At 53.0% G+C, this 57,098-nt stretch carries 55 protein-coding genes and 1 pseudogene (1 of these 56 running past the window's edge); 24 read left to right on the top strand and 32 right to left on the bottom strand.

The window, feature by feature from the left end; translation table 11 throughout:
* Both ACI2I2_RS00280 and ACI2I2_RS00275 read right to left on the bottom strand, forming a co-directional pair.
* A protein-coding gene (locus ACI2I2_RS00280) for a TIGR01620 family protein (protein ID WP_404656057.1) crosses the window boundary here: on the bottom strand, nt 1-844 show its 5' portion. Its footprint begins 206 nt before the window's first position; only the first 844 of its 1,050 coding nucleotides appear in the window; the start codon lies at nt 842-844; its stop codon lies off the left edge, out of view.
* A complete protein-coding gene (locus ACI2I2_RS00275; protein WP_404656056.1) occupies nt 841-2,238 on the bottom strand; it encodes a YcjX family protein in 1,398 nt (465 codons plus the stop codon). Before ACI2I2_RS00275 ends, ACI2I2_RS00280 begins: the two co-directional genes overlap by 4 nt.
* Before the next feature lie 152 nt (nt 2,239-2,390).
* On the opposite strand from ACI2I2_RS00275, the gene ACI2I2_RS00270 reads away from it, so the two are divergent.
* Nucleotides 2,391-3,401: a LacI family DNA-binding transcriptional regulator gene (locus ACI2I2_RS00270; protein WP_404656055.1), complete on the top strand. Its 1,011-nt coding sequence runs from the start codon at nt 2,391-2,393 to the stop codon at nt 3,399-3,401.
* A 46-nt stretch (nt 3,402-3,447) separates the two neighbouring features.
* On the opposite strand, the gene ACI2I2_RS00265 is transcribed toward ACI2I2_RS00270, so the two are convergent.
* The 15 genes from ACI2I2_RS00265 to pspA all read right to left on the bottom strand — a co-directional run bounded on the left by ACI2I2_RS00265 (nt 3,448) and on the right by pspA (nt 17,863).
* Nucleotides 3,448-4,359: an OmpG family monomeric porin gene (locus ACI2I2_RS00265; RefSeq protein WP_404656054.1), complete on the bottom strand. Its 912-nt coding sequence runs from the start codon at nt 4,357-4,359 to the stop codon at nt 3,448-3,450.
* A 76-nt stretch (nt 4,360-4,435) separates the two neighbouring features.
* Nucleotides 4,436-5,509 carry an ABC transporter ATP-binding protein gene (locus ACI2I2_RS00260; protein WP_404656053.1) on the bottom strand — a complete coding sequence of 358 codons (1,074 nt, stop codon included), beginning with the start codon at nt 5,507-5,509 and terminating at the stop codon, nt 4,436-4,438.
* A gap of 13 nt (nt 5,510-5,522) precedes the next feature.
* Nucleotides 5,523-6,200, bottom strand: coding sequence for a beta-phosphoglucomutase (gene pgmB, locus ACI2I2_RS00255; RefSeq protein WP_404656052.1), 678 nt, complete (start codon nt 6,198-6,200; stop codon nt 5,523-5,525).
* Nucleotides 6,197-8,470: a glycoside hydrolase family 65 protein gene (locus tag ACI2I2_RS00250; protein WP_404656051.1), complete on the bottom strand. Its 2,274-nt coding sequence runs from the start codon at nt 8,468-8,470 to the stop codon at nt 6,197-6,199. Before ACI2I2_RS00250 ends, pgmB begins: the two co-directional genes overlap by 4 nt.
* Nucleotides 8,464-9,522, bottom strand: a complete 1,059-nt coding sequence (locus tag ACI2I2_RS00245; protein ID WP_404656050.1) for a Gfo/Idh/MocA family protein — start codon at nt 9,520-9,522, stop codon at nt 8,464-8,466. The genes ACI2I2_RS00250 and ACI2I2_RS00245 overlap by 7 nt, the downstream gene beginning before the upstream one ends.
* An 11-nt stretch (nt 9,523-9,533) precedes the next feature.
* Nucleotides 9,534-10,322 carry a sugar phosphate isomerase/epimerase family protein gene (locus tag ACI2I2_RS00240; RefSeq protein ID WP_404656049.1) on the bottom strand — a complete coding sequence of 263 codons (789 nt, stop codon included), beginning with the start codon at nt 10,320-10,322 and terminating at the stop codon, nt 9,534-9,536.
* A 20-nt stretch (nt 10,323-10,342) separates the two neighbouring features.
* Nucleotides 10,343-11,392, bottom strand: a complete 1,050-nt coding sequence (locus tag ACI2I2_RS00235; RefSeq protein WP_404656048.1) for a zinc-binding alcohol dehydrogenase — start codon at nt 11,390-11,392, stop codon at nt 10,343-10,345.
* Between the two features lie 29 nt (nt 11,393-11,421).
* Complete coding sequence (locus tag ACI2I2_RS00230) at nt 11,422-12,264, bottom strand: carbohydrate ABC transporter permease (RefSeq protein ID WP_404656047.1); 843 nt, start codon at nt 12,262-12,264, stop codon at nt 11,422-11,424.
* A complete protein-coding gene (locus tag ACI2I2_RS00225) occupies nt 12,251-13,132 on the bottom strand; it encodes a carbohydrate ABC transporter permease (protein ID WP_404656465.1) in 882 nt (293 codons plus the stop codon). The genes ACI2I2_RS00230 and ACI2I2_RS00225 overlap by 14 nt, the downstream gene beginning before the upstream one ends.
* An 18-nt stretch (nt 13,133-13,150) precedes the next feature.
* Complete coding sequence (locus ACI2I2_RS00220) at nt 13,151-14,440, bottom strand: ABC transporter substrate-binding protein (RefSeq protein WP_404656046.1); 1,290 nt, start codon at nt 14,438-14,440, stop codon at nt 13,151-13,153.
* 12 nt (nt 14,441-14,452) lie between these two features.
* Nucleotides 14,453-16,120: a sugar phosphorylase gene (locus ACI2I2_RS00215; protein WP_404656464.1), complete on the bottom strand. Its 1,668-nt coding sequence runs from the start codon at nt 16,118-16,120 to the stop codon at nt 14,453-14,455.
* Nucleotides 16,121-16,324: 204 nt separating this feature from the next.
* Complete coding sequence (gene pspD / locus ACI2I2_RS00210; RefSeq protein ID WP_404656045.1) at nt 16,325-16,546, bottom strand: phage shock protein PspD; 222 nt, start codon at nt 16,544-16,546, stop codon at nt 16,325-16,327.
* Nucleotides 16,547-16,560: 14 nt separating this feature from the next.
* Nucleotides 16,561-16,920, bottom strand: a complete 360-nt coding sequence (pspC, locus tag ACI2I2_RS00205) for an envelope stress response membrane protein PspC (RefSeq protein WP_404656044.1) — start codon at nt 16,918-16,920, stop codon at nt 16,561-16,563.
* Nucleotides 16,920-17,141 carry an envelope stress response membrane protein PspB gene (gene pspB / locus ACI2I2_RS00200; protein ID WP_404656043.1) on the bottom strand — a complete coding sequence of 74 codons (222 nt, stop codon included), beginning with the start codon at nt 17,139-17,141 and terminating at the stop codon, nt 16,920-16,922. Before pspB ends, pspC begins: the two co-directional genes overlap by 1 nt.
* Nucleotides 17,142-17,194: 53 nt before the next feature.
* Entirely contained in the window at nt 17,195-17,863 is a 669-nt protein-coding gene (gene pspA / locus ACI2I2_RS00195; RefSeq protein WP_404656042.1) for a phage shock protein PspA, read from the bottom strand.
* A 156-nt stretch (nt 17,864-18,019) separates the two neighbouring features.
* On the opposite strand from pspA, the gene pspF reads away from it, so the two are divergent.
* The 3 genes from pspF (at nt 18,020) to ACI2I2_RS00180 (ending at nt 21,839) form a co-directional block, all read left to right on the top strand.
* On the top strand, nt 18,020-19,003 hold the full coding sequence (pspF, locus tag ACI2I2_RS00190) for a phage shock protein operon transcriptional activator (protein WP_404656041.1): 984 nt from the start codon (nt 18,020-18,022) through the stop codon (nt 19,001-19,003).
* Between the two features lie 323 nt (nt 19,004-19,326).
* Entirely contained in the window at nt 19,327-20,949 is a 1,623-nt protein-coding gene (locus ACI2I2_RS00185; protein ID WP_404656040.1) for an AAA family ATPase, read from the top strand.
* A 452-nt stretch (nt 20,950-21,401) separates the two neighbouring features.
* Entirely contained in the window at nt 21,402-21,839 is a 438-nt protein-coding gene (locus ACI2I2_RS00180; protein WP_404656039.1) for a hypothetical protein, read from the top strand.
* A gap of 92 nt (nt 21,840-21,931) precedes the next feature.
* Here the strand turns inward: ACI2I2_RS00180 and ACI2I2_RS00175 are convergent, their stop codons facing one another.
* On the bottom strand, nt 21,932-23,326 hold the full coding sequence (locus ACI2I2_RS00175; RefSeq protein WP_404656038.1) for an MFS transporter: 1,395 nt from the start codon (nt 23,324-23,326) through the stop codon (nt 21,932-21,934).
* A gap of 26 nt (nt 23,327-23,352) precedes the next feature.
* Nucleotides 23,353-24,522 carry a M20 aminoacylase family protein gene (locus tag ACI2I2_RS00170; protein WP_404656037.1) on the bottom strand — a complete coding sequence of 390 codons (1,170 nt, stop codon included), beginning with the start codon at nt 24,520-24,522 and terminating at the stop codon, nt 23,353-23,355.
* 173 nt (nt 24,523-24,695) lie between these two features.
* Between ACI2I2_RS00170 and ACI2I2_RS00165 the strand changes: the two genes are divergently transcribed.
* From ACI2I2_RS00165 to sapF, 8 genes are all read left to right on the top strand, one after another.
* Nucleotides 24,696-27,014 (top strand): helix-turn-helix transcriptional regulator, encoded by a 2,319-nt coding sequence (locus tag ACI2I2_RS00165; protein ID WP_404656036.1) that lies wholly within the window; start codon nt 24,696-24,698, stop codon nt 27,012-27,014.
* 81 nt (nt 27,015-27,095) lie between these two features.
* Nucleotides 27,096-27,329: a type II toxin-antitoxin system Phd/YefM family antitoxin gene (locus tag ACI2I2_RS00160; protein WP_404656035.1), complete on the top strand. Its 234-nt coding sequence runs from the start codon at nt 27,096-27,098 to the stop codon at nt 27,327-27,329.
* Nucleotides 27,330-27,353: 24 nt separating this feature from the next.
* The gene (locus ACI2I2_RS00155; protein ID WP_404656034.1) at nt 27,354-27,689 is read left to right on the top strand and encodes a type II toxin-antitoxin system RelE/ParE family toxin; all 336 of its coding nucleotides are present in this window, start codon (nt 27,354-27,356) and stop codon (nt 27,687-27,689) included.
* 165 nt (nt 27,690-27,854) lie between these two features.
* Nucleotides 27,855-29,504, top strand: a complete 1,650-nt coding sequence (gene sapA, locus ACI2I2_RS00150) for an ABC transporter substrate-binding protein SapA (RefSeq protein ID WP_404656033.1) — start codon at nt 27,855-27,857, stop codon at nt 29,502-29,504.
* Nucleotides 29,501-30,466 (top strand): putrescine export ABC transporter permease SapB, encoded by a 966-nt coding sequence (gene sapB, locus ACI2I2_RS00145; RefSeq protein ID WP_404656032.1) that lies wholly within the window; start codon nt 29,501-29,503, stop codon nt 30,464-30,466. The genes sapA and sapB overlap by 4 nt, the downstream gene beginning before the upstream one ends.
* A complete protein-coding gene (gene sapC, locus ACI2I2_RS00140; protein ID WP_404656031.1) occupies nt 30,453-31,343 on the top strand; it encodes a putrescine export ABC transporter permease SapC in 891 nt (296 codons plus the stop codon). The genes sapB and sapC overlap by 14 nt, the downstream gene beginning before the upstream one ends.
* Nucleotides 31,343-32,335 carry a putrescine export ABC transporter ATP-binding protein SapD gene (sapD, locus tag ACI2I2_RS00135; RefSeq protein WP_404656030.1) on the top strand — a complete coding sequence of 331 codons (993 nt, stop codon included), beginning with the start codon at nt 31,343-31,345 and terminating at the stop codon, nt 32,333-32,335. The genes sapC and sapD overlap by 1 nt, the downstream gene beginning before the upstream one ends.
* 1 nt (nt 32,336) lies before the next feature.
* Complete coding sequence (gene sapF / locus ACI2I2_RS00130; RefSeq protein ID WP_404656029.1) at nt 32,337-33,143, top strand: putrescine export ABC transporter ATP-binding protein SapF; 807 nt, start codon at nt 32,337-32,339, stop codon at nt 33,141-33,143.
* Nucleotides 33,144-33,196: 53 nt separating this feature from the next.
* On the opposite strand, the gene ACI2I2_RS00125 is transcribed toward sapF, so the two are convergent.
* The 6 genes from ACI2I2_RS00125 to ACI2I2_RS00100 are packed head-to-tail and all read right to left on the bottom strand — an operon-like array spanning nt 33,197 to nt 39,271.
* Entirely contained in the window at nt 33,197-33,832 is a 636-nt protein-coding gene (locus ACI2I2_RS00125) for a LuxR C-terminal-related transcriptional regulator (protein WP_404656028.1), read from the bottom strand.
* A 58-nt stretch (nt 33,833-33,890) separates the two neighbouring features.
* Nucleotides 33,891-34,415, bottom strand: coding sequence for a fimbrial protein (locus ACI2I2_RS00120; RefSeq protein WP_404656027.1), 525 nt, complete (start codon nt 34,413-34,415; stop codon nt 33,891-33,893).
* A gap of 17 nt (nt 34,416-34,432) precedes the next feature.
* Complete coding sequence (locus tag ACI2I2_RS00115; protein ID WP_404656026.1) at nt 34,433-35,383, bottom strand: fimbrial protein; 951 nt, start codon at nt 35,381-35,383, stop codon at nt 34,433-34,435.
* A 55-nt stretch (nt 35,384-35,438) separates the two neighbouring features.
* Complete coding sequence (locus ACI2I2_RS00110) at nt 35,439-37,967, bottom strand: fimbria/pilus outer membrane usher protein (protein ID WP_404656025.1); 2,529 nt, start codon at nt 37,965-37,967, stop codon at nt 35,439-35,441.
* A gap of 39 nt (nt 37,968-38,006) precedes the next feature.
* Nucleotides 38,007-38,684 (bottom strand): molecular chaperone, encoded by a 678-nt coding sequence (locus ACI2I2_RS00105; RefSeq protein ID WP_404656024.1) that lies wholly within the window; start codon nt 38,682-38,684, stop codon nt 38,007-38,009.
* Between the two features lie 56 nt (nt 38,685-38,740).
* The gene (locus ACI2I2_RS00100) at nt 38,741-39,271 is read right to left on the bottom strand and encodes a fimbrial protein (RefSeq protein ID WP_404656023.1); all 531 of its coding nucleotides are present in this window, start codon (nt 39,269-39,271) and stop codon (nt 38,741-38,743) included.
* A 359-nt stretch (nt 39,272-39,630) separates the two neighbouring features.
* On the opposite strand from ACI2I2_RS00100, the gene ACI2I2_RS00095 reads away from it, so the two are divergent.
* From ACI2I2_RS00095 to pdeR, 6 genes are all read left to right on the top strand, one after another.
* Nucleotides 39,631-40,299, top strand: coding sequence for a helix-turn-helix domain-containing protein (locus ACI2I2_RS00095; protein ID WP_404656022.1), 669 nt, complete (start codon nt 39,631-39,633; stop codon nt 40,297-40,299).
* Nucleotides 40,300-40,388: 89 nt separating this feature from the next.
* Nucleotides 40,389-41,015 (top strand): helix-turn-helix domain-containing protein, encoded by a 627-nt coding sequence (locus tag ACI2I2_RS00090; protein ID WP_404656021.1) that lies wholly within the window; start codon nt 40,389-40,391, stop codon nt 41,013-41,015.
* A 233-nt stretch (nt 41,016-41,248) separates the two neighbouring features.
* Nucleotides 41,249-42,037, top strand: a complete 789-nt coding sequence (gene fabI / locus ACI2I2_RS00085; protein ID WP_404656020.1) for an enoyl-ACP reductase FabI — start codon at nt 41,249-41,251, stop codon at nt 42,035-42,037.
* A gap of 147 nt (nt 42,038-42,184) precedes the next feature.
* The gene (locus tag ACI2I2_RS00080) at nt 42,185-43,294 is read left to right on the top strand and encodes a CMD domain-containing protein (protein WP_404656019.1); all 1,110 of its coding nucleotides are present in this window, start codon (nt 42,185-42,187) and stop codon (nt 43,292-43,294) included.
* An 81-nt stretch (nt 43,295-43,375) separates the two neighbouring features.
* Nucleotides 43,376-45,313, top strand: a complete 1,938-nt coding sequence (locus ACI2I2_RS00075; protein ID WP_404656018.1) for an exoribonuclease II — start codon at nt 43,376-43,378, stop codon at nt 45,311-45,313.
* 293 nt (nt 45,314-45,606) lie between these two features.
* Nucleotides 45,607-47,598, top strand: a complete 1,992-nt coding sequence (gene pdeR / locus ACI2I2_RS00070) for a cyclic di-GMP phosphodiesterase (RefSeq protein ID WP_404656017.1) — start codon at nt 45,607-45,609, stop codon at nt 47,596-47,598.
* A gap of 49 nt (nt 47,599-47,647) precedes the next feature.
* Here pdeR and ACI2I2_RS00065 read toward each other — a convergent pair whose 3' ends face one another.
* Entirely contained in the window at nt 47,648-48,517 is an 870-nt protein-coding gene (locus ACI2I2_RS00065; RefSeq protein WP_404656463.1) for a crotonase/enoyl-CoA hydratase family protein, read from the bottom strand.
* 190 nt (nt 48,518-48,707) lie between these two features.
* On the opposite strand from ACI2I2_RS00065, the gene ACI2I2_RS00060 reads away from it, so the two are divergent.
* The 3 genes from ACI2I2_RS00060 to osmB all read left to right on the top strand — a co-directional run bounded on the left by ACI2I2_RS00060 (nt 48,708) and on the right by osmB (nt 50,172).
* On the top strand, nt 48,708-48,890 hold the full coding sequence (locus ACI2I2_RS00060) for a hypothetical protein (RefSeq protein ID WP_330981882.1): 183 nt from the start codon (nt 48,708-48,710) through the stop codon (nt 48,888-48,890).
* Nucleotides 48,891-48,909: 19 nt separating this feature from the next.
* The gene (locus ACI2I2_RS00055; protein ID WP_404656016.1) at nt 48,910-49,659 is read left to right on the top strand and encodes a DNA-binding transcriptional regulator YciT; all 750 of its coding nucleotides are present in this window, start codon (nt 48,910-48,912) and stop codon (nt 49,657-49,659) included.
* A gap of 294 nt (nt 49,660-49,953) precedes the next feature.
* On the top strand, nt 49,954-50,172 hold the full coding sequence (gene osmB, locus ACI2I2_RS00050; RefSeq protein ID WP_330981884.1) for an osmotically-inducible lipoprotein OsmB: 219 nt from the start codon (nt 49,954-49,956) through the stop codon (nt 50,170-50,172).
* Between the two features lie 108 nt (nt 50,173-50,280).
* Here the strand turns inward: osmB and yciH are convergent, their stop codons facing one another.
* From yciH to pgpB, 5 genes are all read right to left on the bottom strand, one after another.
* Nucleotides 50,281-50,607 (bottom strand): stress response translation initiation inhibitor YciH, encoded by a 327-nt coding sequence (gene yciH / locus ACI2I2_RS00045; RefSeq protein WP_404656015.1) that lies wholly within the window; start codon nt 50,605-50,607, stop codon nt 50,281-50,283.
* Nucleotides 50,607-51,332 (bottom strand): orotidine-5'-phosphate decarboxylase, encoded by a 726-nt coding sequence (gene pyrF, locus ACI2I2_RS00040; RefSeq protein ID WP_404656462.1) that lies wholly within the window; start codon nt 51,330-51,332, stop codon nt 50,607-50,609. The genes yciH and pyrF overlap by 1 nt, the downstream gene beginning before the upstream one ends.
* Nucleotides 51,333-51,655: 323 nt before the next feature.
* A complete protein-coding gene (gene lapB / locus ACI2I2_RS00035) occupies nt 51,656-52,825 on the bottom strand; it encodes a lipopolysaccharide assembly protein LapB (protein WP_404656014.1) in 1,170 nt (389 codons plus the stop codon).
* 6 nt (nt 52,826-52,831) lie between these two features.
* Nucleotides 52,832-53,140, bottom strand: coding sequence for a LapA family protein (locus ACI2I2_RS00030; RefSeq protein ID WP_404656013.1), 309 nt, complete (start codon nt 53,138-53,140; stop codon nt 52,832-52,834).
* A gap of 151 nt (nt 53,141-53,291) precedes the next feature.
* On the bottom strand, nt 53,292-54,056 hold the full coding sequence (pgpB, locus tag ACI2I2_RS00025; protein WP_404656012.1) for a phosphatidylglycerophosphatase B: 765 nt from the start codon (nt 54,054-54,056) through the stop codon (nt 53,292-53,294).
* 179 nt (nt 54,057-54,235) lie between these two features.
* Here pgpB and ribA point away from each other — a divergent pair, with 179 nt between their 5' ends.
* The 3 genes from ribA to trpS all read left to right on the top strand — a co-directional run bounded on the left by ribA (nt 54,236) and on the right by trpS (nt 56,815).
* Entirely contained in the window at nt 54,236-54,826 is a 591-nt protein-coding gene (ribA, locus tag ACI2I2_RS00020; RefSeq protein ID WP_330981890.1) for a GTP cyclohydrolase II, read from the top strand.
* A gap of 338 nt (nt 54,827-55,164) precedes the next feature.
* The gene (locus tag ACI2I2_RS00015) at nt 55,165-55,581 is read left to right on the top strand and encodes an NlpC/P60 family protein (RefSeq protein WP_404656461.1); all 417 of its coding nucleotides are present in this window, start codon (nt 55,165-55,167) and stop codon (nt 55,579-55,581) included.
* Between the two features lie 214 nt (nt 55,582-55,795).
* Nucleotides 55,796-56,815, top strand: coding sequence for a tryptophan--tRNA ligase (gene trpS, locus ACI2I2_RS00010; protein ID WP_404656011.1), 1,020 nt, complete (start codon nt 55,796-55,798; stop codon nt 56,813-56,815).
* Between the two features lie 109 nt (nt 56,816-56,924).
* On the opposite strand, the pseudogene ACI2I2_RS00005 reads toward trpS, so the two are convergent.
* Nucleotides 56,925-57,098: pseudogene (locus tag ACI2I2_RS00005) on the bottom strand (IS110 family transposase); the annotation flags it as partial.

The raw sequence follows: 57,098 nt of genomic DNA, 5'->3' as shown, positions 1-57,098 counted from the left end.
AGTCCATGCCCACTTCACGCACCAGTTCACTGGCTCCGGCAAAGGCGATATTCAGCAGCACCAGGCGGAACAGGCGCAGGCGACTGTAATAGCCCAGCTCGATGCCATACAGCGTGGCGATGCGGTTAATCAGGCGTAAGTTGCGCCAGGCGATGAAAGCCATATCCACCAGCGCCAGCGGGCTAACGGCAATCATCAGCGTGGATTCGGCAGCTGATCGGCTGATCTCGCGACGAGCCTGCGCATCCAGCACCGGCTGCACCAGATGCGAATACAGTGTCACCACTTCGCGGTCGTTTTGCGTTTCATGAATCGCCGCATACCAGCGTTGAAGTGCCGGATGTGATTTATCGATTCCCGCCTGCTCAGCCAGTTTTTCGCAGAATGCGCGCCCTTTGCCATTTCCGTGGCTATGCAGCAGATCCCGCGCTTCGTCACGTTCCTGCGCACGCTGACGCAAACGCCATAAGCGTCGCCATTCAGTGGCAACAGAGCCAACGCCAGCCCCGACAATCAATGCCCCTGCTGCGCAGCCGCCTAACGCGACCCAATCCTGTGTCTGCCAGGCATTCATCGTCCATTGCACGCCTTGCGCGACCACGCTTACGCCAAACAGCGTCAGACCCGCAGTGACCATTTTGCGCCACAGACTGCGTTTTGGACGCAGTGCCGCTTCAACCACGGCCTCCGCCTGCCCTTCGTCTTCCAGCGGCGAGTCAATCAGCGCGGGGGCGAAGGTGTCAGCCTGGCTTTGTTCAAACGTTTGAGCGCCCCGCAGTTGCTCACTTTTTTCCGCTTCCAGCGGTCCGGCGAAATCGATACGCGGTTTTAACGGTTCGCTCATCGCAATTTATCTCCAATCAAAAACTCCAGCGCCGCATCCAGACGGATGTGCGGCAGCGGTTTGTCCACGTCCATCACCTGCGGGCGAAAGGCTTCAAACTGGAAGCCCTGCTTTTCCCAGAATGCCTGACCCGGCAGCCTGGCTGGCACTTCGCCCGGATAGACCGTCAACGGCTGGCCATCGTTCAGGCGGTTTCCTCGTAACGCCGGGATCTTCTCGCCGTCGACATCAATCAGCCCACTTTGCGTGGCCTGTACGGAAGCCAGCCCCATGCAATCCATACTGATGCCCTCAAACGCGGCGTTCTGCCACGCATCCTGAATCAGTTGCTGAAGTAGCGACACCATGTTGGCGTGCTGATCGACGGTGACATGATCGGCTTTGGTGGCCGCAAACAGCAGCTTGTCGATGACCGGCGAGAACAAACGGCGGAACAGCGTGCGCTGCCCATAATGGAAACTTTGCATCAATTGCGTCAGCGCCAGACGCATATCATTGAACGCCTGAGGGCCGCTGTTGAGCGGTTGCAGGCAATCTACCAGCACAATTTGCCGGTCGAAGCGCAGGAAGTGATTTTTATAGAACCCTTTGACCACATGCTCGCAGTAGTAGTCGAAACGCGCACGCAGCATGCCGGCGTTAGTGTGCTTGTCGGCTTGCGCCAGACGCGCTTCGCCAACGCCGTCGACATCCGGCCATGGGAAGAATTGCAGCGCAGGTGCGCCCGCCATATCACCCGGTAAAACAAAGCGCCCCGGCTGGATAAAATGCAGCCCTTCTTGTTTGCAGGTATGCAGATAATCGGTCCATGCCTGGGCAATTTCAGCCAGCCGGTTTTCATCGGCCGGAGCCAGCGGGTCGAGCCCTTCACACAGCTTGCGCCAGCGTTCAGACCACTCACCGCGCTGGCCCTGCAACAGCCCGGTCATCTGACGTGACCAGCTCAGGTAATCCTGCGCCAGCATCGGCAAATCGAGCAGCCATTCACCCGGGTAATCGACAATTTCCAGGTACAGCGTCGAGGTATCTTTAAAGTGACGTAACAACGAGTCGTTAGAACGAAAACGCAGTGCGAGGCGAATTTCGCTGACACCGCGCGTCGGCGTCGGCCAGGTCGGCGGTGTGCCATACAGCTGGGCCAGCCCTTCGTCGTAGGTAAAACGCGGAATACCAAAATCGCGCTGCGGCACCCGTTTCACGCCGAGCAGGCGTTCTTCACGCACCGCGCTAAGCAGAGGCATTCGCGCCCCCGCGTGCAGGTTCAGCAACTGATTCACCAGCGCGGTAATAAACGCGGTTTTGCCGCTGCGGCTAAGCCCGGTGACAGCGAGGCGCAGATGTCTGTCCACGCCACGGTTCACCAGGGCATTGAATTCGCTTTTAAGTCGGTTCATCGCCATCCTGTTTTGTCCGCTTGCAACCCTTTCCTTCAGGATACATGACATAGGGTCCGTAAAGAGAATTATCAACCGCACTGCGCTGTATTTCAGGCTTTTTCTCCAGTAAGATGCGTCTGATTGACTCTACCATGGAGATCGGCAGGTGTATGTCACCCACTATTTATGATATTGCCCGGGTTGCTGGCGTTTCAAAATCTACCGTTTCGAGAGTGCTGAATAATCAAACCAATATCTCTCCGGAAGCGCTGGAGAAAGTTCAGCGGGCGATTAAAGAATTAAACTACCAGCCGAATAAACTTGCTCGCGCCCTCACTTCATCGGGCTTTGATGCCATTATGGTGATATCGACTCGCTCCACCAAAACGACCGCCGGCAATCCTTTCTTCGCAGAAGCACTGCATGCTATTTCCGCCAGAGCGGAAGATGAAGGTTTTGATGTGATATTACAGACGTCAAAAAGCAGTGAAGATGATTTGCTCAAATGCGAAAATAAAATTCGCCAGAAGTTGATTAAAGGGATCATTATGCTGAGCTCGCCCGCGGATGAGATCTTTTTCTCACGCCTTGATTGTTATGGCATTCCGGTGGTGGTGATCGGTAAAGTTGAAGGTGATTATCAGAACGTCTATTCGGTGGATACTGATAATTATCAGGATAGTATTTCGTTGACCGACGCGTTGATTTCCCGCGGGCACAAAAAAATAGCCTGTCTGCATGCACCACTGGATTATCACGTATCGATTGACCGTCTGTCGGGCTATAAAGAAAGCCTGAAGCGTCACCATATTGCGCTCAATGAAGCGTGGATGATTGACAGTGGATATACCCATGAAAGTGCACTGGCTGCAGCCAAACACCTGCTTTCGATGGAAAACCGACCCGACGCTGTCTTTGCCACCGACAGCATGAAGCTGGTCAGCCTGTACCGCGCGGCGGTTGAGTTGAATATACGTATTCCACAGGACCTGGGCGTGGTCGGTTACAGCAACGAAACGCTCTCTTTTCTGCTGTCGCCGTCACCGGGCGGCGTCGATGTGCCTGCCTATGAACTTGGGGCACAAAGTAGCGATCAGCTCTTCAAATGTATTGGTGGAAAGCCCGGGCCGAAGCGCATTACGGTGGCAACCCGAATCTCTCTGTCCGAGTCCCTGACCTGACACGCCTGAACGGGCCTGCATGCCTGCAGGCCCTGTCCACACCTCATCAAAACGCGTAGTTAATGCCAACGCCCGCATAATGGAACCGGTCGTCATCGCCCTCGTCGTGATGCTCCCACTCATACGCGTATTCCAGTGATACCGAAACACCGTTATCGAAATCATGCGCATACTGTAAACCGAGACGGTTAAAGTCATGCCCTTCGCGCGTCGGATCGTTCTGCCAGTCCCAGTTGGTCCAGCGATCCAGACCTACCCGGGTATAGGGCGTAACAGTGGTGGAACCGAAGGAAATCGGTAAGTAGAGTCGCATTTCCTGGGTGGAAAACTCACCATTATTACGGCTCTTGTCCATGTTGAATCCGCGCTCCAGATAATAATTGGTCAGGAGTGACACGTTTTCATTTATTTTCCAGGTCAACCCTGTTTCGGTTTCGACACGGCTGTCGGCATAGCCAGTTTGATCTAAATCGTTGGCAAATTGATACATCGCGAGCCAACCGTTAAAATGCCAGTCGTCACTTAAACGCAGATTCCAGTCCGGCTGCACTTTATAACGTTGCATGTTAGCAGTACCCGCATCTTTATTATTTTCATCTTTAAAGTGATAGCCATAATTACGAAGTCCGCCAGTTAAGCCTAGCGTGAAATCATCACTATCGAGCACCTGATAACGTATTTCCAGTTCGGGGCGATTAAAATAAGTACCGCGGCGAGTCATGCTGCTGTAATCCACCGGTCCTTCCTGATACATCGCCACGGCGATTTTCCATGGCCCCTTAGAAGCATTAAACCAGACCGATGGTTCATATAACCCATCCGCATCATCAGCCTGCCCTTCAATGTTTTCTATTTCATACATTGCGCCGACATTGAATTTCCAGCCATCATTATCGGCATGTGCGTAAAGAGCACAGACGCTAAATAGCAGCGCTGCGCACCGAGGTAGTGCGTTCATAATAAAGTCCTTTCATAGTGTAACGACAGGGTAAAGAGGGGGAGTTAACGGCTCCCCCTAAAACTTCATATTTTTATTAGCGAATGGCGACTTCTGATTCAATATCGAAGAAATGACTTTTCTCCATATCAAAAGTCAGCCCAATATTTTCTCCTGCGAAATAATCGCAAGCCGACGAAGCGCGGACAACCAATTCATGTCCGCCCACGGTGACGTACAGCATAAATTCCGCGCCGGTCAGCTCGGCCACGCTGATGCGAGCCATCACCTCGCCGGAAGCCGTAAGAATATCTTCCGGGCGAATCCCCATTACGATGGCTTTGCGCTGATAGCCTGCGGCATCCAGCACCTTCATTTTGTCTGCCGGGATCGGCAAGCGCAGGGTTTCGGTGACAAAGTCTGTGCCGTCGATAGCGCCGCGAATGAAGTTCATAGCTGGCGAGCCAATAAACCCGGCGACAAACATATTGGCAGGCTGGTTATAAACCTGCTTTGGTGCCCCAACCTGCTGCACAATGCCGTCTTTCATGATCACGATTCTGGTCGCCATGGTCATGGCTTCGGTCTGATCGTGGGTGACGTAAATCATGGTGGTATTCAGCTTTTGATGCAGTTTGCAGATCTCCGCGCGCATTTGCACACGCAGCTTAGCATCAAGGTTTGACAGCGGTTCGTCCATCAGGAACACGCCCGCTTCACGAACGATCGCGCGCCCAAGCGCCACACGCTGGCGCTGGCCGCCTGACAATGCGCCAGGTTTGCGCTTGAGATACTCACGCAAACCCAGAATCTGCGCCGCCCAACTTACGCGCTCCTCGATAACGTCCGGCGCGATTTTTTGCATCTTCAGCCCGAACGCCATGTTGTCATACACGGTCATGTGCGGATAGAGCGCATAGTTCTGAAACACCATCGCGATATTTCGCGATTTGGCGGGGACGTCATTCATGCGCACGCCATCAATCAGCAGATCACCGTGGCTGATAGCCTCCAGGCCGGCAATCATGCGCAGTGTTGTCGATTTCCCACAGCCGGACGGCCCCACCAGCACGATAAACTCTTTGTCTTCAATCTCAAGGTTGAAGTCTTTCACCACGTGAACGTGGTTGTCGTAAATTTTCTGGATATGTTGCAGTGAAAGTTGTGCCATCTCTTTATTCCTCTCAGGCTTCCGTAACCGGGTTTCGGTTGTTCCAGTAAGCCGCCAGCCGTGGCCAGTTCAGTTCATGTGTCGACGTGAGTAACAACCCAGCGCCCTGCAAATCCTTGCCTATCCCCACAGACGCCATGCCGCTGGCATTGATAGCCTCAATACCCGCCTGCGCGTCTTCCACCCCGACAGCATGCTGCGGCAAGACGCCCAGGCCCTCACAGGCGACCAGAAAAATATCCGGCGCAGGCTTTGAATGCTTCACGCGCGAAGCGTCAGCACAATAATCAAAGAGACTGGCAATGCCCAGCGCCGAGAGAATGGTCGGCGCATTCAGCGACACCGAAGCCAGACCAATACGAATCCCCTTCTGGCGTAGCGTGACGATAAGCTCCTTGATACCCGGCAAAATGGACTGCGGCGTGAGCGAGGTCAAAGACGCCACGTAGCAGGCATTCTTACGCGCGGCAATCGCCTGACGCTCTGCGTCCGTAAAGTCCGTCGCCCTACCGCCGTGCTCCAGAATACGCTGCAACGAGTCAAGACGGCTGATGCCCTTCAACTGCTCGTTGAACGCTGCATCAATGACAATACCCAACTCCTGTGCCGCCTCGCGCCAGGCCAGAAAATGCAGGTGTGCCGTGTCGGTGATGACCCCATCGAGATCGAAAATAACCGCCTGAAGTTTCATGCAATCCCCTCACTGGTAGCGGTCCCAAATTTTCCGTTTAAAAAATCGGACCTTGCATAGCGAGCTTCACCCTCGATACACACTTTGCGCCCCCACAACCAAAGCGAAAGCGCCTGCGTTGTGGTCAGAACAATGTCGTCTGCGGTGATATCGAGAACGAGTCGAACGCCGTGCCAGCAAAGCGGCACCCGCAGGCTGCGCCATGCTTCAGGCAGCGTCGGCGACAGATGCAGTTCACCGTCGCAAACGGAAAGCCCGGCAAATCCTTGTACCGCGCCAAGCCAGATAGCCCCGGTCGCCGCCGCATGAATGCCGTCGTCGCTGCTGTGTGGATCCTCGCCCAAATCAATCTCACAGCCCGCCTGCCAGAAGCGATAGGCTTCTTCGGGTTGCCCACAGCGCGCGGCCACGATGCCGTGGATAGCTTTGCTTAATGACGAATCGTGGATCGTTCTTGGCTCGTAATACGCCAGATTGGCAAGGCATTCCTCCGCGGAGAACCGTTCCGGCAGCATATATGTCAGCATCACGACATCGGCCTGTTTGAGGATTTGCATCTCATTGACTTCCGCCCGGGAGTAATCCAGCAGGATGGTCTGCTTTCCTGCTTTCGCTTTGTATTTGCTGAGATCGAGCGTTGGCTTGCTGAAGAATGTGTCATCCTGCGCCAGCACGCCGTGCTCGTCAGGTTTGGGTAGCCACAGACGTTGCAGGAAATCAGCCGCACTTTGCGCAAAAGCAGGCTTTACGTCGCCAAACTGACGAGCGAAATGCAGTGCTTTCTCAACGTTATGCCAGGCCAGATAGTTGGTGAAGGCGTTGTTATTGACGTGCTCTGTGTATTCATCCGGGCCGATGACATCGTGAATTTCCAGCCGTCCGTTCACTTCTGTCGCGCGGCTTATCCAGAATGTCGCCGTTTCGGTGAGCAGGGTAATGCCCTCTTCACGCATAAACGCTTCGTCCTGCGTTGCGTACCAGTAGTTCACCACCGCCCAGGCAATATCCGCTACCAGGTGATGTTCTGCCAGCGCGGAAGCCACTTTCTGCCGCAGCCCTGTACGAATATTAATGGCGGCGAATTCAGGCGTTTCCTCCTGCCCGCTCTGAGCGCTTTCCCATGGGAACAGCGCCCCGTGCCAGCCATTGCGTCGTGCTTTTTCGCGTGCGCCCGCCAGATTCAGATAGCGGTAGCGCAACAGGCTGCGAGCCGTTTCCGGGTTCGTCAGCAGGTGATACGGCAGTAAAAAAACTTCCGTATCCCAGAACACATGGCCTTTGTAGCCTTCCCCGGTCAGCGCCTTGGCCGCAATGCTGGTCCTTTCATCATGCGCAGGCGTCATGGCCGCAAGGTGGTAATGCGCAAAATCGAGAGCAAGCTGATCGCGAGCATCACGGGAATCAACGACCACTCGACATTTAACCCACTCCTGCTGCCACACCACTTGTGATGCTGCGCGCAACGCTTCGTACCCTTGCGCGGCGCTGGCCTGTAGATCGTTCAGACAACGGCGGCTGAAAGTGTCGAGCGAGAGCGTATCCGGCTGACGTTGCACCACCCAACTCACTTTTTCTAACGTGACACTGTCACCCACGGTCAGATTGATCACGCTGTTTTGCATCAGCCTGCGGTTCTTCGCTGTAAAACAGCTGTCCGCTGGCTGGCTGAGCTGGCAGTGGCTGGTGATCACCACTTCGTGACTACCGGACTGCGTCGCCCATGCGCCCTGCAACACCTGTTGTCCAAATACACGTAACGAAAGCTCATCCAGATGCTGACGACCGCTGTTGGTTTGTGTGCCATCAATACCGCTGGAAAATGACAGCGTGACGTCCCGATCCAGCGCCGTGACAGTGAACTGCATCGCCAGCAGCGGATGCTGAGCCATAGACGTAAAACGACGGCTGACGATACGCACGCGAGCACCGGAAGGCGCGCGCCAGATAACTTCGCGGCGCAGTTCGCCACAGCTAAAATCCAGCTCGCGCAGCCAGTGTTCAAACTGGCCACTCAGCAGCGTGAAAGGCTCGCCGTTTACCTCAAGCTGCACGCCTGTCACATCCGGCAAATTTACCAGTTCATTGGTTTCGCCACGACCGGCACAGTGGTAAAGCCCGGCCAGATACATGCCGCGCGTTTGCTGGGTGTAATCCTCTTCGTGCGTGCCACGCACGCCCATGTAGCCATTGCCCGTCGTCAGAAGCGACGCGTATTTGTTCAGGCTATGTGGGCTGAAACCCGGGTCGATCAGGGTGCTCACCGTCAACATATTTCCACCCAGTCGCCCTTTTCTGCTGACGCATAGAGTGCCGCGACCAGTTGTTGAATGATGAAACCCTGATCGCCATCCGCGATCGCCACAGGCTCGCCCTGCACATGATTAACAAAGGCTTCCATGCTGCGGAAATGACGATTGTCATCGGCCTGCTCTCGCTGCACCAGGGTATGCAGTTCCCCGTCCACGTCATTGTAGACATGGGCCGGGAATAGCGTTGCCCCCGCTTTTTCACCGCAGAAACTCACGTTCATTTGCGACTGCTCGGCGATGTTCAACACAAACGAAGTATCGAGCCGCAGCAAGCCGCCGCTTTGGAATTCAATGATGCCAAACAGCGCATCTTCCACGGTGTATTGCGTCGGGTCCCACTCGCCAAACTGACCGCTCTGTTTCACCGTTCCCAGCTTCTGGAAACTGTGCGCCATCACGCGACGCACGGCCGGGAAACCAAGCACAAACATCGCCGCATCCAGCATATGAATACCGATATCGATAAGCGGGCCGCCGCCCTGCATCGCTTTATTGGTGAAGACACCCCAGCCCGGCACGCCGCTGCGACGCAGCGCGGTGGCAGTTGTCAGGTACACTTCGCCAAGCGCGCCCGCCTGCATGTTTTTCCGCAGCAGTTGCGCATCCAGCGAAAATCGGTGGTGGAAATCGTACGCCAGCACCTTGCCCTGTTTGCGCGCCATCTGGCGCATTTCGTCTGCCTGCTGTGGCGTCATCGCGGGTGGCTTTTCACACATCACATGGCAACCTGCTTCCAGGGCCGCCATCACGTGCTCGAAGTGAAAGCGGTTCGGCGAACAGACGCTAACAATATCCGGCTGCGCTTCCTGCAACATCAGGCGAACATCGTCATAACTGCCGCCGATGTCATTTTTTGCCGCGAACGCCTGCGCCTGCTCCAGGCGGCTGTCACAGACAGCCACCATCCGCAAATCGCTTCGCGTGGCGTAGTACGACGCATGGACTTTTTCCGCCACCTGCCCCGCGCCAATAATGGCAACGCGCAACGGGGCGACAGCTGTAGCACTTTTCACGCGATAACCTCTTAGCACTCACGCAGATAGATAAGGGAACCCTGATAGGCTTTGGCCGGATCGTCAGCACGTACGCGGCATTCATACACCACGTAACCCGGATATTTATCCTCACGCAGTTGGTCGAACAACGCCGTGAAATTCAGGCTGCCGCTGCCTGGCTGATAGCGGTGATTGTCGGCGATATGGACGTGGCCCAGCAGATCGCGGTTGGCATGCAGCGCCTCAGCAATGTCATCTTCTTCGATATTCATGTGGTAGAAATCACCGATGATTTGCGTGTGCTTCAGAGCATTTTCCGTGATGTAACGACGCGCATCCGCCAGGGTGTTGATCATGTGATCCTGGTAGCGGTTCAACGGTTCCAGCAGCACGGTCGTCCCGGTGCGTCCTGCGACTTCATCCAGAAAACGCAGAGAATCACTGACGGCTTTTCGATCGCCCTCAAAACTGCGAGGCGATGTCATTGGCGGTAAGCGGAAGGTAAACATGCCCCAGGCAGCGGGCACCACGATGCCCTTGCCGCCCACTTCTGCCAGCGCTTCAAGAATACGGGTGATTTGCTGCAAACCGTTGAGACGACGCTCTTCGATAAAATCACCGATCCAGCCGTCATAGCCACCGCACGCCGTGGTGACAGGCAGCCCTGTCTCTTTGATTGCCGCTTTGACTTCAGCCAGATTGTTGACCAGCAAGCGACCGTCGATTTCATAACCGTCAAAACCCATCGCTTTGATATAGCGAAACTTCTCCAGGATGTTTTCCGGGAAAAAAGCCTGATTCTGTGTTGCGATTTTCATGTTCTGCTTCCTTGCTTAGCTTAAAAAGTGACGCCCATTTTGATACTCAGCTCTGGCTGCTTATCGACGAATTTCATGTAGCTTTCCGGGCTTTCGCTGAACGGCACGACCGGATCGATCAGGTCTTCACAGTTCAGGTAGCCGTTCATCAGAAGTTCCCAGCAGGTTTCTTCAATGCGCTTGCGGTTCCAGCGCGGATAGTCCGGATTTGGCTCGCTGCACGCGCGGGAAAACACGATTTTGGCGTTGTTGAAGTGCGCTTCACGGCCGAAGTTCAGGCCATTGAACGGCTTCGCAAAAGCAACATACGAAATGGTGCCGCCGTAGGCCAGACCACGTAGTGCCGATTGCAACGCATCGCCGTGACCACTGGTTTCGATGATCACGTCCGCGCCCTGCTTGCCGGTCAGCTTTTTGATTTCAAGCCCAACGTCGGTGCCCATCGGGCTCATACAGACATCCGCGCCATGGCGGCGGGCAATCTCACAGCGATGTGAAATCGGGTCAATGCCAATGACCACCGATGCCCCGGCTTTCTTCGCCAGCTGCACGGCTATTTGGCCAATCGCGCCGAGGCCAATCACCACCACGAAATCCCCCACGCGGACGTTGGCATCGCGTACGCCACTCATCGCGAACTGCGCCGGGTCATAACAGACAGCATTCTTCCAGGATGCCCCTTCCGGCATCTTGCGCAGCTTGTAGTTATCGACCGCGTTAACAATGACGGTTTCCGCCAGCGGACCGTAACAGCACACGCTGTCACCTTCGCGATAGTCTGTCACCGCCTCACCACACTGAATCACGTCGCCGACCACCATGTTACCGAGCTGGAATTTGCCAAACTCGATACCACGCGGCGCGTTGGCGTCACGAGCAGTAAACAGTTGCCATTCAGCGTTGAACTCTTCGTCGATAAACGGGCTGGCGGCGCGGAAATCCACCACTTCCGTTCCGTGCTTCGGCGCCCCGTAGCGCACGCGAATTTTCACTTCATTTGCCCCAACCTGAGCATCCTGATAGTCCACTAAAGCCGCGACGCGCGGGGCCGTTGCTACTAATTTTTTCATCACTTATTCCTTGTCAAAAACTGGCCGCCTCAGCCCTTAACGCCACCGGCGGTCAAACCACTTTTGATAAAGCGCTCTGAGAGCGCGTACATGATCACGACCGGCAGCGCTGTCACCAGCGAAGCCGCCATCATTCTTCCCCAGATGTAATCAGGGGTGCTGAACAGCGTGTTGAGCCCTACTGGCAGCGTGAAGTTTTCCGCGCTGGAGAGGAAAATCGAGGCAAACAGATAGTCATTCCACGCCACCATAAAGCAGTAGACAAACACCGAAATCAGCCCGGACATCGCCAGCGGCACGGTGATGCGGAAGATGATTTGCAGCCGGTTCAGGCCGTCCATCATCGCCGCTTCTTCGATCTCATTCGGGATGGTGTCGAAGTAACTTTTCAGCATGAAAATGGCGGTCGGCAGCGTCTGTGTCACCATTGTCAGGATCAGCGCCAGTTCGGTGTCATAGATACCCAACGCGGTGATGATTTTGAACAGCGGCACCACCAGCAAAATCCCGGAGAACATATAGACGGTGTAGAAGCTGGCATTAATGGTTTCGCGACCCCGAAAGCGCAATTTCGACAGCGCCCACGCCCCTAGCGTCCCGAGGAACAGCGCGATGGCAGACGACACCAGAGACACCACCATGCTGTTGCGGAAGTAGCTGACGAACGGAAAGATCAGCGGATTAAAAATGTCGATGTAATGCTCGAACGTCCACTCGCGCGGCATCAGCGTCGGGTGCAGAGAAATGGCTTCTTTCGCACTTTTGAACGAGGTCATCAGCATCACAAAGAACGGGAACAGCGTGAAGCCCAGGAACAGCACCAGGCCGAGGTAAAACAGCACGCGGTTCCAGCGACGTTTATTTGTTGCCATTGAAGTTCACCCGCTTTCTGGTCAGAAGAATGACTGCAAAAATAATCACAAACAGCACCACCGAAATCGCCGCCGCTTTGCCTAAATCGTTAAAGGCAAACGCGGTTTTGTAGAGATAGACGCCGAGGATATCGACCTTCGTCGTCAGCAAATAAACGTCGGCGAACATGTAGAACATCCAGATGGTGCGCAGTGTAACAACGGTAGCCAACACCGGCATAATGGCGGGCAGCGTGACGATGCGAAAACGCTGCCAGGCATTGGCGCCGTCCATCTCCGCCGCCTCATACAGCGACTTGTCCACGGTCTGCAAAATCGCCAGGAACGAGATGAACGCATACGGGAAATAGCGCCAGATGGCGAACAGCACCACCAGCACAAAACTGCTGCCCGGGTTGTCGAACCACAACGGCGCTTGCTTATAGAGTCCAAGCAGATCCACGCCCAGATAGTTCACAATGCCGTAGCCGTTGTTGAACATGTATTTCCAGGCGAACACCAGCGAGATCGAGGGCGTGACATAGGAGAGCAATACCAGCGAACGCGCGGTTTTACGCAGACGAAACTCGCGGTTGAAAAATATCGCCACGCCCAGCCCAAGCGCCGTGCTACCCAGCACCACCAGCGCGGTGTACCAGAAGGTCATCCACAACGAGTGCCAGAAACCCGGGTCGCTCAGAATGCGGATGTAGTTATCCAGCCCGACAAACGTCGACTCGATACGCGGGTTGAGCGGCAAACGCTGGAAGCTTATCTCAATATTGGAGAGCATCGGCCAGGCCACCAGCCCTGCCAGCAGTAGCAAGCTGGGGCCAAGCAACATCAGCGCAAACGGCAAGTCGGAGCGGCCCGACATGAACTTCTTCATCATTCGGTGTTCCGCCTTTTAGGGCTGCTTAACAAGGGTATCAAGCCGTTTCTGACCGTCAGCCAGCAGCGGTTCAATGGGTTTTTTACCTACAGTGGCGGCATTCACCATCGCGCTTATCACGCCGGATCCGGTCACATCGCCCATACGGGTGAAGTTTTTATCCCCCACCGCGCCAAACACCTTCACGTTCGGGAATTGGGCGATCAGCTCGTACGGCAACTGACCAAATACCTTGATCACTTCGTTCTCTTTCCAGGTTGCGGTCTCAACGACGCTTTTGGTCATTGGCAGCGCTGCGCCTGGCGACATCATTACCCAGTCAGCGGAGTTCTGCGGTTTCTCCATCCAGGTGACAAATTTTTCCGCCGCTTCGGTCTGCTGTTTTTCAAGCCCGGAGGTAATGGTCAATGAAGTTACCGTGCCGTACACCGCGGGGGACGCCTCCGTCGGCACCATAAAGCCGATTTCAGACGGTTTGCCCTCTTTGTAAACAGCCGGGAGAATGTAGGTGGAATAGATAGCCATCGGCGCTGAGCCGTTCATAAAGGCATCTTTGATCTCCATGACATCGTTGGAGCCCGGCATCGTGGTGGTGGCTAAATCGCGGTAAAACGTCAGCGCACTGCGCATTTCTGGCGTATCCAGGGAGATGTTGCCATTGCGGTCAAACACGTTGGCGTTATTCGACAACGCAAACTGCGAGAACGCCTGCTCGGTCATCACGCTTTCCGCCGTCGGCATCGCAATACCGTATTTTTTCTTCGCCGGATTGCTGAATGCCTTGCTGGCCGTCAACAATTCCTGCCAGTTGCGAGGTTCGGCGATACCCGCCGCAGCCAGCACATCTTTGTGATACCAGACGCCCTGGATCCAGGCGCTGATCGGCGCGCCGGTCCACGCTTTGCCATCTTCGGTGCGCACGATTCGCAGCACGCCGTCGTAAAATTGCGCTTCGCCAGTATCCGTAATCGCCTTCGCAACCGCATCACGGTCCAGCAGTTGTTCTTTATCCAAAACTTTGGCGTAATCGTGACTGACTTCCATCACCGCCGGTAGCGCACCGGTTCGCGCCAGGGTGATCACTTTGGTATTAAAAGCATCCTCTTCGACAGGAACAGGTTTCACCACAATGCCTGGATTTTCCTTTTCAAAACGTTCGATCAGCTGATTAATAACAGCCTGACGTTCCTGTTCCACCGAAGAATGCATAAATTCGATCGTGACGGTTTTATTATCATCCCGACAGCCTGAAATCAGGGTGCAGGAAACCAGTGCTGTTATCAGCACGGTATTCGCTATTTTCATTTTATCGTCCTTTTAGGTATTCTGAATCCACATGACTTGCCACGGCTCAAGGGTTAAGTTTGAAGTGTTAATATCAACCCCGTTAATTAACTCCCGGGCATTTTTACATTCATGAATTATTGTCTGCGGCCGCTCACTGAAATTAAATAATGCGGTCAGTTTCCCGTTTTCTCGTTTAATTTGTAAGACGTGTTCATTCAATGTTGAGAATTCGGCTTTCGCGTCGGGGTGGAAAGCGGACAGTTCCCGACGCAGCGCCAGCAGATGACACAATTGGTGATACACACGTGCACGCAAACCGCCGCCAATCGCCATCTCGCTTTCTATCTCAGCCAGATCATATTTCTGACGGTTGATGGCACGGTTATAGCCTGCCGTTTCCACACCAGCATAATCATTACGCGAGCCCAGAATACTTTGAATGTAGAGAGCCGGGACGCCCGGGAAGCTCAGTAACAGTGCATGTGTCAGCACAAACCGCGCCAGACGATCGTCGTCGCTGCTCTCCTTCGGACTGAGCGCGTCCATATAGGTGACGTTGATTTCATAAGGACTGCGGGTCCCATCCGGATTGTTTTTCCAGTTGACCAGCGCACCTTGCTGCTGAAGTTTTTCGACCAGCGTCAGGATCTCATCTTCCGGCAAAATACCACGCAGCGGATTAAGGCCAATGCCGTCATGAGAAGCGAGGAAGTTGAACCAGGTGGTCTGCGACGAGGGCAAGGTTAGCCCCTGCGCCCAGCGGCAAAGGGTTTCTACTTTCGTCGTGTGCATCGCATGCAGCACCAGTGGCGGCAATGAGAACTGATAGACCATCTGCGCTTCATCCGTGCCGTCGCCGAAGTAAGCGATGTTGTCTTTGTGCGGGACGTTGGTCTCGGTGATGATGACTGTGCCTGGTGCCACCTCTTCGGTGATGGCTCGGAACAGTTTGATCAGAGCATGCGTTTGCGGAAGATGAATACAGGATGTGCCGGGGACTTTCCACATAAAGCCGACGGCATCAAGTCGCACGTAGTCTGCCCCTTCTTGCAGATAATGCAAAAGCACCTCCACCATCGCGAGCAGAACTTCCGGTTCGGCAAAGTTAAGGTCTATTTGATCGTCGCTGAAGGTGGTCCACAGATGGCGAGTGGTGCCGTCTTCCAGCGTGAAGGGTGTCAGTAAAGGGAGCGCTCGCGGGCGCGTCACCGCGCTGAGATCTGTTGTTGGGTCAACGGCGAGGAAGAAGTTTTCATAGCCTGCATCCTGGCGCAGATAACGGGCAAACCAGTCACTTTTTGCCGACATGTGGTTGCAGACAAAGTCAAACATCAGCCTTGAAGATTTTTTCAGGTCGGCAACATCCTGCCAGTCGCCGGTGTCGGGCGCGACCTGATGGTAATCCATTACGGAGAATCCGTCATCGGATGACCACGGATAAAAAGGAAGAAGGTGCACGTGAGAAAAAGAATTTTTCAACCACTGATTATAAAACTGTGTAAATACCGGCAGGCTTTTCCTGCCCTGCTGGCGAAATTGGTCTGCGTAAGTAATCAGCACCACATCCTGCTGATCCCAGTTTCTTTTACGTGGCGCATTAATAGCAGATTTTGCTTTTTCAATATTTGCAAAAAGCCTTTCCTGATGTGCTGGTGAAAATGTTTCACCGTAAAGGTTAGCGAGCAGAGATTTAATCATTTTCGTCACTTTTCATTTTCGTGGTAGCGGTCCCACGAAAAGGGAATCTACTCCCACGAAAATGGGATGTCAACGTAACAACAGGTGGAAAAAACGTAAAATCGGGGTTAGGCGAGGTCGCAGTTCATTTATTGTGAACTGACGCAAATAATAAAGAAATTTGTTGCAGAGATAAGCTTGCAAGGGGAGTGCCCTCCCCTATTTTCAGGAGAAATACTTGCGCGACATCCGGTTTGCCAGGCGAGCCAGCACAGGCTCAAGCGCCACCGCAAGTAGCATCTTCAGCGGCCGACGCGCCACGGATTTGATAGCCCAACCGGCAACGCCCGCCGGGCCGTAACGCAGTGCAGTCAGCAACACCAACTTACCCGCAATTTTCAGGCCGGGTTTCACTTTCTGCCCGGCTCGCTGCCAGTTTTGTTTCATCAATTCACTCTCCGTTAAAGCTGACGGAAACGACTACGTAAAGAAAAAGTATCTGAGGTGACATAGCGTTCCATCTCGCGCAGGCGCTTTTCGCCCGCAGCCAGTTCGGCGTCGACGGCGCTCAGCAAATCACCACTGCTCGGCATTTTTTCACCGTACATTTCACTGTCCGGGATAGGATCGAGTGCAAACGTCAAAATGATGTAAGCGACGACCACAAAGAAAAACAGACCAAAAATCATCGCCAGCACGGTAATCAGACGCACCAGTTTCACCGGAACGTCGAGCCAGTGCGCAATCCCGGCGCACACGCCCTTCACCATGCCCTGCTGCGGAATACGCCACAGCTTTTTACTGAAATCTAATCCCGCCATTATTTTTCTCTCCAGTTCGGATGTTCCGCATCGAGAATATCTTCCAGCGCCTGAATACGTTCACGCATCCGTTTGGCTTCGTCCGTCAGTTGGCCCAGACGCTGCAGTTCGCTCTGCGAGAGCTCATCGCCGGAACGGTTGCTGTAGTGCAGCCACAGCCAGACCGGCAGGACAAAAAGCACAAATAACGTCAGCGGTATGGCAAGAAAAAGCGCGCTCATGAGGTCTCCTTACAGATGATGAGCGGCGGCACATCGCGTGCCGCCAGGCAATATTATTGATTATCCTGTTTCATTTTGGCGCGCAGTTCAGCGATTTGCGCGCTGATATCATCGTCCGCTTTCAGTTCGGCAAACTGCTGATCCAGCGATTTTTGTTTACCAAAACCGTGGCTTTCCGCTTCGGCTTCCATGTGATCAATCCGGCGCTCGAACGATTCAAAACGAGCCATCGCTTCATCCAGCTTGCCGCTGTCGAGCTGACGGCGCACATCGCGGGAAGAGCTTGCCGCCTGGTGGCGTAACGTCAGCGCCTGCTGGCGAGCACGCGTTTCGCTCAGCTTGTTTTCCAGCTCGCCAATCTCGGTTTTCATACGCGTCAGCGTTTCATCCACCAGCGTGATTTCATGTTCCAGGCTGGTAATCAGATCGGTCAGCTTCTGTTTTTCGATCAGCGCAGCACGCGCCAGATCTTCTTTCTCTTTGCGCAGTGCCAGTTCGGCTTTTTCCTGCCATTCGGCCTGCTGCGCGTTCGCCTGCTCTACGCGGCGTGTCAGTTGTTTCTTCTCCGCCAGCGCGCGGGCTGAAGTGGAGCGCACCTCGACGAGCGTGTCTTCCATCTCCTGAATCATCAGGCGGACCAGTTTTTGCGGATCTTCAGCCTTTTCCAACAGGGAGTTGATGTTGGCGTTCACGATATCGGCAAAACGAGAAAAAATACCCATAATTCACATCCTCATACGTAGTTCTGTTATCGGGCATGGCCCTGCTGATGAGGTATTGCAGGTTGCGTGCCAACTTTTTATCTTATTGATTTATCAGCTTGTGATTGAATTTTCGCCACGCTACCGCTACAGTAAAGTGGTCAATTACACTAACGAGTGGTGAATTTCATCATGGCAGATTACAAGGACAACCTGCTCGGCGAAGCGAACAGCTTTATCGAGGTGCTGGAGCAAGTCTCACGGCTCGCCCCACTGGATAAACCCGTGCTGATCATCGGCGAACGCGGCACCGGGAAGGAGCTTATCGCCAACCGCCTGCACTTCCTCTCATCCCGCTGGCAAGGGCCGTTTATCTCGCTGAACTGCGCGGCACTGAATGAAAACCTGCTCGATTCGGAGCTTTTTGGTCACGAAGCGGGAGCCTTTACCGGGGCGCAAAAACGCCATCCAGGGCGTTTTGAACGCGCCGATGGCGGCACATTGTTCCTCGATGAATTAGCCACCGCCCCGATGCTGGTGCAGGAAAAACTGCTCAGAGTGATTGAATACGGCGAACTGGAACGCGTCGGCGGCAGCCAGCCGCTGCAGGTCAACGTGCGCCTGGTTTGCGCCACCAATGCAGATTTACCGCAAATGGTCAGCGATGGCACCTTCCGCGCCGACCTCCTCGATCGACTGGCATTCGACGTGGTTCAACTGCCCCCGCTGCGAGAGCGCCAAAGCGACATCATGCTGATGGCTGAACACTTCGCCATCCAGATGTGCCGGGAGCTGAAAATGCCGCTGTTCCCCGGGTTTACTGATCACGCCAAAGAGACCCTTCAGCATTACAGCTGGCCGGGCAACATCCGTGAGCTAAAGAATGTGGTCGAGCGCTCGGTGTATCGCCACGGTAATGCAGAAGAACCGCTGGATAACATCATCGTCGACCCGTTCCAGCGCCCGGTTGCTGCTGAGGTTAAGGCTGAAAAAAGTGAGCTAACGCTGCCGCTGGAACTGCGCGAATTTCAGCAACAGCAAGAAAAAGACCTGCTGCAACAAGCGTTACACCAGGCCCGCTTTAATCAGAAAAAAGCCGCGGAGTTACTGGGGTTGACTTACCACCAGCTTCGGGCTTTGTTGAAGAAGCATGGGATTTGAATAGAAGGCATGCGCCCTGCTTTTTGGGGAGGTCCTTTTTTGGTTGGGAGCTTTGTGTCAAAGGCGGACGCTATAAGCTTAACAATAAATTATGGAGACTAAACGTGAAAGAAATGTGATTAAATATATAGAAACGATTTGTCTATCGAGACTACAATTGTACAGTTATTACTTCAACTGGCGAGGAAAGTGAAAAAATGGGTTTGACGATTTAATACGAGCTAAAAGTTCTAGTTGTAAAAGGTCAAGTATTGACTACCAAAATCTTATAATACAATGATCATAAATGAATAATAGAAGTCTATCTGTTGTAGGAGAAAAACTTGGAAAATTCTTTTGACATACCAATCCCTTCAGATAATATTGAGGGCGGAATATTATCTATCGATAAAGGACAGGTTCTTTTCATTCTTGGGGCTAATGGCACTGGTAAATCGTCACTAATATATCATGTGCTAAAAAATCTAAGAGATCACAACGATATTGTATTGATATCGGCACATAGGCAAATTTGGTTTGATACATCAATTATTGACATGTCGAACTCAGAGTTTGCCTCCACTTTAGAATACCTTCAAAACAACGTGAAATATTCAAACACATCTCGTTGGAAAGTCGAGGATGCAAGACAAAGTAAGCTCCCTGTCATTAGATTAAAAAAAGCCATTAATAGAAGAAATCGAGATGTTGCCGATAAAGTAGATGCCAGAGATATTGATGGGGCGTTGAGGGTTAGTGTGTCTCCTAAAGAAATAATTAATTCTGTATTAATATCATCAGGAATGCCTATTACCATAGAACTTGATGATGAAGACAATATTACAGCCGTGAACTCTAAGTATGATCCACCTGCAATTTATTCTATATCTCAATTATCTGATGGCGAGAAAAATGCCATAACTATTTCCGCAGATGTTATATCAGCATTGCCAGGTACTCTCTTTATCATTGATGAACCTGAAAGGCATTTGCATAGATCTGTTTCATCTCCCTTGCTATCGGAATTGATAGCAATTAGGCCTGATTGTTTTTTCATTGTATCTACACACGACATAGGCCTTGCTTCAGATATGAGCAATTCGCAAATCCTTTTGGTAAAATCGTGTGAATACATTTCTGGGATCGCGACTTCATGGGCTACTGAACTTATTAAAGATCCAAGTTCAATTCCTGATCACATAAAAAGAGATATTATAGGCGCAAAAGAAAAGGTTATTTTTATAGAAGGAATAAACACTAGCCTTGATATAGGGCTTTATAAATCAATATTCCCCGACGTGTCATTAATCCCAAAGGAAGGATGCGAAGATGTAGCAATTTCGGTCAGAGGCATTAGAGGTAATGATAAGCTAGGATGGGTTAATGCGTTCGGTTTGGTTGACAATGACAACAAGAAAACAGAAGAAATTAATAGCCTCAAAACCGATTTTATCTTTACTTTAAAATATCATTCCATAGAATCAATATTTTATCACCCTATGATGCTAGAGTTTTTTATAAAAAAACATGGTGCCATTTTTGAGATTGACAGTTCAGTTATGAATGAGATTAAGCAAGACATTCTTGGCGTTTTAAGTGATACTGCAAAGAAAAAAGATTTATGTAGTCTTGCAGTTAACAAATCAGTGAGATGGATGTTTAATCAACTAGTGCCAAGCCATAAAGGCGGCTTTGAAAATAAAACTGTGTCAATCAATGCCGGAGACATTTATAACGATGAGCTATCGATTTATGAAAATGCTCTTGAAAGAGGGGATATTAATTTCTTAATCGAAAGATATTCTATTAGGCGTACGGGTGTGATAGATAAAATTACTCGCAGACTTAACTGCCCAAACCGTGCGTTTTATGAAACCAAGATCATGGCTCTAGTGAGAGATGATCAAGAGGTCAAAAGCTTTGTTATAGAATGTTTGAATGGATTATCCGAATCTGTATTCTCTTGAAAATTCACTCGATTTAGATTAACAAATATATCAGATAACAGCCTTTTTTCCCAAAAAAAGGCTGTTATCCAGATAGTATTCCTTCATATACATACTGTTAGATAGTTCCCAATTATCGGCACGGCATAATGCTTGCTGTGCCCTTTCCCCCCCATCAAGTCCGCATCCATACTTGCCGCTCTCTCTTTGCGGCAATACTCTTGCCTGGTGCCTGCAAAATCAGGTGCCGGGATTGACCTCCTGATATAAACTCCACCGACGATACAATGGCGCGTTAGCGCCTTTTTTGTGTCGTGCGCACGGCTACACATTTCAATGGTGGGCCGAGCGGGGGCGTCGTAAGACGCGCTGGTATCGGTGAGAGCCAGTAAGGTCAACCTCGTTCAGCCCGCCACCCGTGAGTTTGACCTCTCCGCTGGCGGTTTTTAAAACTCTCATCGGAGGCATCTCTTATGCCAACAACCCACAATCCCTACCACGATCTACTCACCCTGCCCTTTAACGCTGCAACAGACTTTATCGATCTGGCTGACTACTGCGATCGCTTCGCGTCAACGCTGATTGAATGTCACAAGACGACGGAAAAACTCGCGCTGTTAGGCCGCCTAAACGCTTGTCTGGCTTTGATCCGCCCGACGCTAGACGAGCCCATTCCACCTCATTTAATCGCCCGTTTTACCGTTGAGTCGCTTCCTTCAACTATCCCAATTTTTGAGCCCGATGCAGAAACGTTGTGCGGTTATTGCCAGACTCTGGCGGAGGTGCTGTGTCAGCAGTCATTCCTGCCGAAAACGGAGAACACGTTGCGAGCATTGTTGTGTGAATTGATATGGATGTTTGCGGCGGATTTGAAAGCGCCGCGCTGGGTTGCAGGTAATCTGCCGCACTAAAAAATCGCCCGGTGGCGGCTACGCCTTACCGGGCCTACACGATCCGTAGTTCTTCGTAGGCCCGGCAAACGAAGTGCCGCCGGGCGCCAGGTTCACCGCGATTTATTGCCGGGCAATAACCACCAGCTCACCGCAACAGCACTGAGGCAAATGGCACTGTTAAACAGCAACGCATAGTGTGCCGCGCTCGCCATTCCATAGGGCAACAACAACGCGTACAGCGACGCGGTGACGGCGATGCCCATCGCCCCGCCGAGCGAGCTGCCCATTTTATAGATGCCTGATGCGACGCCAACTTTATTCTCTGGCGCATTGACGACTGCGGTGTCGGTCGACGGCGTGGCGTAGCATCCCAGCCCCAGACCGAACAGCACAAAGCTGAAGAAGACCGTGATGATGTAACTCTCTTTATCAAGGAAGGTGCAGGAGATGAGTAGCGTTGCGATTGCGCTGAGCACGGGCCCCGCCATCATCGGGATACGCGCGCCATAGCGCTGAAGCAGTTTCTCCCCGACGCGGATCATCGCCAGCACGGTCACCAGATAGCCCAGCGTCATCATGCCGCTTTGCAACGGCGACAAATGATGCCCCTGTTGCAGCCAGATACTGGTGATCATCATGGTGCCGATACTGCCGTTTAGCATGAAGTTTGAGAGCACCGCCGCACTGTAGGAACGGTTTTTAAACAGGGCGAAATCAATCAACGCCGCGTCGCCTTTGCGCAATCCCGTACGAATGAACCACAAGGTGGCGAGCACTGCGCCTGCCAGCATCGAGAGCGTGAGCCCACTGCTCCAGCCCCAGCCGTGGCCTTTGCTGATAAATAAATTCAGCATCACCAGTGCCGCTACAAAACTGATCAGCCCACTAATATCCAGCTTATGCTGCTGCGCACTGGCGCTGCGGCTTTCCGGCGTACCGCGAATCAGCAGAAAAGCGACCAGCGCCACCAGCATTGAGAACACAAAAATCCAGCGCCAGCCCAGCCCGGTGGCAATCGCGCCGCCGACGAAGGAACACAAACCGCTGCCGCCCCACGAACCAATCACCCAAAAGCTGATGGCTCGCTGACGCGCTTTGCCTTCATACCAGGTTTTGATCAGCGCGAGCGTCGCGGGCATGATGCAGGCCGCCGACAGCCCCTGTATCGCCCTGCCCGCCAGGAACAGCGCCGGGCCGTGCGCCAGCACCAGCAAACCACTGCCAATGATACTCAGCACCAGGCCCGTCAACGTCAGACGCACGCGGCCAAACTTATCAGCAAGACCGCCGCTGGCGACCACAAAGCAGCCGCTGAACAAGGCGCTGAGGCTGACGGCCAGGGTCAGCGTTTCCAGCGAGATATCGAGGCTGTTTTTCATGGCAGGAACGACGTTGATGACCGACTGCGCGAACAGCCAGAAGGTCAACACGCTAAGAACGATCCCGGCCAGCAATCGGTCATTACCGACAAAGGCGCGGGTGTCTGTCAGGGGAACTGTACTCATCGTGCGGCCCTCCTTCGATGGCTGGTTTAACGCAGATAGTGTTCGGTCAGGCCACTCCAGAGCGCCGCGCCGGTGAGCAGGATCTTGTCGTTAAAGTCATAACCGGGGTTATGCACCATGCAGCGTTCTGGCTCATCGCCCGCGCCAATGGTGAAGTAGCATCCGTTAGGGTTTTTCTCGAGCATGAAGGCGAAGTCTTCGCTGCCCATAAACGAGCCGATGGTCGCCACGGCATCATGACCAAATAAATCAGTGGCTACGGTGCGTACCATTTCATTCGCCGCCGGGTCGTTTTTCAGCACCGGGCTGCCGTTCACGTGAGTCAGGGTCGCCGTCGCGTCGAAACTTTCGGCCTGTGCTACAGCGATGTCATGGATGCGTTGCAGTACGGTCTGGCGCACCTTTTCACTCAACGTGCGTACCGTGAGCTTCATTAGCACTTTTTCGTTGATGATATTTGGCGCATGCCCCGCCTGGATGCTGCCGACGGTAACCACCGCGGGCTCGAATGGCGTGATGTTGCGCGACACAATCGACTGCAAGGCAATGGTGATGTGGCAAGCCACCAGCGTGGCATCCACGGTATGTTCCGGCACTGCACCGTGGCCGCCAACGCCATTCACTTCGATGTGTAACGTGTCAGACGAAGCCATCATCGCGCCGTCGTGCAGGCCGATTTTGCCGAGTTTTTGCGACGGCATATTGTGCAGCCCGAAAATATGATCGCAGGGGAATTTATCGAACAGGCCGTCTTCAACCATCACCCGGCCGCCGTAAAGCAGCTCTTCCGCTGGCTGAAAAATCAGGTTCAGTGTGCCGCTAAAATTGCGAGTCCTCGCCAGATATTCGGCGGCGTAAAGCAGCGTGGTGGTGTGCCCGTCGTGCCCACAGCCGTGAAATTTGCCATCAACGCTGCTGGCCCAGGCTTTGCCGCTGTTTTCCTGCATCGGTAACGCGTCCATATCGGCGCGTAATCCCAGACGTTTGCTGCCGTTACCCACTTTTAGCGTGCCGACAACGCCCGTCCCCGCCAGCCCACGATGCACTTCATACCCCCATTTCGTGAGCAGACGCGCCACCTGATCGCTGGTTTGGTGTTCTTCAAAGCCAATTTCCGGGTGCTGATGGAAGTGGCGGCGCAGCTCGATGAACTGCTCTTCGGTGCCCTGCAGTGCTTCAACAATTGGATGTGACATTTTTGTTATCCCTTTATTGCTTCACAGTGATAATGTCGAGTTTATGCCGATGCCATCACGGGCAAGCGCACTTTTTTGTTGTGAAGTAACGCTTTTATCATGACTGTTTTTCATACAATTCCGTTATGACAAAAAACAGCATGTCATTATTTGTCTTCTTTGGGAGGGGGAAAATGGATCAAAGTGGTCGTGAATTTTTGGTCACCGTGCAGGATATTCGCCACTTCGCCCAGGAAGACAACAACGGCCTGACGCTCTTGTGGTTACTCGAAGGCAACGTGGTGCTGGAAGTCGATGATCAGTCTCTGGCGCTGGCAGCCAATCATTTGGCCATTGTTAACCGTCATCAGCACTGGCGGGTATCGGCGCAAGCGCCGAATGTCGTGTTGCAGGTGACGCTCTCGGCACACTGGCTAACGCAGCTTTATAACGACTTTTTTGCCCACGATTACCACATTCCCAATGAACACAGCGGCGTGTGGCCGCAATGTGATGCTTTGCGCCATCTGCTGCGCCAACTGCTGGCCGTTACGCTCATCAATCATCAAAGTCGCTACCGACTTGAAGCTCATCGCTGGTTGGGCGAGATTTTGCTGCTGCTGACCTCAAGCTTTCAGCAGCCTGCCCGTCCTTCTCAACGCACTGCTAACCCCGGCTGGAGCAAACGCATTACTCAGGTGGTGGAACGTATTAACGCCAGCTATGCCCGACGGATCACGTTGGCAGAAATCGCAGAGGCGGAGTTCGTGTCTGAAGCCTGGCTCTCACGCCTGTTTCGTAAAGAAGTCGGCGTCAGCTTTATGCAGTACATCACGGGTCTTCGTCTTGAAAAGGCCGCTGAGGCGCTGCGGGCAACCAACAAGCCATTGCATCAGATCGCGTTGGAACAGGGGTTTGCCAGTACCCGAATGATGAGTGACCTGTTCCGTCGCCATCATCAGATGACACCGGGTGACTTCCGTAAGCTGCGCCAGTCGGCTACCAGTGTGACTCGCCCTCGCCAATCGATAAGTGACAATGTCACGCCTGTCGCGGTCGATAAACTGTTCAGCTTGCTCAATGAGCCGGAAACACGCGGTTGGGAGCCGTCATCGCTGGTGCTTTCACAGCAGCAGGAACGGGTGATTGACCTGCAATCGCTCACGCCACGCGCCGCCCCTTTGCGGCACACACGCATCATCATTACGGTGCGTGAACTGGACGATTTACTGCGTGAAGATGTTCGCCGTGAACTGGAGGCTTTGCATGAGCAAATCCCGGTTTATGGCATCGATATTGCCGAACCCTTTCTCAGCAGCCGCTTGTTTGCCAGCGGCTGGGATGATCCACTGACGGCAGGCTATGCCTGCTGGTATAACCTGCATCAGCTCTTTACCTGGCTTGCCCGTAAGCGCTGGAACGTGCTGTTACACACCGGGCTGACAACGCGTTGCGACTTGCTTGAGCGTTTCCTGCAGCAATCGGTGAACCATTTTCCTCAGGACGTTATCGCAGGCTGGCAATTTGTCTGGCACTGGTCTTCGCAAGCCCCCCATGAAACACGCGAGGCCGCCTGGCAAACGCAGCGAAACCTGGTAAAGACGTTTTTACCGCAGGCTAAAGTTGGTCTGTGGCACCGCTTCACCGCAAACAGTCGCCCGGAGAATGACGAAGCGGTCCTGAGCTCGCCGGTAATAGCCCAGGCTGATTTCCTTGCCTGTCCGGCCGACGCGAATGAATTGCTCGACCTCGCACAACTGGACCCGACACGGCTGGCATCGACCGAAAACTATCCGGTGCAGAAAATTCGTCAGATCCAGACGTCACTGCGCCAGAAACAGCTGACCCTGCCCATCTGGCTGCTTTCGTGGAACACCCTGACGGGCAACACGCGAGCCACTAACGGCTGGTTCTTCCGTGGCGCGCTGTTAATGCAAAATTTACTCGGTCTGGCTGATCATGTGTGGCTGGCAGGATTCTGGCTCAACTCCGGTTTGCAGGGCGAATCACGCGCCAATGACAAGCTGGATACCTCGAGCCTGGCGCTGCAATATAACCACGGGCTGCCGCGCCCCATCTTCTGGGTGCTGTGGTTGTGGTTACGACTGCGCGGTGAAGTGCTGGTGAATGACAAAGAGGTGCTGCTGTTACGCCATCAGCGCAGCTATCAGCTTTTGCTGCGCAACACCGTGGTGTTTAACCCAGGGCTTTCCAGCGAAGAGACGTTTATCCAGCGTTTTCGCCAGCAGTACCGTATTCAGCTTCAAGGGCTTAGCGGTAAGTGGCGGATCAAATGCCATCTTTACGATCAGCACAACGGCGCCCTGTTCCCGCTGCTGGAGGCCAATCTCTGCGAAACCGGGCCAGATGAGGAAGTCTGGCAATGGGTGCGGCACAAAGCACGCCCAACGCTTTCCGTGCGTGACGAACAGCTACAGGACAGTTGGCAGACCACCGATTCGCTGGAAAGCAATGCCCTGCTGTTGGTGGAGTTAACTCCGCTAAATAGATGAACAAGTCTGATCGCCGCTCATTGCGTTGCAGGAAAACCATATTTGGACTAAATTAAGTTCAATCCTGGCGGAGGGTAGCCTATGAAAGTTGAAACCATCAGTTTTGTGAAAAAAAATGCGGCATCACTCGATCTCGCTGAACCCATACTGGTAACGCAGAATGGCGTTCCTGCTTATGTCATTGAGTCCTGGGAGCAACAACAAGAACGCGAGCGCGCCATTGCCCTGCTGAAACTCCTGACGCTGTCTGAGAAAGATAAAGCGGATGGGAATGTTTTTTCGAAGCAGCAATTGCTTGATGGGCTCGGAGAGTAAGCTGGGTTTGCTTAAGGACATCGAATGGAAACGAGCAGCTTTACCGTCGAATACACACTTACCGTCAAAACCTGCATTGAACATATCGCCAGCTATCTGCGACAGGCAGAAGTGGCACCCAAGCCGGTAATTGAAAAAATTCTTAAACAGTTTGAGGCAAGGGTTAAGCAATATCCTCTCAGTTGTCAGATTTGCCCGGAGCTACTGAAAATCGGCTGCGCGAAGTACCGCGAATGCAATACCCCTGAGGGTTATCGGGTGCTCTATTCTGTTGAAGGATCCACGATCACCGCCCACGCAGTGCTGGCTCACAGGCAGGACATCCAGCAACTGTTATTCAAACGGCTCATCCAGGCCTGATTCTCCCCACTTCAGCGCAGTGTGCCTTCCCAGGAAGAGCTTATCTGCGCTATGACTCTTACCCCCACTAAATTGACGACTTTTGCAGCGGTCGGTCGCGAAGTTTGTACCTGGCCGTGGGAAGTGCGATACACTTTGCAGATCGGTCTGAATTATGAAGAAATTATGCGCCTGAATTTATCCGCCTTACTGGCAGCAATGGGATTACTGTGTGGCAGCGCCATGGCCGCCACGCCTCCCGCACTGGCCCCGCACGGCGACATTCGTGACAGTGGATTTGTCTACTGCGTCAGCGGACAGGTGAATACCTTTAATCCGCAGAAAGCGGGCAGCGGCCTGATTGTCGATACCCTTGCGGCACAGATTTACGATCGCCTGCTGGATGTTGACCCTTACACTTATCGTCTGGTGCCTGAACTGGCTGAGAGCTGGGAAGTGCTGGATAACGGCGCAACCTACCGCTTCCACCTGCGCAGCGGCGTTCAGTTTCAGAAAACAGCGTGGTTCAAACCTACGCGTACCCTGAATGCCGATGATGTGGTGTTCACCTTCGAGCGTATTTTCGACCGCAATCACCCGTGGCATAACGTCAACGGGCCAAACTTCCCCTATTTCGACAGCCTGCAATTCGCCGACAGCGTTGAGAGCGTGCGCAAGCTCGACAGCCGTACCGTTGAGTTTCGCCTCAAGCGCCCGGATGCGTCATTCCTTTGGCATTTAGCGACCCATTACGCGTCGGTGATGTCGGCGGAATACGCGGCGAATCTCAGCAAAATCGACAGGCAAGAGCTGCTCGACCGCCAGCCTGTCGGCACCGGACCGTATCAGCTTGATGAATATCGTGCAGGGCAATACATTCGCCTGCAACGTCATCCTGAGTTCTGGCGTGGCCAGCCATTGATGCCACAAGTGGTTGTCGATTTGGGTTCTGGCGGCACCGGGCGTTTATCAAAATTACTGACCGGCGAATGCGATGTGCTGGCGTGGCCTGCTGCCAGCCAGTTGACTATCTTGCGCGACGATCCTCGTTTGCGCCTGACGCTGCGCCCCGGTATGAACATCGCGTATCTGGCGTTCAATACCGATAAACCGCCGATGAACAATCCTGCTGTTCGTCACGCGCTGGCACTGGCAATCAATAACCAACGCCTGATGCAGTCGATTTATTACGGCACGGCTGAAACCGCAGCTTCTATTCTGCCAAGAGCCTCCTGGGCTTACGACAATGAAGCTAAAATTACCGAATACGATCCGGTTAAGTCGCGTGAGCAACTCAAGGCGTTGGGGCTGGAGAAACTGACGCTGCGGTTGTGGGTGCCAACCACCTCGCAGGCGTGGAACCCGAGCCCGCTGAAAACCGCCGAGTTGATTCAGGCGGATATGGCGCAGGTCGGCGTGAAGGTGATCATTGTGCCGGTTGAAGGCCGTTTCCAGGAAGCGCGTTTGATGGACATGAACCATGACCTGACGCTGACCGGCTGGGCAACTGACAGTAATGACCCGGACAGCTTCTTCCGTCCGCTGCTGAGCTGCGCGGCGATTGGCTCGCAAACGAACTTTGCTCACTGGTGCAACCGTGAATTTGACAGCGTGCTGCAAAAAGCGCTGGCTTCACAGCAACTGTCCTCGCGTATTGATGCTTACGACGAAGCGCAGCAGATCCTCGCCAAAGAGTTGCCGGTGCTGCCGCTGGCGTCCTCTTTGCGTTTGCAGGCTTACCGTTATGACATTAAAGGGCTGGTGCTGAGCCCATTCGGCAACGCCTCCTTTGCGGGCGTCTCGCGTGAAAAAGAGGAAGAGGTGAAAAAACCATGATCATTTTTACTCTTCGTCGTCTGTTGCTGTTGCTGGTAACGCTTTTTCTGCTGACGTTTGTCGGCTTCAGCCTGAGCTACTTTACACCGCACGCACCGTTGCAAGGCGCTTCGCTGGGTAACGCCTGGCTGTTCTGGTTTAAAGGGTTGCTGCACTGGGACTTCGGCGTCTCCAGCATTAACGGCCAGTTGATTTCCGATCAGCTTAAAGAAGTGTTCCCAGCCACTATGGAGCTGTGCATTCTCGCGTTCGGTCTGGCTCTGCTGGTCGGCATTCCCGTCGGCATGCTGGCCGGGATTATGCGTTCCAAGTGGCAGGATAACCTGATCAGTGCCTTCGCCCTGCTCGGTTTTTCCATTCCGGTATTCTGGCTGGCGCTGCTGCTCACGCTGTTTTTCTCGCTGACGCTGGGATGGCTCCCGGTATCCGGGCGTTTTGACCTGTTGTACGAAGTCAAAAACGTCACTGGTTTTGCACTGATTGATGCGTGGCTGTCAGATTCCCCGTGGCGTGATGAGATGATCATGAGCGCCCTGCGCCACATGGTGCTGCCAGTGCTGACGCTGGCCGTCGCGCCGACTACGGAAGTGGTGCGCCTGATGCGCCTGAGCACCATCGACGTGTATGACACGAACTATGTGAAAGCTGCCGCCACACGCGGTGTGTCGCGCCTGACTATTTTGCGTCGCCACGTACTGCATAACGCCCTGCCGCCGGTTATCCCGCGTTTGGGTTTGCAGTTCTCCACCATGCTGACGCTGGCGATGATCACTGAAATGGTCTTTAGCTGGCCAGGCCTGGGGCGCTGGATGATTAACGCCATTCGCCAACAGGACTATGCCGCGATTTCCGCTGGCGTGATGGTCATTGGCGCGTTGGTGATCATTGTGAACGTGCTGTCTGATATTTTGGGTGCAATGGCTAACCCACTGAAACATAAGGAATGGTATGCCTTACGATAGCGTCTATCTGGAAAAGCGTCCGCCAGGGGCGCTGCGCACCGTGTGGCGTAAATTCTACGGCGATACCACGGCGATGATTGGCCTGTACGGCTGTCTCGGGCTGGCATTGCTGTGCATCTTCGGCACCTGGTTTGCGCCTTATGGTATCGATCAGCAATTCCTGGGCTACCAGCTGCTGCCGCCTTCATGGTCACGCTACGGTGAGGTTTCGTTCTTCCTGGGCACCGACGATTTGGGGCGTGATGTGCTGAGCCGTCTGCTGAGCGGTGCGGCTCCGACTGTGGGCGGTGCGTTTGTGGTGACACTTGGCGCAACGTTGTGTGGCCTGGTGCTGGGTGCCTTTGCGGGATCAACGCGCGGCCTGCGTTCTGCGGTATTGAACCATATTCTCGACACCCTGCTTTCTATTCCTTCCCTGCTGCTGGCGATCATTGTGGTGGCGTTTTCCGGGCCGCATTTGCTGCACGCGATGTTTGCCGTCTGGCTGGCGCTGCTGCCGCGTATGGTGCGTTCCGTCTATAGCATGGTGCATGACGAGCTGGAAAAAGATTACGTCGTAGCTGCACGTCTGGACGGTGCCACCACGCTGAACATTCTTTGGTACGCCGTGCTGCCAAATATCGCTTCTGGGCTGGTTACTGAAATTACCCGCGCACTGTCGATGGCGATTCTGGACATCGCTGCGTTAGGCTTCCTCGACCTGGGCGCACAGCTTCCTTCCCCGGAATGGGGGGCGATGCTGGGCGACGCGCTGGAACTTATTTATGTCGCGCCGTGGACCGTGATGCTGCCGGGCGCCGCGATTATGGTTAGCGTTTTGCTGGTTAACCTGCTGGGCGACGGCATTCGCCGCGCCATTGAAGCGGGGGTGCAATAATGCCTTTACTGGATATCCGTAACCTCACCATTGAATTTCGTACCAGCGAAGGCTGGGTAAAAGCCGTTGACCGCGTCAGCATGACGCTGGCAGAAGGTGAAATTCGCGGCCTGGTGGGCGAATCTGGCTCGGGCAAAAGCCTGATTGCCAAAGCTATTTGTGGCGTGACAAAAGACAACTGGCGCGTGACAGCCGACCGCATGCGTTTTGATGATATCGACCTGCTGCGCCTGTCGAGCCGCGAGCGTCGCCGTCTGGTCGGACACAACGTGTCGATGATTTTCCAGGAGCCGCAGTCGTGCCTCGATCCGTCTGAGCGAATCGGTCGTCAACTGATGCAGAACATCCCCAGTTGGACGTATAAAGGCCGCTGGTGGCAGCGCTTTGGCTGGCGTAAACGTCGCGCGATTGAACTGCTGCACCGCGTGGGGATTAAAGATCATAAAGACGCGATGCGCAGCTTCCCGTACGAGCTGACCGACGGCGAATGCCAGAAGGTGATGATTGCGATTGCGCTGGCGAACCAGCCGCGTTTGTTGATAGCCGATGAGCCGACTAACGCCATGGAACCGACCACCCAGGCGCAAATCTTCCGTCTGCTGACGCGCCTGAACCAGAACAATAACACCACCATTTTGCTGATCAGCCACGACCTGCAAATGCTGAGCCAGTGGGCCGATAAAATAAACGTGATGTATTGCGGACAAACGGTGGAAACCGCGCCAAGCGAAGATCTGGTGACTATTCCGCATCATCCGTACACTCAGGCTTTGATTCGCGCCATTCCGGACTTTGGGCGTTCAATGCCGCATAAAAGCCGTCTCAATACCATGCCTGGCGCGATCCCGCTGCTGGAATCGCTGCCGATTGGCTGTCGTCTGGGCCCGCGTTGCCCTTATGCCCAGCGTAAATGTATTGAAACGCCGCGCCTGACGGGGGCCAAAAACCACATGTTTGCCTGTCATTTTCCGCTGAACATGGAGAAAGAGTGAGATGGTTGAGACCCTGCTCGAAGTTCGCAATCTGAGTAAAACGTTCCGCTACCGGACGGGCCTGTTTCACCGCCAGACGGTGGAAGCCGTTAAACCGCTCAGCTTTACCCTGCGCGAAAAACAGACGCTGGCGATCATTGGTGAGAACGGTTCCGGCAAATCAACGCTGGCAAAAATGCTGGCGGGCATGGTGGAACCCACCACCGGCGAACTGCTGATTGACGACCATCCGCTGGAATTCGGTGACTACTCTTTCCGTAGTCAGCGCATTCGCATGATTTTTCAGGACCCATCGACTTCCCTGAACCCGCGTCAGCGTATCTCGCAAATTCTCGATTTCCCGCTGCGCCTGAACACGGATTTAGAGCCTGAAGCCCGTCGCAAGCAGATTATCGACACGCTGCGGCTGGTCGGTTTGCTGCCGGATCACGTGAGTTACTACCCTCACATGCTCGCGCCCGGGCAGAAACAGCGTTTAGGTCTGGCTCGCGCCCTGATCCTGCGCCCGAAGGTGATTATCTGTGATGAAGCGTTGGCGTCGCTGGATATGTCGATGCGTTCGCAGCTGATTAACCTGATGCTTGAACTGCAAGAGAAACAGGGCATTTCGTATATCTATGTGACGCAGCATCTGGGGATGATGAAACACATCAGCGACCAGGTGTTAGTGATGCATCAGGGCGAAGTGGTCGAACGCGGCAGCACAGCGGATGTTCTCGCCTCCCCGCTTCATGACCTGACCAAGCGCCTGATTGCCGGGCATTTTGGTGAAGCTCTGACCGCTGATGCGTGGCGAAAAGATCGTTAAACCTCGTGTACGCAGAAAGGCAGCGAACTCGCTGCCTTTTTTGTGGCACATCCTCAATAATTGAAGAATCCCCCAACCTCACTGTTTCTTTTATTTTTCTCGACAAATTTCGACAGAAACGTGACCAGTTCATAATCAGTCGTCAGGTTAAATTTATTCATCATGTAATACTTATGCGAAAAGATAGATTTGGTGCTGATGGCCAATTCAGCGGCTATGTGAGGTATGGGTTCACCACGGTATAATCGCGTCATGATACGATACTGTTGCGGCGAAAGTATTTTATGACGGCAAGTGCCACAACTCTTTTTACGTAATTCCCAACCAACTGACTGGTGTAACTCCCACGCTGTGACAATACAATGCCGGATATCTTCGAGCGAGGTATCACGTGCGATAAACTGAATGTCATTAATACAATGCGGCAAGGATGGAATGGGTTCGGTCCTCCCACCCAGCACTCCAATGATAATACTTTTACTACGGAACTTAAATTCAGAGAAGCAGGTATAGCACTCGCCTTTGCACAGTTGAATAATGATGATGTCAGCCACAGTAACACTTTCACTGTTAAATTTCGGCAGAAAAGAGATCTTTTGATGATATTCACTTGCAAATATTTCCGTGAGGTATTTCTTCATCCCATGCACAAAAAGCACATCATCGTCTTTGATGAGGACGTTCAACATAACGTTACCCTTACCGCAATAAAAGGCTAAATATCCTTTTACTTTTTTATTGAGGACATTATTGGTAGGTGAATGTGGCGGTGACCACAGCACTGATGGTGCCCGAGGTGACATGCCCATTTTGGCTGTAAGCCCTGGCGCGTAAATTATAGGTATACGCCCCACTGACAATATTCCCGGTCAGTGATTTTCCGTCACCCAGGGGATCCCCAGCCTGGCTTTGTACTTGTACGGCAATATTATTCGCCGTGCCGCTGTTCAGGTACCTATCTTCTGGATAGACGCTGTCCGCATTACCGTGCATCGTCACCGTTGCACTGCGGGTGCCCTGCGGACACGAGACCAATTCAAGTGTAAAGGGCACCCAGGGCGTGGCCGAAGGCGCTGTTTGCAGGTTTGCTGACTGAAGGTTATCCCCCAGATTGACCGATTTTGTCACGCTGTCACTGGCAATCTGACAGGGGGACGCAATAATCTCGCCAGTGACATTCAATGCGACCAAATCTTCCGCCTGGCTGCTGAAATCCACCAGCAGTCCGCCCACAACCATTGCGCTTATCAGACTGAGTTTTAACGCTCTCATCGCCATTCCCTTTTTGATTATTGGTAGGTGATAGTCAGCGTGGCCGAGGCATTCGCGCTGCCGGTGGTCACTGCCGTTTTGGTCTGATAATAACGAGCGATGATTGGAAATGTTTCCACACCGCCAGTCGATTGCTTGAGGACTATCTGGTTATTAAGCTGAAGAGGTGATCCGTTATAAAGAATTTGTACCCCAACACCTTGCGCCACATCATTATTCCCTTGCCCCGTTAATGCCAGAACGCTGGTATCACTAATATCCGGATTTTGAATGCCCGTAAGACTGACGTTGATATTGACAGCAAAATCGCAATTCAGTCCTAACGATTGACTTTGTTGTGTTTCGGTTAGAGGTCTACCGGCTGTCGTACCAAAGGAGGATGTCGACACAGATCCCATTTGAAAATTCAACGCCGGCGTTTGCAGAGAGCAACCAATAACAATAACGCTGTTTCCGGCACCTAAACTGAGGTTTAAAAAATTCGACACAGTCGGATCCCCAAACTGCCCTGTGGCCAGTGGCCCAGCCGTTAATGTGCCAGGGGTTATCGGGCCTGTTTTAATCAACGAGACATTATAGGCAGTCGGGTAAACATAGGTTTTTATATTTGCGCCAGCAGACGTTACGGTCAACGTATTGGGGACCCCATCGACCTTTATGCCTACTCCGGGTAAATTCGTATTATAAACACCCGTGATCCCTGATAATACTGAACCGAGGTAGACAAATTTCAGGTCAGCGTCGCAAGACTTTTGCCCTGTGGTGGAATAAGCCCAAAGACTTGCCTGAGCGGTCTGTGCGGCTGTCGCGATAACCGCCCCAACCGGAGCATCCTTTGGCACCGCGACATTACCAAAATACATCGTTGCATTAATGGTGGAATCCATCGAGCAGGATTCAGTGGCATTAGCCCGGCTGAGAGTAAAAGCCAAAATAACAGCCGCTATAATAATGAATATTGTCTTCATCGTTATCTTATAACCTGATAGCACTTCGATTTATATTTCAGGTTTACCCTGAATATCAATGACAAATAAAGTTTGCGTTTATGACCACGGCATCTTTATTCGGCCCGGGAAAGGCGTAGTCAACCTTGCATTGCTGCGATGATGCTTTTCCCCACGAAACCGCTAAATGTCCCTGTGCATCCAACCCGGCCAGATAAACCTGCCCCCCTTCACCCACGATGGAACCGCCGTGATGAGCAGAAGCCAGCAATGTCACCACCGCCCCAAACGGCACGGGCTGCCCATTCGCCTGGGTTAACGTTATTAATGCCCGCAGGCCGACGTTAGCCACATACTCAGCGCGAACGACCGCACCGCGGGTTGGCGTGACCGTGGTGTTGGTCAGCTCTAACTCCACATCATCAGGTAACGAGTCGGTGCGCAGCGCCACGTCATTTTTACGAAACGGTGTCAGGTTGCTGGTGACGGTATACCCACGCCAGTCTGTTTTTGCCCCGCTCTGATTTTGGATGTTGACCCCTTTCGCGCCGGGTGCCTTGATCAGCACATTGGTCTCGCCCAACGGTTGCGAGAACGTTACGCCATCAGCATGAGCCATGACTCCACCCTGCAAGCCGTAATTCAGACGCTGGGTATGTTGGTCATAGGCATAGCCCGCATTCGCTTCGCCGTAGCTGCCTTTATAGTCGCCCGTCATATTGCCGGTATAACCGACATTATCGCTGCCATAACCCTGCTGTACGTTCCAGCTAAGGGCGTTGTTTTCCAGCGCCATTCCGCTGACCCCGATCTGGTGCGTTGTCCCGCCATTTTTGCTGTTGTTCAGGCTGTAATTCGCCCAACTGTTGGGCAGGAATTTCTCCAGCGGAACACTGATATTCAACGCCAGTTGCCGATCGTTTTGCCGCGATGTCTGGCTTCCAGACCCGCTTGAGGTGCCGTTTTGACTCCAGGTGTAGGTCAACCCGTAGCTGATCCCCCGCCAGGCGTTGTTGTACCCCGCGCTGTATGACTTCATCGCTTGCCCTGAATGCCAGTAGTCTTCCCTTACTGCACTTAACATCAGCGATCCCAGTTCGTTACCCAACGCCTGGCTGACGCTCAATTCCATCCGATTACGGCGGCGATCAGGGATAACAGTCTTGTCGCTGTAGGTATCCAGCACTTCCTGCATACCGTAGAAGCCACTGGTGGAATAGCGATACCCAGCAATGGCGAAATTCGTGCCGCTCGCCACGATATTTTTGCTGTATCGGGCTCGCCATGACTGCCCGCTGGTTTGTGCGTTGTTTTTGGGTGACGACCACGCCTGAGTGATATCGACGGAAACCGCACCAATATCCCCCATATTTTTGCCCAGTCCAGCGGCAACCGATTGATACTTCGTGGATTCTTGTATTCCACCGTACAGCGTGAACCCTTTCGGTAAGCCGTAGATGTTGGTCAACTGCGCAAAGGGGGTTTTATCCACACTGTTGTCGTAAGAACGATAAAGGCCGCCCGTCAGGGCATACTTCGACCGCCCTTCACGTTGCAGCACGGGCAGAGAAGCATACGGCACAACAAAATGTTGTTCGCTGCCATCCGCTTCCTGAACGGTGACCTCAAAATCACCGGCGCCGCCTGTCGGGTACATATCCGTAATTTCGAATGCGCCGGGAGCAACCGCGTTCTGATAAATCACATAGCCATTTTGACGGATGACGACCTGAGCATTCGTTCGGGCGATCCCTCGGATAACTGGCGCGTAGCCTTTCAACGAATCCGGCAGCATGTCGTCATCAGAGGCCAGTTGCACGCCACGAAACGGCATACTGTCAAAAACATCAGCGGGCGCTGAGCTGTCCCCTGCGGTGAGTTGGGCTTTCAACGGGATCACGTCACGATTCAGGTAGGTATAAACCGTCGCCCACTTATCCTTACCTTCACTGTCACGGTTCCAGGTCGTGTAATTACGCAGCCGCCAGGGGCCAATATTGATGCCAGGGCGTAAATTGGCGTATTGCGTATTGCTACTCTGTTGCTCTCCCCAACTGCTGGTTCCGCTCACGCTGTAATTGAGCATCGCCGCGTTGATGCCTTCATCCCACAATTCTGGCGCGACCCAGCCTCGCACAACCGGCATCAGCGCCGCCTGCGGGATGCTCAGCACCAGACGTTGCGTGCTGAACTGGAAATCGCTGGTCGCCAGAGGAATGGCGGCCAGATTGGCGCACTCGCCCTCAGTCTTGAGGGCAGGAAATTGATCTGTTTTTACGCCCCACTGCTTCAGCTGAACCACACTCAAACAGGGCACCAGCTCACTTTCACCTTCAGTATTAGCACTTGCTGTGAAATCGATATCCACCGTATCAACCACCTGATCGGCCACAATGACATCGACGTGATAGCGGCCCGCAGCCTGAGAACCCGACTCATAAGCTGAGAGGTCAATTTTGCCCGCGCCCGGATTGTCCAGTTCCAGTAATCCAGGATTGAACGTGTCACGTGCCCAGGCCACTTCCGGGAGACTCCCCAGGGCGATGGCCATCAGCACAGCCAAACGCCCTGGCCTGCTTGTTTTTAGAGAGTTCGCTATCATCATAACTCTGTGTTCCTTGAGGCAACCTTGCACCGTTCTGCTTTAAAGGGTGGCGCGGTGAGGCTTCCCTGGCCCGCCATAATCATTGATGAGGGTAAACGTCATTGCTCCGCCGCCACTCTCCTGGGGCAGTCGGAAACGCGCCGTGGCGCCGGGCAAAACGTAACTGACGTCTTCGAGTTTTTTGCCGTTCACGGTTATTTCGTTGAAATTCATCACGTAGGGCGTGGGGTTATTGACCTGCAGTTGGTTCCCCGAACGTGACCAGGTCAATTTATCCGCCAGTGATTCGGGGATGTCGCTGTTCAATGCAGCAGGACGATAAATCAGCTTAATTCGCGTTTTTACGGCAATCTGCAATGTATTTTCTTTTTGTACTGCCGCAGGAATGGCTTTTATGCTCAGCCAGAATAACGATTCTTTATCTTGTGCCAGCGTCCCTGTCACAATAATGCGTTCAACATTCTGACGGTTTTTATCAAGGCGATATAAAGGCGGTGTAATAATAAAAGGCGTTTTCCCCGCAATGCCGTTCGGCGCTTCAATCCACGACTGAATAAGATACGGCGTTGAGTCCGGATTATTTACACTGATGGTGGCTTCTTTTTTATTGCCATCAAAGATAACCCGGGTTCCACCAATCACCACGCCGGCATTGGCCACATTAATGCCTGCAGAAATAACGGTCAGGGCAATCAACGGTTTGCTAAGGAAATTCATTTTGTACCTCAATAAAAAACGGGGCCTGGCACGGCCCCAGTTTTTCAGTGCTTATATTAGTTGTAGACCACAGAGAAGTTGGCAACAGAGTTCGCAGGCCCTGCGCCTACAGTCGAGAGAGTCGATTGATACTGTGCGTAGAAATTCAGCGTATTGTCCTGCGTGGAGCTTAATACGTAGTTATAACCGTTCGAACCGTTCAGGGGCAGATCGGTTTTATCCGCGCTCATCAGGTTGATCGCCACACCAGTTGCGGCACCTGGAAGGGTGCTGTCAATGGCCAGCAGAGCTGAGTTACTCGCTTCCGGCGTACCGTCGAAAACCACCTTTGCTGACCCTACGCTTGGCGGGCAGTTTTTCAGCACCACATTAAAACCTTTGGCTGCCGTTTTTGACCCCACACCGGTGAATTCAGTTTTGTAATATTCACCTAAATCAACCGTCTGGTTTTGCGAGGCGACATCTACGGCACATGCAGAATCCAAAATCTTGCCGGTAAAATTAACGGTACCTGCAGCGGCAAACACATTGCTCATAGACAATACTGCCGTGGCAGCAATAACGGCAGAAAGCGTATTTCTGTTCATAACAAATTTCCTTTTCTTATATTTAAGGCGATCGAAACCGCCTCCCTACTGGCAGAGGGTAGCTTTGGGTATCATCATGTTTATTGGCATCGCCATGAAATATGGCAATCACTCATTATCGAACCGCGCAGGCCTTATAACTGCAATCCCACACTTCGATTGCGGAAATTATTATGCAAAGCTCATATTACATTCAATAAATTTATCATTCCAAAAATACACCCCACCCCACATCGGTTTTGTTTATTATTCAATATTCTTGTTGTCTATTTTTGGACCGGCCCGGGCTATTCATCTACCCACTTTATTTAGGGATAATCGCAGGACTTTTCTTAGACGCTGATGATGAGGATAGCCCAATGCTAAGCGATGCAGTTTATCCGGGGAAACACCCACCAGGTTTTATCAACAAAAAAGAAGCAAAGCCTGTGGAGCACATTCAACGGCTTATTGAGAGTTTTCAATCGCAAGCCAAAGAGATAAGTACCAGCGCTCATCATCCCCTTAATTTATCTGAGGCCAATAACGCGCTCTGTTTCCTGTTGCATCGCGGACATGTCGATTTGTTCAACCCCAAACGGAATCTGGTGTTGAATACTGAACATGCCCCGTTTGTTTTCGGGTTCAGCAGATTGTGTTCCTCTTCGCCCGCCATCGCATTGATGCCATCTTCGGACGCCGCGTTTAGCGTGCTGCCGCTGGCGAATGCCTGTGACATCGTGGCGAAAAAGCAGCTTTGGCAGTCGCTCTCTTATTTGCTGATGTATCTTTCTTCGCGAGTTTACGATCACAGCACGCGCTTGTCTCAGATGAACTCCTACGAGACGGTGAGAAATATCCTTTTGGAACTGTGCGAAGAAAGTGAAGAATTGCGGGCTGAGACGTCGGTGTTGCACTATATCCAAAGCCGCAGTTATTTATCGCGAAGCGGAATTATGCGCATCCTCTCTGAGTTACGTGCCGGGAATTACATTACCCTTCAGAACGGGACCCTGGTTGACGTGCAGACCCTGCCCAAAAAGTTCTGAAGCCGTCCGCTCGTCGTCGCGACGGCTAAACGAAAATGTCTCAATTTATCTATACTTATAGAAGACCCACCTGGTCAGGTACTCAGTGCATGAACAACAGTCATTTCTCATTGAGCCACATGAACGAAACCTTTCCCTTCGCCAAAACGCTGGTGGAGGCGTTATTGCCTTTTGCTGAGGTCAAACGTTATCCGAAAGGAACCCGTATTAATATCCTTAACGGGGAGACGCGGGTCTGTCAGTTGATTCTTTCGGGTTCCATTGAGATTCGCCGTAAATCAGACAATTTGCTGATCGTCACGCTACTGCCGCCGAACATTCTTGGGCTGAGCGTCCGCGAGATTTACGTGATAACCAAAGAATCTTGTCAGGTTGCCACGCTGCCACTGGATGAAGCCTATCGCCACTTTAGCGAGCTCGGCCTGTGGGAAACCGTCGCCCAGCATCTGTTAGCCGTGACCAATAAACTTTACTCGTACAGCAAGCAACTCAGCGCGCCAACCGTGTATGAAATTATCTGTTTTAAGCTGGTTGAGTTGATGAATGAGCCGGAATTAATCCGCACCAACATCGCCGTTGAGCGCTATATTCGTGAAAAAACGCATATTTCGCGCAGCAGCGTGATGAAGATCCTCGCCGATTTAAAAACCGGCGGATATATCGTCCTTGAAGAAGGCCGACTCCTCGAAATCCGTCATCTGCCGTCAAAATACTGATCCCGGTTCATCAGGTTGGATCTGTCCTTCTGGCTGTGGCTGATATAATAGAAAGATGTCGAATTTGTGTTCTCCATCGCCCTGAATCGTGGGTGCGATGTAAAAATCACGTGACAATTCAGGCGTGTAGTGGGCTATAATTTCGCCCTGCTCTCTCTATAATTCTGGCTTACATTATTGTAACTCAATGAATATAAAGCCAAAAATAAGCAATGACATAAGGATTAAAAGCTATGGGTTTTCTTTCCGGTAAGCGCATTCTGGTGACTGGCGTTGCCAGCAAACTGTCCATCGCCTACGGTATCGCTCAGGCAATGCACCGCGAAGGCGCTGAACTGGCCTTCACCTACCAGAACGACAAGCTGAAAGGCCGTGTTGAAGAGTTCGCCGCAAATCTGGGTTCCAGCCTTGTTCTGGAATGCGACGTTGCTCAGGACGAAAGCATTGACGCTCTGTTTGCTGAACTGGGTAAAACCTGGCCGAAATTTGACGGTTTCGTGCACTCAATCGGTTTCGCACCAGGCGATCAGCTGGACGGCGACTATGTGAATGCCGTAACCCGTGAAGGCTTCAAAATCGCTCACGACATCAGCTCTTACAGCTTCGTGGCCATGGCAAAAGCTTGCCGCTCCATGCTGAACCCAGGTTCTGCGCTGCTGACCCTGTCCTATCTGGGCGCTGAGCGTGCTATCCCTAACTACAACGTGATGGGTCTGGCAAAAGCGTCTCTGGAAGCTAACGTGCGCTACATGGCGAACGCGATGGGTCCAGAAGGTGTACGTGTTAACGGTATCTCTGCTGGCCCAATCCGTACTCTGGCGGCTTCCGGCATCAAAGATTTCCGTAAGATGCTGGCTCACTGCGAAGCGGTTACCCCAATTCGCCGTACCGTGACTATCGAAGATGTGGGCAACAGCGCAGCATTCCTGTGTTCTGACCTGTCTGCCGGTATCTCCGGTGAAGTCGTTCACGTTGACGGTGGCTTCAGCATCGCCGCGATGAACGAGCTGGAACTGAAATAAGTTCTGCTGCCGCCCTGCGCTCGCGGGGCGGTTTTTCCCTCGTTATTCCACTCTGTTATTTGTTATCACGCATCAATCTTTTTCCCCGCCCTCGCCTTACGTCAGGATAGTCAGTCATAAACGATACGACGCCCTGAAGGAATCCCCATGGAGCAACGCCGCGTTTACGGCAAAGGCCAGTGGTACCATGAAACACAAGCGAGAAATCAGGCTGCAGATGTGCTGCCTCTGGTGCCTGAAGCGGCCCATGTCGCCGATCGATTTCTGCTGGATTTGACGCTGCCAGAGCAAGTCAGTGACGACTGTCAGCCGTGGTTACACCTCTCTTCAAAGATTGCCGTCCATTTGTTTCCCAATGACGTCGCCGTCACCCGCCTGAATACCTTCAGCGCCTATGACCGTCTGAGCACCGCACTGACAGTGGCCCAGGTCTTTGGCGTGCAGCGGTTGTGCAACCATTATGCCGCGCGGCTGGCCCCTTTACCGGGCCCGGACTCTTCACGCGAAAGCAATCACCGCCTGGCGCAAATCACGCAATATGCTCGCCAGCTGGCAAGTTCTCCTTCAGTCATTTGCTCTGCATCACGTCAGCAGCTTGATGCCGTTGGTCTTAGCGTGCCTGATATTGTGCTGATGACTCAGATTGTTGGTTTTGTCGGCTATCAGGCGCGTGTGATTGCCGCAGGTCAGGCCTTGCTCGGCCTTCCGGTTCGTTGGCTGCCGGGAATGCCCGTTCAGGACGAGGCTCCCGCTTCTCTGTTTGATGTTCAAACGCAAGCCTGGAAATCCGATCTCGCTGCTATTGAAAATCATGATTTCAGCAACCTTCAGCTGGATGCGCTCTTACCTTTGTTGGCGTGGGACAACGTGCTGCTGAAGCTGGAAATTGATCTTCTGGATACCCTGCATGTGGAGCCGGAATACACCACATTGATTGCTGTGCTGAATGCCAGAATAAACGGCAGCGCCAGTTGCTTCTGGCAGCACGCGCAGGACGAATCCTTGTTACTGGCTATTCTTGAGGGGGAAAATGCGTTGCTGAAGTGGGCCCAGAATAACCCCGCCGCGCTCGCCATGATCCAGGCCGTTCAGCTCTTAACCAAAGCGCCGGACCGATTTAGCGCCGCGCAGTTTACCCCTTTGCTCGATAACAATCTCTCGCCCGCACAGGCTTTCACGCTGCTGGCCCTGAGTGGGGTAAATGGCTGGCTAAATCGGCTAAAAATCGGCCTTGGCGAGGCGTTACCTGTTACGTAAAAGCCTTAAAGACCGCTTGCTGCAACAGGGATATTCGCGTAAAACTGTCAGCCGCTCTTTTGGCCACGAAAATACATAATTATGTTTCAGGACAACCCGCTGCTTGCGCAGCTAAAACAGCAACTTCATTCCCAGACTCCCCGCGCTGAAGGCGTGGTGAAAGGCACGGAAAAAGGCTTTGGCTTTTTAGAAGTCGATGCTCAGAAAAGCTATTTCATTCCGCCGCCGCAGATGAAAAAAGTGATGCATGGCGACCGTATTATCGCCACCATCCATAGCGACAAGGGCAAAGAAAGCGCCGAACCAGAAGAGCTGGTCGAGCCTTTCCTGACGCGTTTCGTTGGCCGGGTACAGAAAAAAGATGACCGCCTGTCGATCGTGCCCGATCATCCCCTGCTGAAAGATGCCATCCAGTGCCGTCCTGTGCGCAGCCTGGAACACGATTTTAATGACGGCGACTGGGCGGTGGCGGAAATGCGCCGTCATCCGCTGAAAGGCGATCGCAGTTTCTATGCCGAACTGACCCAATTCATCACCTTTGGTGACGATCACTTCGTGCCATGGTGGGTTACGCTGGCTCGCCATAACCTCGAAAAAGTGGCACCGGAAGGCACCGCCACCGACATGCAGGACGAAGGTCTTGAGCGCCGCGATTTAACCGGACTGGACTTTGTCACCATCGACAGCGCCAGCACCGAAGATATGGACGATGCGCTGTATGCAGAAGTTGCCGCCGACGGCAAACTGCATCTCACCGTCGCTATCGCCGATCCGACAGCGTGGATTATCGAAGGCAGCAAACTGGATAACGCGGCGAAAATTCGTGCGTTCACCAACTATCTGCCGGGCTTCAACATCCCGATGCTGCCGCGTGAACTTTCTGACGATTTGTGTTCGCTTCGCGCCAATGAAGTGCGTCCAGTTCTTGCCTGTCGCATGATCATCGCCGCAGATGGCGCCATTGAAGACGATATTGAATTCTTCGCCGCTACCATCGAATCAAAAGCCAAACTGGCTTATGACGATGTGTCTGACTGGCTGGAAGGCAACGGCAACTGGCAGCCGCAAAGCGAAGCTATTGCCAACCAAATTAAGCTGCTGGAGCGTATTTGTGCGCTGCGTGGCGAATGGCGTCACAACCATGCGCTGGTGTTCAAAGACCGCCCTGACTACCGCTTCGTGCTGGGTGAGAAAGGCGAAGTACTGAATATCGTCGCCGAACCACGTCGCATTGCGAACCGTATCGTGGAAGAATCCATGATTGCCGCCAACATCTGCGCGGCTCGTGTGCTTCGCGATAAGCTTGGTTTCGGGATTTACAACGTTCACACCGGTTTCGATTCTGCGAAGACCGAACAACTGGCTGAGCTGATGAAAAGCCATGATGTTCACGTCGATCCGCAGGAAGTGCTGACGCTGGAAGGCTTCTGTAAACTGCGCCGTGAGCTCGACGCGATGCCAACAGGCTTCCTCGACAGCCGTATTCGCCGCTTCCAGTCATTTGCCGAAATCAGCATTGAGCCGGGTCCGCACTTCGGTCTGGGCCTTGAAGCCTACGCCACCTGGACTTCGCCAATCCGTAAATACGGCGACATGGTGAACCATCGTCTGCTGAAAGCGATCATTAAAGGTGAAACCCCGGCGCGTCCGCAGGATGACTCCACCGTGCAGATGGCTGAACGCCGTCGTCTGAACCGCATGGCTGAGCGTGACGTGGCGGACTGGTTGTACGCTCGCTTCCTGAACGACAAAGCCGGAACCGACACCCGCTTTGCGGCTGAAATTATTGATATCAGCCGCGGTGGAATGCGTGTTCGTCTGGTCGATAACGGCGCAGTGGCGTTTATTCCAGCGCCATTCCTGCACGCCGTTCGCGATGAAATGGTTTGCAGCCAGGAAAATGGCACCGTGCAAATCAAAGGTGAAACTGTTTATAAAGTGACGGATGTTATCGATGTAACGATTGCTGAAGTCCGTATGGAAACCCGCAGTATTATCGCGCGTCCTTTCCAGGCGTAACCCTAAAGGGCGGCTAATCCTTCTCAGCCGCCCTTACTTCCTTCTGAATGCGATAGTTAGCACAATTTTTTTCCTCTTTTCCCCCACATTCCATCAAAAGCGATCACACTGAAAGGGTGTAGCGGATTGCACATCACCAGACTGCCTGGTCGGTGCTCTTTTTTCGAGCCCACGGACTAGTATACGATTATAAGCTAATACAATATGTTGAGTTCTCACGTCCTGTTGATGGCCTGGCTGTACCGTTTATTTCACTGATTCCGTGACGCGCTTAAGTTGGTTTGGGAGAAAAAATGGCTGAGGAACTCGAGCTAAACCTGTTGTTTCGGTATCTGGGTACGACCAGTCCGTACTGGCGCTTATCGGGTGACAGCAATGCGCTGCACCTGTCAGCCAGTGAGGAAACCGATACACGTCAGGTTGTTGCACTGAGCGCGGAACAAGCTGACAGTATCCGCGAGATGACGGTGATCACCTCCAGCCTCACCCTGAACCTCAATCTTTACGGCAATGCCGTTCCTGTCCATTTGGTGGGCCGCAAAATTAATAAATCACAGTGGGCAGGCAGCGCGTCTGGCTGGGACGACACCGGCTCAGTGGCCCGAGACCTGGTACAAGGCCTCTCCTTCGCTGAGCAGGTTGTTTCTGAAGCAAACTCCGTGATTGTTATCCTCGATCGTCACGGCAATATTCAGCGCTTCAATCGTTTGAGCGAAGAATATACCGGAATGAAAGAGCAGGAGGTCATCGGCCAAAACGTTTTTAAGCTCTTTATGAGCCCGGCCGAGGCGGCGGCCTCCCGACGCAATATCAGTGGCTTCTTCAAAAACGGCAGCTCTTATGAAGTCGAGCGTTGGGTGAAAACGCGCAAAGGCCAGCGCCTGTTTTTATTCCGCAATAAATTCGTGCACAGCGGCAGCGGTAAAAATGAAATCTACCTGATTTGTTCAGGCACGGACATTACCGAAGAACGCCGCGCCCAGGAACGCCTGCGCGTGCTGGCGAATACCGACACCATCACCGGCCTGCCAAACCGTAATGCCATTAATGACATGATCACCGAAGCGATCACTACGCGCGGTGAACATCAGATTGGCATTGTGTATCTCGACCTCGATAACTTTAAAAAGGTCAACGACGCTTACGGCCACATGTTCGGTGACCAACTGTTGCAGTCCGTTGCCCTGTCAATTCTAAGCTGTCTGGAAGAAGGTCAGACGCTCGCCCGCCTTGGCGGCGATGAGTTTATCGTGCTGGCGACCAACACGTCTCAGGGCGGCCTTGAAGCGATGGCTTCACGCATTCTCAATCGCCTGCGAGACCCTTTCCGCATCGGGCTTATCGAAGTGTATACCGGCTGCTCTTTGGGCATTTCACTCGCGCCGCAGCATGGGAACGACCGCGAAAGCCTGATTCGTAACGCCGATACGGCGATGTATACCGCGAAAGAAGGCGGTCGGGGCAAGTTCTGTGTGTTCTCCCCGGAGATGAACCAGCGAGTTTTTGAATATTTGTGGCTCGATACCAACCTGCGAAAAGCGCTCGATAATAACCAGCTGGTTATCCACTATCAGCCGAAAATCACCTGGCGCGGCGAAGTGCGTAGCCTGGAAGCGCTGGTACGCTGGGAGTCGCCGGAACGTGGACTGATCCCGCCCGGTGAATTCATTTCTTACGCCGAAGAGTCCGGGCTGATTGTGCCGCTGGGGCGTTGGGTGATGCTGGATGTGGTGCGTCAGGTGGCGCTCTGGCGTGATAAGGGCATTAACCTGCGGGTGGCGGTTAACCTCTCTGCTCGCCAGCTTGCGGACCAGACCATTTTCAGTGATTTGAAACAGGCTTTACGTGACCTGAATTTCGAATACTGCCCGATTGACGTTGAGCTGACGGAAAGCTGCCTGATTGAAAACGAAGAGCAGGCGCAGTCGGTTATCCAGCAGTTCAGTGCTCTCGGCGCGCAGGTGCATCTGGATGACTTCGGCACCGGGTATTCTTCCCTTTCTCAGCTAGCCCGCTTCCCTATCGATGCCATTAAACTGGATCAGGTTTTCGTGCGAGATGTGCATAAGCAATCTGTCGCCCAGTCTCTGGTTCGCGCCATTGTGGCGGTTGCCCAGGCGCTGAATTTGCAGGTCATTGCGGAAGGGGTGGAGAGCGCCAAAGAAGATGCGTTTCTGACCAAAAACGGCGTTAACGAACGTCAGGGTTTTCTGTTTGCTAAACCTATGCCAGCAGCGGCGCTGGAGCGCTGGCTGAAGCGGCGTCAAACGCGTAATCAGCGTTAATCCTCAAAACAGGGGCAATCAATGCCCCCCTTTCAGACATACCTCTCCACTAACTGGCTTTACGCAATGCGGCTTGCGTGTGGCGATTTTGCAACATGACCAGACGTTCCATATAGGCGATGTCTTTCTCTTGCAGACAGAACGCCGCGTCGACCCAATCTTCCGTGATATCCATCAATTCGCTGCGGGGCAAGGTCAACACACGCTGGCGTGCGCGTAACATGGCCCTGACACCATTCAGTTTGGGCAACAGCGTGTCAATAAATGTTCTCGTCGACACATAGCTGTTCCCGGGTTCAAACAGCACGTCCACTAAGCCTCGCTGTTCGTGCCATTCCGCAGTATGCGCTTCTCCCCGGTAAATCAGTTGCTCGGCCAGTTTCATACCTGAACGCCGGCTCACCAGGGAGTAACCGCCCATACCGGGAAACAGATTGAAGGCGATTTCAGGAAACCCCATACGGGCATCACGCTGGGCAAGAATGAAATGATGCGCCAGCGCCGCTTCAAACCCGCCACCCAGTGCGCTGCCTTCTATCATCGCAATACTGATAGCGCCAGTATCAAAAGCGCGGGAGGCCGCATGTACACAGTCAACACAAGAACGGGCATAGGAGCGAAGCGCTTCTCGCCGTCCGTGACGAATACATTCCACGAAGAAACGCAAATCGCCACCCGTGTTGTAGATCCCCGACACCAGTGAACCCGTGACCCAAAAATCGACATCAAACCCCTGCTTCTTGACTAACCAAGAGAGGTTCATGATTTCTTCAATCAGCACATGATTGAAGCAAGGGCGCGGCTGGGCTCGCAGCATCATCCAGACGGTCCGGCGTTCCTCTTCATAGTAGGCTGAGAGCTGGGTGAATCGTTCAGCATCGGTAAACAATTTACAAGTAGGCTGATTAATCACAGTCATCATCTATTCCTCATAGAAAAAAGCGCGTTGCGCGCTTCTTCAGACTAATCCAGGCCATTTGGAGCGGGTATGCGAAGGTAGTAATTTATCATTTACTGTTATGTGTTTTAGCGGCATGACATTTTCCGCTTCTCTTTTGCCGCCATTTTTTGCATCATTGATTTTTATTACTTTTCTTTCAGGATTGCCTATGTCCAACCTTGATGCGCGTCAGTTAGCTCAACGTATTGATACCGTGCTGGATATTCTGGTGGCGGGAGATAACCACTCCGCGATTAAGAATCTGGAAATACTGAAAGCTGAGTTACTGGCTCAGGCGTCCGGCGAGCAAGAGTCCCCTTCTGCCCAGCCGAAATCCCCCTGGGAAATTTGAGAACAGCAACGATCTTGATATGAACACCAGACAACAATCAATTTTACAAATGGTGATCGACAAAGGCCGCATGAGCGTTGCCGATCTTTCCCGGATGACCGGGGTTTCAGAAGTAACTATTCGTCAGGATCTGAATCTGCTTGAGAAGCAGAGCTATCTGCGTCGTACCCACGGCTTTGCCGTCCCGCTGGACAGCGAAGATGTCGAAACCCGCATGATGAACAATTTTTCGCTGAAGCGTGAGCTTGCTGCCTTTGCCGCAAAGCTCGTGAGCCCGGGTGAAACGGTGTTCATCGAAAACGGCAGCAGCAATGCTCTTCTGGCTCGAGCCCTGGCAGAACAGTCAGGCATCACCATTATCACGGTGAGCAGCTACATTGCGCATTTGCTCAAAGAAACGCCGGGGGAAGTGATTCTGCTGGGCGGTATTTACCAGAAGAAAAGCGAGAGTATGGTTGGGCCACTCACCCGCCAGTACATTCAGCAGGTGCACTTCAGCAAGGCGTTTATCGGTGTGGATGGCTGGCAGCAAGAAACCGGCTTCACCGGCCGCGATATGATGCGTGCAGATGTGGTGAGTGCCGTGCTGGATAAAGGCTGTGAATCCATTGTCCTGAGCGACAGTTCCAAGTTCGGAGCCGTTCATCCCTACCCGCTTGGCCCTTCCAGCAAATTTAACCGGGTCATCACCGACGACGGGCTGTCTGCTGCACAGCAGCGTCAGTTAGAGATGTCAGGATTGACGGTAGACATCATTCCGCGTGACTAAGCAATCTGAGCCCCCGCCTGCGGGGGTTTTTCTTTTCCAACAGTCTTATCTGCTTTCATTTCACCACATCCTGACATCTATCAGACTGTTCTTACCCACCAATTAAGAGTTTTTAACCTCCCAGTTCGCTGCCAACGACGTAAAATTAATGTTAGCGATATAACAGGAAGTGACTATCACTTGCGTGATTTAAGTAACACCTGCGCAACACGTTCCATGAGCGCTTACGTTATTCCAACGGATATAACTGATTGTAAGACGTCTTCGTGGATGAATTATTCAGGAGAGAACTTTATGACTTCAATGAGCAAAAAAATGACTGCGGCTGTTCTGGCCGTGACCCTGGCCATGTCTCTGAGCGCATGTTCCAACTGGTCTAAACGAGATCGTAATACCGCTATCGGTGCCGGTGCCGGTGCGCTTGGTGGTGCAGTACTGACTGACGGTAGCACCCTGGGTACGCTGGGTGGTGCAGCAGTGGGTGGTATTATCGGCCACCAGGTAGGCAAATAATTCCCTTCACGGGAAATAATAAAGATAACGATATATTCAGGTCTGACTTACGCACCAAAACATTTGTTCCGGTAAAACAAGGGCCACGCATTGTGTGGCCCTTGTTATTTAACCGCCTGCCAGTTTGACTTTCATGCCTTTGGCTTCCAGCAGAGATTTAATCAGGTCGCGTTTATCCCCCTGAATCTCAATAATCCCGTCTTTCACAGAACCGCCGCAGCCACATTTTTTCTTTAGTTCTGCCGCAATTTTAATCAGTTCTGCGTCGTCAGCATCGATACCAGTCACCAGACAGACGCCCTTCCCTTTGCGGCCGCTCGTCTGGCGCTGAATACGCACGATGCCATCGCCTTTCGGGCGTTCTGGTGCGCTTTTCTCTTCGGCGATTCGTCCGCTGTCGGTGGAGTACACCAGACGACTGTTGCTGTCGTTCATCAGGCCTCCTTCACAAGCGATGCATTAATCTGACGCAGGGTCAGTGCCGGATCTTCTGATTGCGTCACAGGACGACCAATAACCATATAGTCTACGCCAGCAGCCTGTGCCTGCTCTGGCGTCATAATACGACGCTGATCGCCGGCTTCGCTACCTGCCGGACGAATGCCCGGGGTGACGAGTTTAAAGGCCTGGCCTAATTCCTGCTTGAAACGCACTGCTTCCTGAGCAGAACACACCACACCGTCTAAACCACAACGTTGCGTCAGGGCTGCGAGTTTCGCCGCATGATCTGCAGGAGAAAGAGTAATGCCCAAATCCTGTAAATCGCTGGCTTCCATGCTGGTCAGCACGGTCACCGCAATCAGCAATGGCGCATCTTTGCCAAAAGGCAGCAGCGCTTCGCGCGCCGCAGTCATCATGCGTGCGCCGCCAGAAGCATGGACGTTCACCATCCACACGCCGAGGTCTGCGGCTGCAGCGACAGCGTGTGCCGTGGTGTTGGGAATATCGTGGAATTTCAGATCGAGGAAGATGTCGAAACCGCGCTGTTGCAGATCACGGACAAACTGGGGTCCGAACAGGGTAAACATCTCTTTCCCGACTTTAAGGCGGCAATCGCGTGGGTCGATTCTGTCGACAAAGGCCAGCGCCTTGTCACGATTGGCGTAATCAAGGGCAACAACAACGGGAGAGGATGTAACAATACGGGATTCAGACGTCATGACCAGACCTTCTTGTTGATGGGCCGCAACCGGCGAAAAAACGGTAAACGGCGTGCATTCTACCTGCGAAGCGGTGAAATTGACAGGTTGCAATCGCGGCAAAACTCCCCTGTCTGACAAATAACACCGTTAGTTTAAGACCGGGATATCCGGGGCGACCACCGGGTTTGGCGTCCCTCCGGGAACCAAATCCCGGTGTTTCCCCTAATTCATTGACTTAAGTGAACGGCATTTCCTGCCTGACAAAGGGTTGCACGATGCCGACTTTGGATTTTGATAGAAACAATAAGTATGTTGTAACTAATGAGAGTGTTTTTAAAAAATTATTGGCCGTCTAAGCCACGGATAGGTTTTACAGTAGACCAGGCACGACAGGACGGGCAGTGCCAGTAAAGGGTGTAAGCGGTGAAGCCACATTTCTGACAACGATAGCGAGGTTTGCTGCGCACCTGCTCGCCAACCATGTCACGAAGCACCATCAGGCTCTCTTTCGCGCGCCCTTCTTCCGCTTCATTCAGGTGATAATCCATCAACTTGTGGAACACGCGCATGGTCGGGTGACGTTGTAACTGGCGGGTTATGTAGGTTTGGGCCGTATCTGCGCCTTCGCGTTGTTCCATGATTTGCGCCAACATCAGTTCTGCCGTGGCACCGGTATTTTCTTCTACCGCACGACGCAGGAAATGTTCCCACTCAGCGTCTTTACCTAACTGTTGATAGCAGGTTTGCAGCATTTCGAGCGTTTCGCTGACGAGTTCTCTGTCCTGGTCGATAACGCGCTGGAGAGATTCAACGGCTTTCGCGTAATCGCCTTTTGTCATCCACACCCGCCCCATCATGATGGAGATGCGTGCGCTGTTGCGATCTGCGGCAGCACCTTTTTTCAGCAACGTCATGGCTTTTTCCATGTCGTCATTGCCCATTTGCTGCAGTGCCAGCTCGCACCAGAAATGCGCAATTTCCGGACGGTGCTTTTCTTTGCCCAGTTTCACCAGACGTTCAGCGGTATCGATAGCTTTCTGCCAGTCGCTGGTGGCCTGATAAATTTGCAGCAGCTGTTGCAGGGCGCTGATACGGAAATCTGTTTCGTCGACCAGTTGGCTGAACATATCTTCCGCGCGGTCATACAGGCCTGCGGCCATATAATCGCGGCCCAGTTGCTGAACGGCCAATAAACGCTGATCGTAGGTTAACGAAGCGCTTTCCATCAACGTCTGGTGAATACGGATAGCACGGTCAACTTCGCCACGAGAGCGGAAAAGGTTACCGAGAGTCAGGTGAGCTTCGACGGTGCCGGTGTCCTCTTTCAACATGTCGAGGAACAGGTCTACGGCTTTGTCTTGCTGATTGCTCAGCAGGAAGTTAACGCCCGCGACGTAATCGCGGGACAGACGGTTAGCATCGTCCTGTTTGGACTGTTGTGCACTTCTGCGGCCCATATACCAGCCATACGCGGCGGCGACAGGCAAAAGCAGAAACAACAACTCCAGCATAGAGAATTATTCCTTCACCGCCGGAACAGCCGGCGCAGTCGGGACAGGGGTCGCCGGGGCAATTTGTTGCTCAAGACGTTTGATTTTGCGTTCTGCGCGCAGCAATGAAACGCGAGTACGCAGCCAGAACAGGCCACACACCAGCCAGCCGATGGCAAAACCTGCAGCAAAAAGAACCGCTAACAGCGTAGAGATACGAAACTCGCCCTGCGCCAGCAGATAGTTGAACGTCACCTGTTGATCGTTTTGCGCGCCCAGGGTGACCGAGATGACGAAAATCGCCAGCACCAATAAGAAAATGAGTAAATATTTCACATGACTTCCCGTTATGTGGTTTATGTGAATAAAGACTGTTCAATCTGCTGCATCCAGCCTTATAAAGTACCATCTTCGCCGCAAAGGCGAAACTGGCAAGCGTGCCGCACAGGGTCGATTTATGGGCGACCCCCCTCAAAATCAACCGCGGCTACTCTTCAGCCTCTCGGTTTCGGATTTCCCTTGCCTCTTCTGCTGGTGGCGTCAGTGGCCCACAGAATTTTTGTGCAAGCCAGGTGGCGAACATCACCAACAGCCCGGAGATCAGCGTCGCTACCACTAAATCACGCGGCCAGTGCATCCCCAACACTAATCGACTGCCCATGACGGCTATCGCCCAAACCAGTAGCACAGCGATGGTTACCGTTCTGCGACGAGGCCATAACAGCCCGACAGCTAACAGCGCCCAACTCGCAGCAAACATAGTGTGGCCTGACGGAAACGCAAAGCCTGTTTCTACCTGCCAGTGATGACGCAAAAACTCAGGCAAATCCTTCCGGTTTTCAAGTTGCTTCTGCACCAGTTGCGCACGCTCATTGCGTTTTAAAGTGTAGAACTCCTCCACTGGCATCTGCTGCGTTTTTTCAAGCCAGATAACGTAAGGTCGCGGTTCCTGCACCCGGTCTTTAATCCAGGACTTCACGCCCTGGCCAATCAAAATGGCCCCGGCAAGAATAAGAAACAGCACCACTGCGGCCCGCAGGCGAAAACGCAGGCACCATAAAAACCAGGCACAAAGAATGACGTGAGTAATAATGCCCCAGGGTTGCGTCACGGTTTCCGTTACCCAGTAGAGCACTTTGAGCCACCAGCTATTGTTACCTGGCTGCCAGTGCCAGCCGGAAATCCATACCGCGACGGGCATCACAAGCAACAGCGCCGTACCGACGGCCGTGCGTTTGGCGATAGACAGCATCACATCTCCTTTTTCCTTAAACATCACAATCATAACTGAAAATCGCCCGCTCGGTGAAGGAGGCCGAATTGTGCGCTTAAACAGCAGATAGCTGTCAGCCATTAGGTGAAGCTTGCGCGTTGTGGCAAAATGAGCGCAAACAGAAGGCACTTGCATGCCGATATAATCTGGAGAATCACATGCAGCTTAAACGTGTGGCAGAAGCCAAACTGCCAACCCCCTGGGGCGATTTCCTGATGGTGGGTTTTGAAGAACTGGCAACCGGTCAGGATCATGTCGCGCTGGTGTTCGGCGATATCGCAGGTCAAACGCCTGTGCTGGCTCGTGTTCACTCTGAATGCCTGACAGGCGATGCGCTGTTCAGCCTGCGCTGTGACTGTGGTTTCCAGCTTGAAGCGGCGCTGACCCACATTGCGGAAGAAGGCCGTGGCGTGCTGCTTTATCATCGCCAGGAAGGTCGCAACATCGGCCTGCTTAACAAAATCCGTGCTTATGCGTTGCAGGATCAAGGCTACGACACCGTTGAAGCGAACCACCAGTTAGGGTTTGCCGCCGACGAACGTGACTTCACGCTCTGTGCCGATATGTTCAAACTGCTGGGTGTGGATGAAGTTCGTCTGCTGACCAATAACCCGAAAAAGGTCGAGATTCTGTCTGAAGCAGGGATCAACATCGTTGAGCGCGTGCCGCTGATCGTAGGTCGTAACCCGAAAAACGCACATTATCTTGATACCAAAGCCGCTAAGATGGGCCACCTTCTCGGTAACTGATGTTCTGGCGGTATCTCTGGTACCGCCGGTTTATGTCATTATTTCGTTATCTTCATTTTGAATTCCCTCGCTTCATGTTTTCCCTTCGTTAAACACAGGTGTTCTGCAGGTTACAGCGCCAGGAATTAGCGGCAAAGTTGTGCCCTTATTACTCTGAGTAAAAAACAGACAGTTGGTATGATCTTCTCACGCCTCACAGGTCGTTGCTTGTGGTTCCTTTTTCCTGATTGTGCCGTGATTTCGTTATGTCTTTTTCAACTCCCCTGACTTCTGCTGTTTTGCTTTTTTTCCTGGCCTTTGCCACCTCATCGGTTCATGCGCTGAATCTGCCAACCAAAATGACCACCCTGAAACAGTCCACTGCCGAACAGGTTTCTTCGCGCCAGGGCAGCGGCCTGAAATCGGCCCTGCTACGTCAGTATGCTCAGTGGCAAGGCACACCTTACAACCTTGGCGGCAGCACGCGCCGCGGTATCGACTGTTCAGCTTTAGTGCAGAAGATTTTTTCACAGCACATCACCCTGCCGCGAACCACGCACCAGCAAAAAGCAAAAGGCATGAAGGTGGCAAAACATGAGCTGCGCCCAGGCGATCTGGTCTTTTTCAAATCGTCACCGCGAGTGCCGCACGTCGGCGTTTATATCGGTGATAAACAGTTCATCCATGCTTCGCAAAAGGTCGGTGTCACCATTTCACGACTCGACAATCCCTACTGGGCACCGCGTTATGAAACCGCGCGCCGCATCGTTCACTAAAACGTTGAAGTGTTGTTTATTGTCGAGCGAAGCGTTTTAGCGTACTTTTGAGGGATGAACAGCGAATTCGTAATCGTCTCTCACTTCTCCCTTCGTTGGTGGCAGCCTTAAACCAGGCAGCCTGATTTCCCCTATTCTTTTTTTATCTCAGGCCGCCGGAAGGCGTCCTCTCTGTCTACAGAACCGCTCTCCGGCTGCAATAAAGGAGCTTCTGATGACACACCAGACTGAACATTCTCACCTGATCCTCACCGGTGATCGCCCGACAGGCCAACTGCATCTCGGGCATTATGTCGGCTCGCTGCGTCAGCGAGTTGAATTGCAGACCCACTATCCGCAATACATTCTGATTGCCGACTTGCAGGGACTGACCGACAACGGCTCGCAGCCGGAAAAAATCGCCCGTAACGTGCTGGAAGTGATGGCCGATTATCTGGCCGTTGGCATTGATCCTCAGCTTTCAACGATTTGCCTGCAATCCGCGCTGCCTGCCCTGGCTGAGCTCACGATGCTGTATATGAATATCGTGACCGTCTCCCGCGTTGAACGAAATCCCACGGTGAAAAACGAAATCCAGCAAAAGGGGTTTTCTCGTTCGCTGCCTGCTGGTTTTCTGGTTTACCCGATAAGCCAGGCAGCGGACATTACCGCATTCGGGGCCGATCTGGTGCCGGTGGGTGATGACCAGTTGCCGATGATCGAGCAAACCAATGAAATCGTACACAAGATGAATAGCCTGCTTCCGCAACCTGTCTTACGCCACTGTAAAGCGCTGCTTAGCCCGGTGAGCCGCCTGCCGGGCATTGACGGCAATGCCAAAATGTCGAAATCGCTTGGCAATACGCTGACACTGTCTGCCAGTGAAGAGGAAATCCACAAAGCCGTGAGCGCTATGTACACCGATCCAGGTCATCTGCGGGTCAGCGACCCAGGGAAAATTGAAGGCAATGTGGTGTTCACTTATCTGGATGCTTTCCACCCTGACAGCAATAAAGTCGCCGCCATGAAGGCTCATTATCAGCAAGGCGGGCTCGGCGACAGGCTGTGTAAGAATGAACTGGAAACCTGTCTGCAGGAATTGCTAGCTCCTGTTCGTCAGCGCCGTGCTGAGCTGATAGCCGATAAAGGGATGTTGATGACGCTGCTAAAAGCAGGCAGTGAGAAAGCGCATGAGAAAACGCAACAAACGCTGGTCGCGGTGAAACGTGGGTTGGGTTTGCCGGTGATGTTCTGAGAAAAATGCCGGGTGGAGGCTAACGCCTGACCCGGCCTACGCAAGAGTTGTGATGTTGTGGGAAAATGCCGGGCCTGACCCGGCCGACACAACCACCTTGTAGATACTGTTATGCCACGCAAGCATTTTCTGTGTGCAACGTGGCATCGAACGGGCGTCCTGATTTCAGGACGCCGTACGCCACTTGTGCCAGTTTTCGCATCATTGCCCCGATTATCAGCTTCGCGTTCTTCCCGTTTTTCTCCAGCCTTTCCCTGAACACACGGCCCCATTCTGTTTTGTA

Origin of the sequence: Scandinavium sp. NPDC088450, assembly GCF_044900545.1 — a bacterium.
Classification (GTDB): Bacteria; Pseudomonadota; Gammaproteobacteria; order Enterobacterales; family Enterobacteriaceae; genus Scandinavium.
This window is presented reverse-complemented; position numbering and strand designations above follow the sequence as displayed.

What these genes read in the sequence shown, in the direction of transcription:
- ACI2I2_RS00175 (WP_404656038.1), bottom strand. Translation starts at nt 23,326, where the DNA reads ATGAGTACAGTTCCCCTGACAGACACCCGCGCCTTTGTCGGTAATGAC.
- ACI2I2_RS00120 (WP_404656027.1), bottom strand. Translation starts at nt 34,415, where the DNA reads ATGAGAGCGTTAAAACTCAGTCTGATAAGCGCAATGGTTGTGGGCGGA.
- ACI2I2_RS00105 (WP_404656024.1), bottom strand. Translation starts at nt 38,684, where the DNA reads ATGAATTTCCTTAGCAAACCGTTGATTGCCCTGACCGTTATTTCTGCA.
- ACI2I2_RS00125 (WP_404656028.1), bottom strand. Translation starts at nt 33,832, where the DNA reads ATGTTGAACGTCCTCATCAAAGACGATGATGTGCTTTTTGTGCATGGG.
- sapF (WP_404656029.1), top strand. Translation starts at nt 32,337, where the DNA reads ATGGTTGAGACCCTGCTCGAAGTTCGCAATCTGAGTAAAACGTTCCGC.
- pyrF (WP_404656462.1), bottom strand. Translation starts at nt 51,332, where the DNA reads ATGACGTCTGAATCCCGTATTGTTACATCCTCTCCCGTTGTTGTTGCC.
- ACI2I2_RS00215 (WP_404656464.1), bottom strand. Translation starts at nt 16,120, where the DNA reads ATGATTAAATCTCTGCTCGCTAACCTTTACGGTGAAACATTTTCACCA.
- ACI2I2_RS00265 (WP_404656054.1), bottom strand. Translation starts at nt 4,359, where the DNA reads ATGAACGCACTACCTCGGTGCGCAGCGCTGCTATTTAGCGTCTGTGCT.
- ACI2I2_RS00250 (WP_404656051.1), bottom strand. Translation starts at nt 8,470, where the DNA reads ATGTTGACGGTGAGCACCCTGATCGACCCGGGTTTCAGCCCACATAGC.
- pspC (WP_404656044.1), bottom strand. Translation starts at nt 16,920, where the DNA reads ATGGCGGGATTAGATTTCAGTAAAAAGCTGTGGCGTATTCCGCAGCAG.
- ribA (WP_330981890.1), top strand. Translation starts at nt 54,236, where the DNA reads ATGCAGCTTAAACGTGTGGCAGAAGCCAAACTGCCAACCCCCTGGGGC.
- lapB (WP_404656014.1), bottom strand. Translation starts at nt 52,825, where the DNA reads ATGCTGGAGTTGTTGTTTCTGCTTTTGCCTGTCGCCGCCGCGTATGGC.
- trpS (WP_404656011.1), top strand. Translation starts at nt 55,796, where the DNA reads ATGACACACCAGACTGAACATTCTCACCTGATCCTCACCGGTGATCGC.
- pspD (WP_404656045.1), bottom strand. Translation starts at nt 16,546, where the DNA reads ATGAAACAAAACTGGCAGCGAGCCGGGCAGAAAGTGAAACCCGGCCTG.
- ACI2I2_RS00275 (WP_404656056.1), bottom strand. Translation starts at nt 2,238, where the DNA reads ATGAACCGACTTAAAAGCGAATTCAATGCCCTGGTGAACCGTGGCGTG.
- ACI2I2_RS00090 (WP_404656021.1), top strand. Translation starts at nt 40,389, where the DNA reads ATGAACAACAGTCATTTCTCATTGAGCCACATGAACGAAACCTTTCCC.
- ACI2I2_RS00270 (WP_404656055.1), top strand. Translation starts at nt 2,391, where the DNA reads ATGTCACCCACTATTTATGATATTGCCCGGGTTGCTGGCGTTTCAAAA.
- pdeR (WP_404656017.1), top strand. Translation starts at nt 45,607, where the DNA reads ATGGCTGAGGAACTCGAGCTAAACCTGTTGTTTCGGTATCTGGGTACG.
- sapB (WP_404656032.1), top strand. Translation starts at nt 29,501, where the DNA reads ATGATCATTTTTACTCTTCGTCGTCTGTTGCTGTTGCTGGTAACGCTT.
- yciH (WP_404656015.1), bottom strand. Translation starts at nt 50,607, where the DNA reads ATGAACGACAGCAACAGTCGTCTGGTGTACTCCACCGACAGCGGACGA.
- ACI2I2_RS00100 (WP_404656023.1), bottom strand. Translation starts at nt 39,271, where the DNA reads ATGAACAGAAATACGCTTTCTGCCGTTATTGCTGCCACGGCAGTATTG.
- ACI2I2_RS00055 (WP_404656016.1), top strand. Translation starts at nt 48,910, where the DNA reads ATGAACACCAGACAACAATCAATTTTACAAATGGTGATCGACAAAGGC.
- pspA (WP_404656042.1), bottom strand. Translation starts at nt 17,863, where the DNA reads ATGGGTATTTTTTCTCGTTTTGCCGATATCGTGAACGCCAACATCAAC.
- ACI2I2_RS00095 (WP_404656022.1), top strand. Translation starts at nt 39,631, where the DNA reads ATGCTAAGCGATGCAGTTTATCCGGGGAAACACCCACCAGGTTTTATC.
- sapC (WP_404656031.1), top strand. Translation starts at nt 30,453, where the DNA reads ATGCCTTACGATAGCGTCTATCTGGAAAAGCGTCCGCCAGGGGCGCTG.
- ACI2I2_RS00170 (WP_404656037.1), bottom strand. Translation starts at nt 24,522, where the DNA reads ATGTCACATCCAATTGTTGAAGCACTGCAGGGCACCGAAGAGCAGTTC.
- sapD (WP_404656030.1), top strand. Translation starts at nt 31,343, where the DNA reads ATGCCTTTACTGGATATCCGTAACCTCACCATTGAATTTCGTACCAGC.
- ACI2I2_RS00165 (WP_404656036.1), top strand. Translation starts at nt 24,696, where the DNA reads ATGGATCAAAGTGGTCGTGAATTTTTGGTCACCGTGCAGGATATTCGC.
- ACI2I2_RS00110 (WP_404656025.1), bottom strand. Translation starts at nt 37,967, where the DNA reads ATGATGATAGCGAACTCTCTAAAAACAAGCAGGCCAGGGCGTTTGGCT.
- ACI2I2_RS00220 (WP_404656046.1), bottom strand. Translation starts at nt 14,440, where the DNA reads ATGAAAATAGCGAATACCGTGCTGATAACAGCACTGGTTTCCTGCACC.
- ACI2I2_RS00180 (WP_404656039.1), top strand. Translation starts at nt 21,402, where the DNA reads ATGCCAACAACCCACAATCCCTACCACGATCTACTCACCCTGCCCTTT.
- pgpB (WP_404656012.1), bottom strand. Translation starts at nt 54,056, where the DNA reads ATGCTGTCTATCGCCAAACGCACGGCCGTCGGTACGGCGCTGTTGCTT.
- osmB (WP_330981884.1), top strand. Translation starts at nt 49,954, where the DNA reads ATGACTTCAATGAGCAAAAAAATGACTGCGGCTGTTCTGGCCGTGACC.
- ACI2I2_RS00065 (WP_404656463.1), bottom strand. Translation starts at nt 48,517, where the DNA reads ATGACTGTGATTAATCAGCCTACTTGTAAATTGTTTACCGATGCTGAA.
- ACI2I2_RS00060 (WP_330981882.1), top strand. Translation starts at nt 48,708, where the DNA reads ATGTCCAACCTTGATGCGCGTCAGTTAGCTCAACGTATTGATACCGTG.
- ACI2I2_RS00260 (WP_404656053.1), bottom strand. Translation starts at nt 5,509, where the DNA reads ATGGCACAACTTTCACTGCAACATATCCAGAAAATTTACGACAACCAC.
- ACI2I2_RS00155 (WP_404656034.1), top strand. Translation starts at nt 27,354, where the DNA reads ATGGAAACGAGCAGCTTTACCGTCGAATACACACTTACCGTCAAAACC.
- ACI2I2_RS00160 (WP_404656035.1), top strand. Translation starts at nt 27,096, where the DNA reads ATGAAAGTTGAAACCATCAGTTTTGTGAAAAAAAATGCGGCATCACTC.
- fabI (WP_404656020.1), top strand. Translation starts at nt 41,249, where the DNA reads ATGGGTTTTCTTTCCGGTAAGCGCATTCTGGTGACTGGCGTTGCCAGC.
- ACI2I2_RS00115 (WP_404656026.1), bottom strand. Translation starts at nt 35,383, where the DNA reads ATGAAGACAATATTCATTATTATAGCGGCTGTTATTTTGGCTTTTACT.
- sapA (WP_404656033.1), top strand. Translation starts at nt 27,855, where the DNA reads ATGCGCCTGAATTTATCCGCCTTACTGGCAGCAATGGGATTACTGTGT.
- ACI2I2_RS00225 (WP_404656465.1), bottom strand. Translation starts at nt 13,132, where the DNA reads ATGAAGAAGTTCATGTCGGGCCGCTCCGACTTGCCGTTTGCGCTGATG.
- ACI2I2_RS00235 (WP_404656048.1), bottom strand. Translation starts at nt 11,392, where the DNA reads ATGAAAAAATTAGTAGCAACGGCCCCGCGCGTCGCGGCTTTAGTGGAC.
- ACI2I2_RS00080 (WP_404656019.1), top strand. Translation starts at nt 42,185, where the DNA reads ATGGAGCAACGCCGCGTTTACGGCAAAGGCCAGTGGTACCATGAAACA.
- pgmB (WP_404656052.1), bottom strand. Translation starts at nt 6,200, where the DNA reads ATGAAACTTCAGGCGGTTATTTTCGATCTCGATGGGGTCATCACCGAC.
- pspB (WP_404656043.1), bottom strand. Translation starts at nt 17,141, where the DNA reads ATGAGCGCGCTTTTTCTTGCCATACCGCTGACGTTATTTGTGCTTTTT.
- ACI2I2_RS00075 (WP_404656018.1), top strand. Translation starts at nt 43,376, where the DNA reads ATGTTTCAGGACAACCCGCTGCTTGCGCAGCTAAAACAGCAACTTCAT.
- ACI2I2_RS00230 (WP_404656047.1), bottom strand. Translation starts at nt 12,264, where the DNA reads ATGGCAACAAATAAACGTCGCTGGAACCGCGTGCTGTTTTACCTCGGC.
- ACI2I2_RS00015 (WP_404656461.1), top strand. Translation starts at nt 55,165, where the DNA reads ATGACCACCCTGAAACAGTCCACTGCCGAACAGGTTTCTTCGCGCCAG.
- ACI2I2_RS00240 (WP_404656049.1), bottom strand. Translation starts at nt 10,322, where the DNA reads ATGAAAATCGCAACACAGAATCAGGCTTTTTTCCCGGAAAACATCCTG.